Source organism: Cupriavidus respiraculi, assembly GCF_914271545.1.
Lineage (GTDB): Bacteria > Pseudomonadota > Gammaproteobacteria > Burkholderiales > Burkholderiaceae > Cupriavidus > Cupriavidus respiraculi.
Genome location: NZ_CAJZAH010000001.1, coordinates 170660 through 226797 on the forward strand (window position 1 = coordinate 170660; position 56138 = coordinate 226797).

49 protein-coding genes (2 of these 49 running past the window's edge) are annotated in these 56138 nt (G+C 69.2%); 18 read left to right on the plus strand and 31 right to left on the minus strand.

What is annotated here, in order from left to right; genetic code table 11:
* Positions 1–396: the 5' end (the start) of an arylamine N-acetyltransferase family protein gene (locus LDO27_RS00675; protein ID WP_224039029.1), read on the minus strand. 462 nt of this gene lie to the left of the window's left edge; only the first 396 of its 858 coding nucleotides appear in the window; its start codon is at positions 394–396; the stop codon falls past the left edge of the window.
* Positions 397–427: 31 nt separating this feature from the next.
* Positions 428–1174 carry a Crp/Fnr family transcriptional regulator gene (locus LDO27_RS00680; protein ID WP_224039030.1) on the minus strand — a complete coding sequence of 249 codons (747 nt, stop codon included), beginning with the start codon at positions 1172–1174 and terminating at the stop codon, positions 428–430.
* 160 nt (positions 1175–1334) lie between these two features.
* On the opposite strand from LDO27_RS00680, the gene LDO27_RS00685 reads away from it, so the two are divergent.
* A complete protein-coding gene (locus tag LDO27_RS00685; RefSeq protein WP_224039031.1) occupies positions 1335–1832 on the plus strand; it encodes an Mpo1 family 2-hydroxy fatty acid dioxygenase in 498 nt (165 codons plus the stop codon).
* A gap of 28 nt (positions 1833–1860) precedes the next feature.
* On the opposite strand, the gene LDO27_RS00690 is transcribed toward LDO27_RS00685, so the two are convergent.
* A complete protein-coding gene (locus LDO27_RS00690) occupies positions 1861–2757 on the minus strand; it encodes a LysR substrate-binding domain-containing protein (protein WP_224039032.1) in 897 nt (298 codons plus the stop codon).
* 110 nt (positions 2758–2867) lie between these two features.
* Between LDO27_RS00690 and LDO27_RS00695 the strand changes: the two genes are divergently transcribed.
* On the plus strand, positions 2868–3887 hold the full coding sequence (locus tag LDO27_RS00695; RefSeq protein ID WP_224039033.1) for a DUF1338 domain-containing protein: 1020 nt from the start codon (positions 2868–2870) through the stop codon (positions 3885–3887).
* A gap of 82 nt (positions 3888–3969) precedes the next feature.
* Here the strand turns inward: LDO27_RS00695 and LDO27_RS00700 are convergent, their stop codons facing one another.
* A complete protein-coding gene (locus LDO27_RS00700) occupies positions 3970–5571 on the minus strand; it encodes an alpha/beta hydrolase (protein ID WP_224039034.1) in 1602 nt (533 codons plus the stop codon).
* Between the two features lie 281 nt (positions 5572–5852).
* Here LDO27_RS00700 and LDO27_RS00705 point away from each other — a divergent pair, with 281 nt between their 5' ends.
* On the plus strand, positions 5853–6329 hold the full coding sequence (locus LDO27_RS00705; protein WP_222206226.1) for an HU family DNA-binding protein: 477 nt from the start codon (positions 5853–5855) through the stop codon (positions 6327–6329).
* 68 nt (positions 6330–6397) lie between these two features.
* Here LDO27_RS00705 and LDO27_RS00710 read toward each other — a convergent pair whose 3' ends face one another.
* Positions 6398–7219, minus strand: coding sequence for an SDR family NAD(P)-dependent oxidoreductase (locus LDO27_RS00710; RefSeq protein ID WP_222205339.1), 822 nt, complete (start codon positions 7217–7219; stop codon positions 6398–6400).
* A 306-nt stretch (positions 7220–7525) separates the two neighbouring features.
* On the opposite strand from LDO27_RS00710, the gene garD reads away from it, so the two are divergent.
* The gene (gene garD / locus LDO27_RS00715; protein WP_224039036.1) at positions 7526–9109 is read left to right on the plus strand and encodes a galactarate dehydratase; all 1584 of its coding nucleotides are present in this window, start codon (positions 7526–7528) and stop codon (positions 9107–9109) included.
* Positions 9110–9133: 24 nt separating this feature from the next.
* On the opposite strand, the gene LDO27_RS00720 is transcribed toward garD, so the two are convergent.
* The 6 genes from LDO27_RS00720 to LDO27_RS00745 all read right to left on the minus strand — a co-directional run bounded on the left by LDO27_RS00720 (position 9134) and on the right by LDO27_RS00745 (position 15740).
* Positions 9134–9892, minus strand: coding sequence for a GntR family transcriptional regulator (locus tag LDO27_RS00720; protein ID WP_224039037.1), 759 nt, complete (start codon positions 9890–9892; stop codon positions 9134–9136).
* Between the two features lie 109 nt (positions 9893–10001).
* The gene (locus LDO27_RS00725) at positions 10002–10823 is read right to left on the minus strand and encodes an ABC transporter ATP-binding protein (RefSeq protein ID WP_224039038.1); all 822 of its coding nucleotides are present in this window, start codon (positions 10821–10823) and stop codon (positions 10002–10004) included.
* A complete protein-coding gene (locus LDO27_RS00730) occupies positions 10820–11662 on the minus strand; it encodes an ABC transporter permease (RefSeq protein ID WP_222205351.1) in 843 nt (280 codons plus the stop codon). Before LDO27_RS00730 ends, LDO27_RS00725 begins: the two co-directional genes overlap by 4 nt.
* Positions 11663–11678: 16 nt before the next feature.
* Entirely contained in the window at positions 11679–12716 is a 1038-nt protein-coding gene (locus LDO27_RS00735; RefSeq protein ID WP_222205354.1) for an ABC transporter substrate-binding protein, read from the minus strand.
* Positions 12717–12781: 65 nt separating this feature from the next.
* Positions 12782–14521: an allophanate hydrolase gene (atzF, locus tag LDO27_RS00740; RefSeq protein WP_224039039.1), complete on the minus strand. Its 1740-nt coding sequence runs from the start codon at positions 14519–14521 to the stop codon at positions 12782–12784.
* A 238-nt stretch (positions 14522–14759) separates the two neighbouring features.
* Positions 14760–15740, minus strand: coding sequence for a Bug family tripartite tricarboxylate transporter substrate binding protein (locus tag LDO27_RS00745; RefSeq protein WP_224039040.1), 981 nt, complete (start codon positions 15738–15740; stop codon positions 14760–14762).
* A 455-nt stretch (positions 15741–16195) separates the two neighbouring features.
* On the opposite strand from LDO27_RS00745, the gene LDO27_RS00750 reads away from it, so the two are divergent.
* Both LDO27_RS00750 and LDO27_RS00755 read left to right on the plus strand, forming a co-directional pair.
* The gene (locus LDO27_RS00750) at positions 16196–17800 is read left to right on the plus strand and encodes a catalase (protein ID WP_224039041.1); all 1605 of its coding nucleotides are present in this window, start codon (positions 16196–16198) and stop codon (positions 17798–17800) included.
* Entirely contained in the window at positions 17801–18343 is a 543-nt protein-coding gene (locus LDO27_RS00755; RefSeq protein WP_224039042.1) for an ankyrin repeat domain-containing protein, read from the plus strand.
* A 137-nt stretch (positions 18344–18480) separates the two neighbouring features.
* Here the strand turns inward: LDO27_RS00755 and LDO27_RS00760 are convergent, their stop codons facing one another.
* The 6 genes from LDO27_RS00760 to LDO27_RS00785 all read right to left on the minus strand — a co-directional run bounded on the left by LDO27_RS00760 (position 18481) and on the right by LDO27_RS00785 (position 24537).
* Entirely contained in the window at positions 18481–19398 is a 918-nt protein-coding gene (locus LDO27_RS00760; protein ID WP_224039043.1) for a LysR family transcriptional regulator, read from the minus strand.
* Between the two features lie 172 nt (positions 19399–19570).
* Complete coding sequence (locus LDO27_RS00765) at positions 19571–19813, minus strand: hypothetical protein (RefSeq protein WP_224039045.1); 243 nt, start codon at positions 19811–19813, stop codon at positions 19571–19573.
* A 218-nt stretch (positions 19814–20031) separates the two neighbouring features.
* Positions 20032–22323 (minus strand): xanthine dehydrogenase family protein molybdopterin-binding subunit, encoded by a 2292-nt coding sequence (locus tag LDO27_RS00770; protein WP_224039047.1) that lies wholly within the window; start codon positions 22321–22323, stop codon positions 20032–20034.
* A 21-nt stretch (positions 22324–22344) separates the two neighbouring features.
* Positions 22345–23370 (minus strand): FAD binding domain-containing protein, encoded by a 1026-nt coding sequence (locus tag LDO27_RS00775; protein WP_224039048.1) that lies wholly within the window; start codon positions 23368–23370, stop codon positions 22345–22347.
* 4 nt (positions 23371–23374) lie between these two features.
* A complete protein-coding gene (locus tag LDO27_RS00780; protein ID WP_224039050.1) occupies positions 23375–24016 on the minus strand; it encodes a (2Fe-2S)-binding protein in 642 nt (213 codons plus the stop codon).
* Entirely contained in the window at positions 24013–24537 is a 525-nt protein-coding gene (locus LDO27_RS00785; RefSeq protein WP_224039052.1) for a DoxX family protein, read from the minus strand. The genes LDO27_RS00780 and LDO27_RS00785 overlap by 4 nt, the downstream gene beginning before the upstream one ends.
* Before the next feature lie 311 nt (positions 24538–24848).
* Here LDO27_RS00785 and LDO27_RS00790 point away from each other — a divergent pair, with 311 nt between their 5' ends.
* From LDO27_RS00790 to LDO27_RS00800, 3 genes are all read left to right on the plus strand, one after another.
* A complete protein-coding gene (locus LDO27_RS00790; protein ID WP_222205378.1) occupies positions 24849–25532 on the plus strand; it encodes a heavy metal response regulator transcription factor in 684 nt (227 codons plus the stop codon).
* The gene (locus LDO27_RS00795; protein ID WP_224039054.1) at positions 25529–26956 is read left to right on the plus strand and encodes a heavy metal sensor histidine kinase; all 1428 of its coding nucleotides are present in this window, start codon (positions 25529–25531) and stop codon (positions 26954–26956) included. Before LDO27_RS00790 ends, LDO27_RS00795 begins: the two co-directional genes overlap by 4 nt.
* 82 nt (positions 26957–27038) lie before the next feature.
* Positions 27039–28298: an alpha/beta hydrolase gene (locus LDO27_RS00800; RefSeq protein WP_224039055.1), complete on the plus strand. Its 1260-nt coding sequence runs from the start codon at positions 27039–27041 to the stop codon at positions 28296–28298.
* A gap of 26 nt (positions 28299–28324) precedes the next feature.
* Here LDO27_RS00800 and LDO27_RS00805 read toward each other — a convergent pair whose 3' ends face one another.
* The 8 genes from LDO27_RS00805 to LDO27_RS00840 all read right to left on the minus strand — a co-directional run bounded on the left by LDO27_RS00805 (position 28325) and on the right by LDO27_RS00840 (position 36135).
* A complete protein-coding gene (locus tag LDO27_RS00805; protein WP_224039057.1) occupies positions 28325–29695 on the minus strand; it encodes a 3-deoxy-D-arabino-heptulosonate 7-phosphate synthase in 1371 nt (456 codons plus the stop codon).
* A 22-nt stretch (positions 29696–29717) separates the two neighbouring features.
* The gene (locus LDO27_RS00810) at positions 29718–30266 is read right to left on the minus strand and encodes a carboxymuconolactone decarboxylase family protein (RefSeq protein WP_224039059.1); all 549 of its coding nucleotides are present in this window, start codon (positions 30264–30266) and stop codon (positions 29718–29720) included.
* Between the two features lie 112 nt (positions 30267–30378).
* Positions 30379–31326, minus strand: coding sequence for a LysR family transcriptional regulator (locus LDO27_RS00815; protein WP_222205387.1), 948 nt, complete (start codon positions 31324–31326; stop codon positions 30379–30381).
* A 4-nt stretch (positions 31327–31330) separates the two neighbouring features.
* Entirely contained in the window at positions 31331–32275 is a 945-nt protein-coding gene (locus LDO27_RS00820) for a 2-hydroxy-3-oxopropionate reductase (RefSeq protein WP_253074066.1), read from the minus strand.
* An 84-nt stretch (positions 32276–32359) separates the two neighbouring features.
* A complete protein-coding gene (gene garL / locus LDO27_RS00825; protein ID WP_224039063.1) occupies positions 32360–33232 on the minus strand; it encodes a 2-dehydro-3-deoxyglucarate aldolase in 873 nt (290 codons plus the stop codon).
* Positions 33233–33278: 46 nt separating this feature from the next.
* Positions 33279–33650 carry a 5-carboxymethyl-2-hydroxymuconate Delta-isomerase gene (locus LDO27_RS00830; RefSeq protein ID WP_222205396.1) on the minus strand — a complete coding sequence of 124 codons (372 nt, stop codon included), beginning with the start codon at positions 33648–33650 and terminating at the stop codon, positions 33279–33281.
* A gap of 45 nt (positions 33651–33695) precedes the next feature.
* Complete coding sequence (locus LDO27_RS00835) at positions 33696–34796, minus strand: malate/lactate/ureidoglycolate dehydrogenase (RefSeq protein ID WP_224039064.1); 1101 nt, start codon at positions 34794–34796, stop codon at positions 33696–33698.
* Between the two features lie 298 nt (positions 34797–35094).
* Positions 35095–36135, minus strand: coding sequence for a Bug family tripartite tricarboxylate transporter substrate binding protein (locus tag LDO27_RS00840; protein ID WP_222205401.1), 1041 nt, complete (start codon positions 36133–36135; stop codon positions 35095–35097).
* Positions 36136–36408: 273 nt separating this feature from the next.
* On the opposite strand from LDO27_RS00840, the gene LDO27_RS00845 reads away from it, so the two are divergent.
* Positions 36409–38091 (plus strand): thiamine pyrophosphate-binding protein, encoded by a 1683-nt coding sequence (locus LDO27_RS00845; protein ID WP_224039065.1) that lies wholly within the window; start codon positions 36409–36411, stop codon positions 38089–38091.
* Between the two features lie 34 nt (positions 38092–38125).
* Here the strand turns inward: LDO27_RS00845 and LDO27_RS00850 are convergent, their stop codons facing one another.
* The 4 genes from LDO27_RS00850 to LDO27_RS00865 all read right to left on the minus strand — a co-directional run bounded on the left by LDO27_RS00850 (position 38126) and on the right by LDO27_RS00865 (position 44861).
* Complete coding sequence (locus LDO27_RS00850) at positions 38126–40594, minus strand: hypothetical protein (protein ID WP_224039066.1); 2469 nt, start codon at positions 40592–40594, stop codon at positions 38126–38128.
* Positions 40595–40721: 127 nt separating this feature from the next.
* Entirely contained in the window at positions 40722–41549 is an 828-nt protein-coding gene (locus LDO27_RS00855; RefSeq protein ID WP_224039067.1) for an IclR family transcriptional regulator, read from the minus strand.
* A 14-nt stretch (positions 41550–41563) separates the two neighbouring features.
* On the minus strand, positions 41564–43123 hold the full coding sequence (locus LDO27_RS00860) for a class I adenylate-forming enzyme family protein (protein WP_224039068.1): 1560 nt from the start codon (positions 43121–43123) through the stop codon (positions 41564–41566).
* A gap of 133 nt (positions 43124–43256) precedes the next feature.
* On the minus strand, positions 43257–44861 hold the full coding sequence (locus tag LDO27_RS00865) for a methyl-accepting chemotaxis protein (protein ID WP_224039069.1): 1605 nt from the start codon (positions 44859–44861) through the stop codon (positions 43257–43259).
* Between the two features lie 234 nt (positions 44862–45095).
* Between LDO27_RS00865 and LDO27_RS00870 the strand changes: the two genes are divergently transcribed.
* Positions 45096–46952 carry an EAL domain-containing protein gene (locus LDO27_RS00870; protein WP_224039070.1) on the plus strand — a complete coding sequence of 619 codons (1857 nt, stop codon included), beginning with the start codon at positions 45096–45098 and terminating at the stop codon, positions 46950–46952.
* Positions 46953–47237: 285 nt separating this feature from the next.
* On the opposite strand, the gene LDO27_RS00875 is transcribed toward LDO27_RS00870, so the two are convergent.
* Entirely contained in the window at positions 47238–48266 is a 1029-nt protein-coding gene (locus LDO27_RS00875; RefSeq protein WP_224039071.1) for an aldo/keto reductase, read from the minus strand.
* Positions 48267–48492: 226 nt separating this feature from the next.
* On the opposite strand from LDO27_RS00875, the gene cls reads away from it, so the two are divergent.
* The 4 genes from cls to LDO27_RS00895 all read left to right on the plus strand — a co-directional run bounded on the left by cls (position 48493) and on the right by LDO27_RS00895 (position 51742).
* Entirely contained in the window at positions 48493–49929 is a 1437-nt protein-coding gene (cls, locus tag LDO27_RS00880) for a cardiolipin synthase (protein ID WP_222205424.1), read from the plus strand.
* Between the two features lie 217 nt (positions 49930–50146).
* The gene (ribA, locus tag LDO27_RS00885) at positions 50147–50743 is read left to right on the plus strand and encodes a GTP cyclohydrolase II (protein ID WP_222205426.1); all 597 of its coding nucleotides are present in this window, start codon (positions 50147–50149) and stop codon (positions 50741–50743) included.
* A gap of 217 nt (positions 50744–50960) precedes the next feature.
* A complete protein-coding gene (locus LDO27_RS00890; RefSeq protein WP_222205429.1) occupies positions 50961–51416 on the plus strand; it encodes a PA2169 family four-helix-bundle protein in 456 nt (151 codons plus the stop codon).
* A 140-nt stretch (positions 51417–51556) separates the two neighbouring features.
* On the plus strand, positions 51557–51742 hold the full coding sequence (locus LDO27_RS00895) for a hypothetical protein (RefSeq protein ID WP_222205432.1): 186 nt from the start codon (positions 51557–51559) through the stop codon (positions 51740–51742).
* Positions 51743–51777: 35 nt separating this feature from the next.
* Here the strand turns inward: LDO27_RS00895 and LDO27_RS00900 are convergent, their stop codons facing one another.
* Positions 51778–52197, minus strand: coding sequence for a hypothetical protein (locus LDO27_RS00900; RefSeq protein ID WP_222205435.1), 420 nt, complete (start codon positions 52195–52197; stop codon positions 51778–51780).
* A gap of 499 nt (positions 52198–52696) precedes the next feature.
* Here LDO27_RS00900 and LDO27_RS00905 point away from each other — a divergent pair, with 499 nt between their 5' ends.
* The 3 genes in view from LDO27_RS00905 to LDO27_RS00915 are tightly spaced (each overlapping or abutting the next) and all read left to right on the plus strand, a layout consistent with a single transcriptional unit that may run on beyond the window.
* The gene (locus tag LDO27_RS00905; RefSeq protein ID WP_224039072.1) at positions 52697–55501 is read left to right on the plus strand and encodes a monovalent cation/H+ antiporter subunit A; all 2805 of its coding nucleotides are present in this window, start codon (positions 52697–52699) and stop codon (positions 55499–55501) included.
* Positions 55501–55899, plus strand: a complete 399-nt coding sequence (locus LDO27_RS00910) for a Na+/H+ antiporter subunit C (protein WP_224039073.1) — start codon at positions 55501–55503, stop codon at positions 55897–55899. The genes LDO27_RS00905 and LDO27_RS00910 overlap by 1 nt, the downstream gene beginning before the upstream one ends.
* On the plus strand, positions 55896–56138 hold the 5' portion of the coding sequence (locus LDO27_RS00915; RefSeq protein WP_224039075.1) for a monovalent cation/H+ antiporter subunit D. Its footprint extends 1323 nt past the window's final position; 243 of the gene's 1566 nt are visible here — the first part of the coding sequence; the start codon lies at positions 55896–55898; the stop codon falls past the right edge of the window. The genes LDO27_RS00910 and LDO27_RS00915 overlap by 4 nt, the downstream gene beginning before the upstream one ends.

Sequence of the window (56138 nt, forward strand, 5' to 3'; positions counted from 1 at the left end):
GCCGCCGAAGCCGGCGTCGGCCAGATAGCCGCGGTGCTCGACGTCGACGCGCAGCAGCATGTGCGACTGGGGCGTCGGTACCCCCTCGGAAATATTCCAGCGCACCCGCGCGGCCAGCGGCGTGACCTTGAAGCCGAGCGTTTCCAGCGCGGCGGCGAACAGCGTGTTGAGTTCGAAGCAGTAGCCGCCGCGCCGGCGGGTCACCAGCTTGTCGAAGACTGCATCGAGCTCGATGTCGATCGTCCGGTGCAGCAGTACGTCCACGTTCTCGAACGGGATGTGCGAGAGCTGGGCGCCCAGGATGGCATTGAGCGCGGCAAGCGTCGGCGCGGCGGGGCGGCTTGCGCCGATGCGCGCCAGATAGGCGTTGAGTTGATCGTCGTCCAGGGAGGGCATGGTGTCGGGTCGGATGGATTCGGGCACGTCGTCAGGACAGCTGTTCCAGCGCGGCAAGGTCGAGCAGTTCGATATCGGCATAGCGCAGCCGCAGCAGTCCGCGCGATTCCAGCTCGCGCAGCGCGTGATTGACCGTCTGGCGCGACAGCCCCAGCATCTGGCCGAGCTGCTCCTGCGGGATATGCACCGAGCGCGGCCGCGCCGTGGCCGGGGTCGGGCCCGGGGCGCACGGCTGGTCGCCGTACGCGCGGGCGATGGCGGCCAGCCGGCGCGCGGTGCGGGCCACCGGCGACAGCAGCTGCGCTTCCTCGACATAGCGGAACGCCTCGCGCGTCTTGCCGGCCAGCAGCTTGCCGAATTCGCGCCACCATGCGGGATGGCTGGCGAGCATCGCCTCGAGGCGGTCGCGCGGAATATGCAGCACCGAGCCGCGCGTGGCCGCGTGCGCATCGTGGGTCCGCGCGAGGCCATCGAACAGGCAGATCTCGCCGAACCATGCGCCGGGCTCCAGCAGCCCCAGCAGCGCCGCCTTGCCGTCGACGCCGTGGGCATGGATCAGGACCGCGCCGCTCGCGACGCAATACAGGCCATCGAAGGGATCGCCGCGCGCGAACAGCGCTTCGCCGGCTTCGAGCTTGCGCAGCGCCGCATGGGTCAGCAGCGCATCGCGCATGGCCGAGGGCAGCTCGCGGAACCATGCGCCGGCGCGGATCGACTCCAGCCACGGCGTGGCCTGCGTGGCCGGCAGGGAAGGGGAGGGACGAGGCAGGGGTGGCATGCCGGCAGCTCGGGGCGCGACGTGCATGGCGGTCTCCGGGTTGGGCGCGTAGGCGCTCTTCTGGCGCCGCGCTGGACTGTCAAAAAGCAGACAGACCGCGGCGGGTGCGCTCATTACTATAGTGCCGTCGGCACAGCGGCGTGCCGGTGAAGGAGACCCCGTGAAAACCCTGATCGAACATCTGGCGAACTACGCCGCCTATCATCGCGACCCGCGCAATGTCGCCACGCACTTTATCGGGATTCCGATGATCGTGCTAGCGGTGACGGCCTTGCTCGGCCGGCCCGCCATGCCGCTGGGCGACGGCAGCGCCTACCTGACGCCCGCCATGGTGGTCTACGCGCTGTCCTGCCTGTTCTACCTGCGCCTGTCGCTGGGCTTTGGCGTGGCCATGACGGCGATCCTCGGGGTGTTCCTCTACGCCGGCGCGTGGATCGCCGCGATGCCCACGGGCCAGTGGCTTGGGGTGGGCATCGGACTGTTCGTGCTCGGCTGGGTCATCCAGTTCGTCGGCCACTACTACGAAGGCCGCAAGCCCGCCTTCGTCGACGACCTGGTGGGCCTGCTGATCGGTCCGCTGTTCCTGGTGGCCGAGACAGCGTTCGCGCTCGGGTTGGCGCGCCAGACCCGCGAGGAGATGATCGCGCACGCGCATTGAGCCGCAAGGCAAGCGCCCGCTGGCGTTCTCACCCGGCGGCGCTGGCGCGCAGCCAGTCGCGCAGCTGCAGCACCTTGTCGCCCGGCTCCAGGCCGCGGCGATGGACGAAGTAGTAGGCCTTGCGGTTGTCCGGGGCAACCGCGGGCATGCGCACCGGCACCACGAGCCGGCCGTGCTCGAGCTCCGCGGCGATCAGGATGCGGGGTATCAGGGCCACGCCGAGTCCGGCCGCCGCGGCCTGCGCCAGCATGGTGTAGAGGTCGTAGCGCGGGCCGCGCAGCGTGGGCGGCGCAACGCCGGCCGCCGTGAACCAGTCGCTCCACGCCCGCAGGCGCGTGGTCAGATGCAGCAGCGGCAATTCGCCTAATTGTTCCAGATCGAGCCGCTTGCGGCGGCCCAGCAGGGCCGGACTGCACACCGGCACCGACGGACCCTCCTGCAGGATGGGCTCACCCTCGGTGCCCGGCCATATCCCCTCGCCGTAGTAGATGGCCGCGTCGAAGGCCGTTTCCGCCAGCTCGAACGGCTCCGTGCGCGACGAGAGGTTCAGCGTCAGGTCGGGCAGGGCGCGCGCCATGTCCGGCAGGCGCGGCACCAGCCAGTGGCTGGCGAAGGTCGGTCCGATCGCCAGTTCGATGGAGCGGCCCAGCGGGCGCTGCGCCATCACGTCCAGCGTGACCTGCTCGATCTGCTCCAGACGCTGGCGCACCTCGTCGGCATAGATGCCGCCCGCCGGCGTGAGCGCGATGCGCTTGCGGATGCGGTGGAACAGCGCGATGCCGAGCCTGGCTTCGAGGCCGGCGATCTGCCGGCAGACCGCGCTCTCGGTCACCGCGAGTTCGTCGGCTGCGCGGGTAAAGCTGCCGAGGCGCGCCGCGGCCTCGAACATCTGGAGAGCCGTCAGGCTGGGTATGCCCTTGCGCATAGTGCGATTTTGGAAGGAACGTCCTGCGAAGTTATCAATTGTACGGAGGGCCCGGGAGCCGGACAATGCCTTCCTTCGCGTCACGCGCGCGCATACGTTCCCCCAAAACCATGACCCAATCCAATCTGCAGCGCATTCTCGAAGCCGCTTGCGGCGCCGAACAGGCCGCCGAGTTGATGCAATTGATGAATGTTTCGCCGGCCCTGCTGAACGCGGACGCCCAGAACGCGACGCGCGCCGAGGTGGCCCAGGCGCTGAACATGGTGCTGTTCGCCGGCATCCTGGAGCGGGTGCCCACCGGCATGGCCTATACCCGCGACGTGATCGAGGCGGGCGGCAAGGTGGTGTTCGACCACGGCGCCCTGCGTTCGGTGAAGTGGCCCAGCGGCGCGCTGCCCGCCGGCGAGATCGCCTTCACGCGCATTCTCGGTCCGCTGGGCTACCGCCTGAATGGCGAATACCCGCTGGACCGCATTGGCATGACCGGCCGCTCGTACGCGCACGCCGACCTGCCCGACGATATCGCCCAGTACTTCCTCAGCGAGCTGCATCCCGAGCGCTTCAGCCCGGCGTTCCAGCAGGCGGTGACCCGCGTGCTGTCCTCGTCGGTGGATCCGCTGGGCCCCGACGCTGTCGCCATGCTCGCCGTCCTGGAGCGCGACGGGGCGCTGCCGCTGGCGGACGCCATCCGCCTCGTGCCGCAACTGGCCGCCTGCTTCGCACGCCACCACGCCGCGCCGTCGGAGGCCGACTACGAACTGCTGCTGGCCGAGTCGGCGGAAATGGCGTGGATCGCCACCGAGGGCAACGCCTTCAACCATGCCACCGACCGCGTCGCGGACGTCAACGCGGTGGCCGAGGCGCAGCGCCGCCTTGGCCGGCCGATCAAGGACACCGTCGAAGTGTCCCGTTCGGGCCGCGTGTTGCAGACCGCCTTCAAGGCGGATCCGGTCGAGCGCGAGTTCGTCGGCGAGAACGGCATCATGGTCAAGCGCACGGTGCCGGGGTCGTTCTATGAGTTCATCACGCGCGACTTCGTCCCGCCCGCCAACGGCGCGCCGGCGCGGCTCGATCTGTCGTTCGACGCGGGCAATGCGCAGGGGATTTTCAAGATGACGGCGGCTTGTTGAGCGCGTTTGCGGGGTGAGGGTGACCGCCGGCTCCCCGCGACGGTTTTCGATTCCCCCGCCATTGACGCCGAAAGCTTAGCCCCTAAGGCGTCGGCACCTCCTCATACCCCTCCTCATCTTCCCCGAACCCCACGGGCAACCGCGGCTCCGGCGTGCGCGAGCGCAGCGCGTTGGCCGTGGCCCGCTCGCGCGCCGCGTCGGGAAGCGGCACGGCGCCAGCCGCCCCCGGCCCCATGCCTTCCTCGATGCGGGCCAGCATATAGGGATAGAACGGATTCGATGAAATCCGGAACAGCGCGTCCAGATTGACGATCAGCGCACCGCGCTCGCCCCGCGCACTGAGCGCGCCCAGCGTCAGGCCGTACTCCCGGGCGGCGTCGGCGGCCGGGCGCATGCCGTACAGCGGGTCGTCCAGCGGGAAGGGCAGGGCCACATGCGACAGCGAGAAGACCTCCGGGGGATAGGGAATGTCGAGCGTGCGCGCGCGCGCCGACTCCTGCCCGGGCTCGATGACCCTCTCTACCGTGCCGCCCGCGCCATCCGCGGTGCTCGCGATCACCGTCAGGCGATACAGCTCGGGCAGCGGCGGCATCATGCGTTCCAGCGCCCGCGCGGAGCGGGTGTTGAGCAGGGCGCCGACCTTGAGGTCGCGGTTCACGTCGAACAGCACCAGTTCGCTGCCGTTCGCTGGCAGATAGGCGTACAGGGCGGTGAGCACGGCGGGGGTGCTGACGGTGAAGTCCATCACCGACTGAAAGGTCAGCACCGGCGGCAGCTTTGCCATCGCCGGCGTGGCGGCCATCCGCACGATCTGCTCCTGCAGCGCGGCGGTGAGCCGGTAGGACTGGCGCGCGCCGTTGACGGGGAACGAGTTGTACTTGAAGGGATTGAACTCCGGCATGACGTCCAGCCACGCGGCCTTGGCGAATGCGGGCAGCACGGCCGGCAGCCCGGCCAGTCCTGCCATGCGGGCAAAGCGCGTGATGCCGATCATCGGGGACAGCAGTACCAGCCGTTCGGGGCGCGCCAGTCCGGTCTGCTCCAGCGAGTCCAGCGCGTACTTCATCGCCAGCGCGCCCCCGTTGGAAAACCCCACCAGATGCAGCGGCGCATCGTCGCCCGCCTGCCGGCGCGCCTCGCGCACGGCAAGCCGCGTGGCGGCCATCCAGCTCTCCCATTCGATATCGCTCAGTCCGGCCGGCACCGTGCCGTGTCCCGGCATGCGGATGCCGATGGCGACGAAGCCGCGCTCCTGATAGCGGCGCGCGATATGCCGCAGGCTGTACGGCGAGTCGGTCAGGCCGTGCAGCAGCACCACCGCGCCCACCGGCTTGCCCGCCGGCGCCAGCGTGTAGGAGCGGTTCCAGTCCTGACGGAAGCCGGCCGGGTCGATCACGCTGCCGCGATAGTAGCGGTTGATCGGAACCGAGCCGGCGGCGTTCCCCGTGTCCTGCACGACCTCGCGGCGTACCTGCGCGAACAGCGCGTCCTCGTGCCGCAGGTACGTCTGCCAGTCCGCGCCCTCGATCTCGCTCGCGGAGAGCTCCTGCGGCACGACCTTGTGCCAGGGCGACAGCGGTGCTCCGCGCCACGCGCCCCAGGCCCGCAGGCCGAGGCCGATGATCAGCAGGGCGACCACCAGCCCCACGACCCACAGCAACACCCTGGCGATTCGTCTTCTCATGGCGAACGGCGCTCCGGCAGCGGCAATGCCGCACTATCGCGCCGGTGCTGCGCACGCGCAAGCCCCGCTTTGCCGGCGGTTTGCGCGCCGCGCGAGTCCGTCGACCGCAAAAAGCGCGGCAAAACCCGGGGTTTTTACGAGGTCAGCCTATGCCAATGCACGAAAACCCCTTGAAATCCGCTACTTTCCGCTATGATTCAGTGGCCGCCGCGCCCACGTTCGACAGCACGAGCCCATCGGACGAAGCGCGGTGTTCATCTGTCCAACTCATCCTGAACAACATGGCGACCAAAGCGAAACCGTCCGCGAAGACTGAAACCAAGCCCGCCGGCAAGAAGGCCGCGGCAACCAAGGCGCCCGCGAAGAAGGCGGCTCCCGTGAAGGCCGCTGCGAAGCAGGCCGCGCCGGCGAAGAAGGCGGCCACGGCCGCGGCCGTGACGCCCCGTCCGTTGAAGGACACCTTCAACAAGTCGAGCCTGGTCGCTCATCTGGTCGCCCAGACTCAAGTCGATGCCAAGGCCGTGAAGACGGTGCTCGCGCATCTCGAAAACACCATCGTCAGCGCGCTGAACAAGAAGGGCGCCGGCGAATTCACGCTGCCCGGCCTGATGAAGATCACGGCCCAGCAGGTGCCGGCGAAGAAGAAGCGCTTCGGCAAGGACCCGTTCTCCGGCGAGGAGCGCTGGTTCCCGGCCAAGCCGGCGAGCGTCAAGGTCAAGGTCCGCCCGCTGAAGAAGCTGAAGGACGCCGCGGCGTAAACGGCGCCTGCGGAAACGAAGAGGGAGTCGCTACGCGACTCCCTTTTTCGTTGCGACGCGGGCAGCGGTCAACGCGCCGTGCCGGGCTGGGCCATCTGCCGGTGGCGCTCGGCCACCAGGTCGGCCGGCGAGACGCTCGCGATGGCCGCCTGCAATTTGTTCTGCCAACCGACGATGACGTTGCTGTCGCCGCGCATCATCGCCTCGAAGCCGCTCCGGGCCACGTCGGCCGGATCGGACTTCTTGTCCGTGGCGATCTTGGTGTCGAGCATGTCCGCGCGCTCGAAGAACTCCGTCTCGGTAGCGCCCGGCATCAGGCAGGTCACCGACACGCCGGTTTCCAGCAGTTCATGGCGCAGCGCGAAGGAGAAGGAATCGAGGAAGGCCTTGCTGGCGTTGTAGACGGCCTGATAGGTCCCCGGCATGAAGCCGGCGATCGAGCCGGTGATCAGGATGCGGCCCTGCCGGCGCGCCAGCATGTCCTTGCCCACGCGGTGGACCAGGTCGATCGTGCCGGTGACGTTGGTCTCGATCACGCGCTGGATGTCCTTGAAGTCCTGCTCCAGAAATCCCCGGCCCAGTCCGCGCCCGGCGTTGGCCAGCAGCGCATCGATGGGCCGGCCTTGCGCGGCCTGATACAGCGTGTCGACGCCGCGCGGCGTGGCGAGATCCACCTGGATCGGCGTGACCATCGCCCCGGTGGCCTGCAGCGTGCGGGCCGCGTTCTCGATCTCCGGTTCGTCGGCGGCGATCAGCAGATCGAAGCCGCCTTCGGCGCAGCATCGCGCCAGATGAAAGCCGATGCCGGTCGACGCACCGGTGACGACGGCAAAGGGACGGGCGGCGCTGCCTGCGCCGGCGGTGCTGTCTGTGGATGCTGTGGTTTCCATGGATTCCTCCGTTAGCGGCGGGTGCGAAGGGGCTGGCCGCAAAATCCATACCGCGCAGTAAGCGGCACCCCCGGCCATCCAGACGCGGGAATGCCCTGTCCCGGCTGTAATTCCGGCTGCGTGGCTTGCAATCGGCGGGGCGAGGATGGTCCTCGGCAATTCGGCGCTTCGGGGGTAAACCCGGGCCCCGCGGCTTCATGATAGCGCTATCATCGAGGCTGTTCCGGCCGCCATGGCGCCGGGACACTTCGATGCCGCACCGTCGCCTCGCGCCCCGCGCGCGGCCCTTTCGCAGGAACGCTGTCCATGTCAGAACAAGATCCCCAGGCCGCCCGGCCGGCCATGTCGCCCCTCTATATCCGCATGCACGAGCATGACAACGTCGCCATCGTGGCCAACGATGGGGGCTTAGCCGAAGGGGCGGTGTTCCCGTGCGGGCTGACGCTGCGCGAGCGCGTGCCCCAGGGCCACAAGGTGGCCCTGGTCGACCTGAAGCAGGGCGATGCCGTGCTGCGCTACAACGTGGTGATCGGCTACGCGTCGCGGGACCTGCCGCGCGGCAGCTGGGTCAACGAGCGCGTCATCGAGATGCCGCCCGCGCCCGGCCTGGACGATCTGCCGATCGGCACCCGCGTGCCCGCGCCGCTGCCGCCGCTGGAAGGCTATACCTTCGAGGGCTATCGCAATGCCGACGGCTCGGTGGGCACGCGCAACATCCTGGCGATCACCACCACCGTGCAGTGCGTCTCCGGCGTGGTCGAGCACGCCGTGCGCCGCATCAAGGCCGAGCTGCTGCCGCGCTACCCCAACGTCGATGACGTGGTCGGGCTGGAGCACACCTACGGCTGCGGCGTCGCCATCGACGCGCCCGATGCGGTGGTGCCGATCCGCACGCTGCGCAATATCGCGCTCAACCCCAACTTCGGCGGCACCGCGATGATGGTGAGCCTGGGCTGCGAGAAGCTGCAGCCGGACCGCCTGCTGCCGGCCGGCACCATTCCCATCCAGACCGGGGCGGGAGAGGTGCAGGTGGGCGTGGTGTGCCTGCAGGACGACGAGCATGTCGGCTTCGAAAGCATGATCGACTCGATCATGGCGATGGCCGAGAAGAATCTGGCGGTGCTGAACGCCCGCCGCCGCGAGACCTGCCCGGCCTCGGACCTGGTGGTCGGCGTGCAATGCGGCGGCAGCGATGCGTTCTCCGGCGTGACCGCCAACCCCGCGGTCGGCTATGCGACCGACCTGCTGGTGCGCGCCGGCGGCACGGTGATGTTCTCGGAGGTCACGGAGGTGCGCGACGGCATCGACCAGCTCACTTCCCGCGCCGCGACCCCCGAGGTGGCGCAGGCCATGATCCGCGAGATGGACTGGTACGACCGCTACCTCCAGCGCGGACGGGCCGACCGCAGCGCCAACACCTCCCCGGGCAACAAGAAGGGCGGGCTGTCCAATATCGTCGAGAAGGCGATGGGCTCGATCGTCAAGTCCGGCTCCTCGGCCATCAGCGGCGTGCTGTCGCCGGGCGAGAAGCTGCGCCAGAAGGGGCTGATCTACGCGGCGACGCCCGCCAGCGACTTCATCTGCGGCACGCTGCAACTGGCGGCCGGCATGAACCTGCACGTGTTCACCACGGGCCGCGGTACGCCGTACGGGCTGGCCGAGGTGCCGGTGATCAAGGTCGCCACCCGCAACGACCTGGCGCGGCGCTGGCACGACCTGATGGACGTCAACGCCGGCCGCATCGCCACCGGCGAGGCCAGCATCGAGGAGGTGGGCTGGGAGCTGTTCCGGCTGATGCTCGACGTGGCCAGCGGCCGCAAGAAGACCTGGGCCGAGCACCACAAGCTGTATAACGCGCTGGCGCTGTTCAATCCGGCGCCGGTGACCTGAGAGTGCGGGGCGCCGCCGCCGCTGTCAGCCCGCCCCGCCGCCCCCCGCATGCCGCGCCATGAACACCTGGTGCAGCGTGATCTTGCGCACCTCTGCCTGGCTTGCCTCGATATGCGCGCGCAGCAGCCGCGTGGCCGGGTCGGCGCGGCCGGCCAGGATGGCGCGCAGGATGTCGGCGTGCTCGTCGTAGGTGGCCTCGATGCGGGGCGTCTTGGTGAAGTCCAGCCGCCGGATGATGCGGATGCGGTCGGTGATGTCGCGATGCACGCGTGCCATCTCCGCATTGCCAGCGGCCTCCACCAGCCCGCAATGGAAGGCCTCGTCCCAGGCGCTGACCTGGGCGCCATCGGTGCTGCGCTGCGCGGGGTCGACGAGCCAGATGGCGGCCAGCCGTGCGAGGCCGTCTTCCCCCATGCGCTTGCCGTCGCCAGCGGCCTGCGCGCATAGCCGCTGCGCGGCGGTGGTCTCCAGCACCATGCGCAGGTCGTACAGCTGCTCGAACTTGTCGAAGTCGAACGGCAGCACGCGCCAGCCGCTGCGGAACATCACCTCCACGTAGCCTTCCTGCTGCAGCCGCACCAGCGCCTGCCGGATGGGCGTGCGCGACACGCCGAGCCGGGCGCACAGCTCGTGCTCGGTGAAGCGGTCGCCCGGCACCAGCAGGAACTCGCCGATATCGCGCTTGAGTCCCTCGTAGACCTGGTCCGCCACCGATCGCCGCGGCCATGGCCCGGCGGTGGGCTGGCCCGGAGCGTCGGCGGGAGCTGGCGATCTTGTGGTCATGGTTTGCATCGGCAATGGGTCGCGGTAGCGCTACTGTAGTCGAGCCGGAACGGCGACGGGCTGGCGGCGGCCGCCGGGGCGCGCTGCCGCCGTGCACCGGCGCCGCATGTCAGCGGCGGACTTCGCGCTGGAAGATTTCCATGCTCTGGCGCTTCATCTCGACGAAGCTAGGCCGCGACAGCGTCTCGACCGTGCGGGGGCGCGCATCCTCGTAGTGCAGGATCTGCGCCACGCGGGTCGGCCGCTTGGTCAGCAGCAGCACTTCGTCGGCGAGGTACACCGCTTCCTCCAGGTCGTGCGATACCAGCATCATCGTGGTGCCGGTCTGCATGAACACTTCCTGCAGCTTCTCGCGGATGAACAGCGTCATCTCGAAGTCCAGCGCGGAGAAGGGCTCGTCGAGGAACAGGACCTCGGGCTTGGGCGCCAGCGCGCGCATGATCGACGCGGTCTGCTGCTGGCCGCCCGAGAGCTCGTACGGGTACCGGTTCAGGTCGAACTTGACGTCGAACGAGGCCACCAGCTCGGCCATCCGGCGGTCCACCTCGGCCTTGGACTGGCCCGCCAGCTTCAGCGGGTAGGCGATATTGTCGATGGTGCGCATCCACGGAAACATCGCCTCGCGATAGTTCTGGAACACGTAGCCGATCTTGGTGTCCTTCAGCGACTTGCCGTCGAACAGGATCTCGCCCGCGTCGATCGGCACCAGTCCCGCGATCATGTTGATCAGCGTGGACTTGCCGCAGCCGTTGGGCCCGAAGATCGAGACGATCTTGCCCTTGGGGATGTCGAGGTCGAAGTTCTCGTACAGCGGCCAGCCTGCGAAGTACTTCGTCAGCCCGCGGATGGTGATGTGGGTGCCGGCGGGGCCGGGACGGAAGGCCGGTCGCGGCGCATCCGCGAAGACGGGGCCATTGATCACTTCGCTCATCTGCCGCTCCAATGCACGATCCGGCGTTCGATCACCAGAAACAGGATGTTCAACACATAGCCGAGCGCGCCGGCGGCGAGGATGGCCGCGTACATGCTCTTGACGTTCAGCACCTGCTGGGCGTCGATGATGCGGTGGCCCAGGCCATTCTCGGAGCCGATGAACATCTCGGCCACGATCACGATCACCAGCGCCATCGACACCGCCGAGCGCAGTCCGACGAACGACGGTTGCAGGCTCTCCCACACCAGTACGTCCTTGAAGATCTGCCAACGCGAGGCGCCCATGACTTTGGCGGCCGCCACGCGCTGCTTGCGCGCGTTGATCACGCCATAGGCGCTGTTGAAGACCACGATCAGGAAGGCGCCGAACGCTGCGATGGCAACCTTGTTGATGTCCGACACGCCGAAGATCAGCAGGAACAGCGGGATCAGCGCGGACGACGGCGTGGAGCGGAAGAAGTCGATCAGGAACTCCACGCTGCGGTACGCCTTCTCGTTGCTGCCCAGCAGCACGCCCACGGGCATGCCGACCACCGCCGCGATCACGAACGCCTGCAGCGTGCGGGCCACCGTCACGAGGAAGTCGGTGAGCAGCGGGCCGCCCAGCAGGCCCGACACGAGCGTGGCAATGGTGTCGGCCGGGGAGGGCAGCAGGATGGCCTTGATAAAGCCGCCGCGGACCGCGAGGTCCCAGATCACGAACAGCACCAGCGGGCCCACGAAGGGCAGCAGCCTGCTGCCCAGCGATGCCCGTGGCGGCTGCGTGGCGGCCGGCGCGGCGGCCGCCGCCGCCCAGGGCGGCGGTGCGGCGGAAGTGGTGGCAGGGGTGTCTTGCATGGCCGTCATTCCTCGCTCATCCCTTGTACAGCATGGTGTCGACGACCACCCGGCGGCTGAACACGCCCTTGTCCGAGAACAGGTCGAAGTACTTCTGGAAGTGCGCCACGTCGCTGGGCTTGAAGTCGGTGGAGAACAGGTAGTCGGACATCGGCACTTCCGCGGTCAGGGCCCCTTCGATGGCGGTGTAGCCCTTGAGCGAGGCGCGGGCTTCGGTCGGGTTCTGCTTGACCAGGTCGACGGCGCGCCGGTAGGCGGCGATGTACTTCTTCGCCGCGTCCGGATACTTGGCGATGAATTCGCTGGACAGGCTCGCAGAGCCGCCATGCCACGGCGCCATCGGGTCGCCCAGCACGTATTTCGCGATCACGCCGACTTCCAGCGTGCGGGTGGTGCCGTTCAGGCGGCCGACCGTGCCGGTTGGCTCCAACGTGTAGCAGGCCTCGATCTGCCCCGCCGCGATCGACGCCACGTGCTGGCCGATGGGCAGCTCCACCACGGTGGCGCCCGTCGCGCCCGCGCGTTCGAGCACGGCCTTGGCCAGCACCACGTTCTGCAGGCCGGGGCCGCAGCCGATCTTCTTGCCCTTCAGTTCGGCGATGCTCTTGTAGGGGCTGTCCTTGGCGACGATGAACTCGTCCAGTACGTACTTCGCGTTGGTGGGATTGGTGCAGAAGATCTTGACCAGTCCCGGTTGCGCGATCTCGCCGATGGCCAGCGCGGCCGACGCCGTGCCGTTGGCGCTGCCTTCGGCGCGGCCGGCGAGGATGGCTTCGGTGACCTGCTGCGGGCTGGCGAACTTCAGCGGCTGCACGTTCAGGCCCGCTTCCTTGAAATAGCCCTTGTCCAGCGCGACGAAGAAGGGCAGGCCGGAGGCGACGGGCCAGAAGCCGATGCGGATGGCCGGGGTCGATTGCGCCCGCACGACGGCGGGGGCGCCCAGCGTACCCAGCGCGGTGGCCGCGGCGGCGGCCTTCAGCAGGCGCCGCCGGCGGGGCAGATGGTCGGCGGTATCGAGGGTGAGGTCGGGCAAACCAGCGGCATTGCGAGACATGAGATCGCTCCTTGAGATCGAGATCGGATTCGTTGTTGGTGGAAAGGAGTGCGGGGCTGCCGCGGTCAGCTGGCGCCGCGGGTTTCGAGATAGGCGCGCCAGCCGCCATGGCGGCTGATGTCCTCCGCATGGCCCAGTGCCTGGGCCTCGCACAGGAAGCCCTGCACCTCGGTACGGTCGTCCAGCCGGATGCGGCCGATCGCCAGCGGCGACGGGATCAGCGCGACGAAGGAGCCGTATGCCTCGATGGGCATCTCCCAGACCTCGACCGCGATGCGATGCCCGGCGCCGGCCTCCACGCGCAGCAGCCCGGGTTTGGGCGGCGTGCTGTCGGGCAGCGCGTACAGCCGGTACTCGGGCGCGGTCACGGTCTGCCGCAGGCGCCGGGCGCCGCGCTCGGTCAGCTGGCCGTTCAGCGGCATGCCGCTCAGATGCGCCCCGACCACCGCGACCTGCACGAACACCTGCGCGGCGGGCGCGAGGCCCGCGATGGGCTGGGGCGCGGGCAGCGGCACGCCGGTCGCGCCCTGCGGCAAACCGGTGGCGTGGTGATAGCGCTGGCCGAGATCGGCCAGTTGCAGATCGCTGCCGCACGGGCCGATCAGCGTGATGCCGAACGGCAGCCCGTCCTCGCGCAGGCTGCTCGGCACGGACAGCGCCGCATAGTCCAGCAGGTTGACGAAGTTGGTATAGGCGCCGAGGTTGCGGTTCCGGGCGACGGGATCGTCGCGCATCTGCGCGATGGTGTAGTGCGTCGGCGCGGTGGGGACCAGCAGCGTATCGATGCGCTCCCACATCGCGTCCGCCTGCTGTCCCAGCGCGCGCAGGCGCGTCTGCGCCGCGAATACGTCGGCGGCGCCGTACTGGCGGCCCGACGCGATGATGCCGCGCACGGGCTCCACCACCTCGGCCTCGCTGGCGTCGAAGAACGGCCGGATGGCGGCATAGCGCTCTGCCACCAGCGCGCTCTCATACAGCAGCGCGGCGGCCTCGGCCAGCGGGCGGTAGTCGATGGCCACCGGTTCGCCGCCCATCTCCCGCAGCCGCTGCACGGCCGCGGCGAACGCCTGTTCCGCCTGGGCATCGCCGAAGAACTCCAGCCGGTCGGGCACGCCAAAACGGAAGGCCGTCGGAAACGGCCGGTCGATCAACGGCAGCGCGCGGGAGTAGGGGTCGAGGCGATCGTAGCCGCGCGCGGCTTGCAGCACGCGGCAGGCCATCGCCACGGTGGGCGCGAAGATCGACACGCAATCGACGCTCTGCGCGGCGGGCAGCACGCCGCGCGCGCTGATCAGGCCCTTGCTGGGCTTGAGGCCCACGATGTTGTTGAGCCCGGCAGGCACGCGGCCGGAGCCCGCGGTATCGGTACCGAGCGAGAAGTCGACCTGGCCGCTGGCCACCACGTAGGCGGAGCCGGAACTGGAGCCGCCGGACACGTAGCGTGCGTCGAACGCGTTCGGCACGGCGCCGTGCGGCGAGCGGGTGCCATTGAGCCCGCAGGCGAACTGGTCCAGGTTGGTCTTGCCCCACAGCGATGCACCGGCCTCGATCAGGCGCTGCACCACGACGGCGCTCTGGTCCGGCACGAACGCGAAAGCGGGGCAGGCCGCGGTGGTCGGCACGCCGGCCACGTCGATGTTGTCCTTGACGGCGAACGACAACCCCGCGAGGTCGCCGTCCTGGCGGGCTGCCGGGGCGGGAGCGAGGCGGTGCAGCCATGCGGCGGCGCCGGAATGAGGTTCACCCGCGGAGGGACCGGTTGCAGCGTAGGTGGTGGTGTCTGGCGTCGTGGTCGTCTGTGGCATTTTGGTGCATCCAATCTTGTATCCAAGACTGAACGCAAGCGCTGTGCCAGGCGGAGGACCGCGAGGAAGGGCGGTGCGGGACGGAGAGCGCGAGGAAGGGCGGTGCGGGAAGGAGAGCGCGAGGAAGGGCGGTGCGGGAAAGAGAGCGCGAGATCGGCGCTCCGGGAAGGCGTCACGCGAAGGATCGCTTGGAAACGCCGGCAGGCGGCCGGCGCTCCTCGGCATCCTCGCCCCGGACTCAGTTCACGGTGATCTTCCGTTCCTTGACGATGGCGCCCCACTTCGCGCTTTCCTTCTTCATGAAGGCAAGCAGCTCCGGCCGCGTGGTGGGCTGCGGCGTCAGGCCGTGCTTGTTCAGCGCATCCTTGACGCCCGGGTCATTGAGCACCTTGACGATCTCCACGTTCCAGCGGTCCAGCACCGCCGTCGGCGTCTTGCCCGGCGCGACGAAGGCATACCAGTTCAGCGCCTCGAAGCCGGGGAAGCCGGATTCCGCCACGGTGGGAATGTTGGGCAGATAGTCGGGCCGCGCGGTGCCCGTGGTGGCCAGCGGCACCAGCTTGCCCGTTTCGACATGGGGCATCGCCGTGGGGGGCGCGGCGAAGTACGAGGTCACGCGTTCTCCCAGCAGGTCCTGCAGTGCCGGGGCGCCGCCCTTGTACGGGATATGGACCATCTCGACGCCGGCGCGCTGGTTGAACAGTTCCCCGGCCAGATGGGACGCGGAGCCCGCGCCGGTGGAGGCATAGTCGACCGCGCCGGGCTTCTTCTTCGCCAGCGCCACGAACTCTGCCAGGTTCTTTACGCCGGTGCCCTTGTGCACCACCAGCACGTTGGGGAAGTTCACGCCGCCGGACACCGGCGCCAGGTCCTTGAACGGGTCGTAGGGCAGCTTCATCAGGTGCGGCGCGATGGTCAGCGGTCCGATCGAGCCGAACAGCAGCATGCTGCCGTCCGTGGGGCCGTTGGCCACGTGCTGGTGGGCGATATTGCCGCCGGCGCCGCCACGGTTGTCGACGACCACCGGCTGGCCCAGGTTGTCGGCCAGCTTCTTGGCGATCAGGCGCGCCGCGGCATCGGCGGCGCCGCCGGCCGCGAAGCCGACCACCAGCGTGACCGATTTGCCGCCGGCGATCGGCTCGGCGTGGGCGATGCCGCTGGTCAGCGAGAAACACAATGCCGCCACCGAGGTGGCGCGCAGGATCTGTCGGCGGTTCATTGAAGCAGTCTCCTCGTTATCGTTTTGCAAGAGCGTGGGGTCGTTAAGGGCGGGCGGCGCATCCGGCCGTACCGTGGTCGATCCGTCGGGCCGCGTCTACACCGCGGAGATGGCGGCGGGGCCGTATGCGGCAACTTCCAGTGGGGGCGAACTGTATGCAAAAGGGCAGCAGGGCGGAAGGACGCCGCGATGAAGGCCCGTTCAGCGTTCATGAAGGGGGAAAGCGGCCGCTCGGCGCGGCGGGGCTCCAGGCTGCGTTGCGGCCGGTTCGCCATCGGCCGCGGCTGGCCGTCCTTGACACCCCGGGGATATCGCCTTGAATGGAAAGACTTTCCTGGCCAGGGCCGGACGCGAGTCGTTTGCCTGGCGCCTCCATGCCGTCATGCATTCGTGCGGCATCCGCTCTTCGCGCCGCACTGCGGCGGTCCTCCTCCCCCAATCGAAAAGGTTCTGTCATGAACGAGAAAAAGCCCATCCTCACGACCCGGCAGGGGCATCCGGTCAGCGACAATCAGGCGCTGCGCTCCGTCGGGGAGCGCGGGCCGGCCACGCTGGAGAACTACCAGTTCATCGAGAAGATCACGCATTTCGATCGCGAGCGCATTCCCGAGCGCGTGGTCCATGCACGCGGCACCGGGGCGCATGGCTGGTTCGAAGCCTACGGCCGCATCGGCAACGAACCGGCCGCGAAATACACGCGCGCCAAGGTGCTGAACCAGACGGGCGTGCGCACCCCGGTCTTCGTGCGTTTCTCCACCGTGATCGGCGGCCGCGAGTCGCCGGAAACCGCGCGCGATCCGCGCGGCTTCGCGATCAAGTTCAAGACCGTGGACGGCAACTGGGATCTGGTGGGCAACAACCTCAAGGTGTTCTTTATCCGCGACGCCATCAAGTTTCCGGACATGATCCACGCCTTCAAGCCCGATCCGGTGACCAACCGCCAGGAGCCCTGGCGCTTCTATGACTTCGTATCGCAGTCGCCGGAAGCCTTGCACATGGTGACCTGGGTCAAGAGCCCGTGGGGCATTCCGGCCAGCTATCGCGAGATGGAAGGCTCCGGCGTGAACACGTACAAGCTGGTCAACGACCAGGGCGTGGCCCATCTGGTGAAATTCCACTTCCAGCCCAGGCAGGGCGTGCGCAATCTCACCGCGGCCCAGGCGGCCGAGATCCAGGCGCAGGACGTGGGCCATGCCACGCGCGACCTGTACGAGGCCATCGAGCGCGGCGACTATCCGGAATGGGAGTTCTGCGTGCAGATCATGAGCGACGACGCGCATCCCGAACTGGACTTCGATCCGCTGGACGACACCAAGCGCTGGCCCGAGGACAAGTTCCCCCTGCTGCCGGTGGGCCGCCTGGTGCTGGACCGCAATCCGGACAATGTGTTCGCCGAGACCGAGCAGTCCGCGTTCGGCACCGGGGTGCTGGTCGATGGCGTGGATTTCTCCGACGACAAGATGCTGCAGGGCCGGACGCTGTCCTATTCCGACACGCAGCGCTACCGCGTCGGTCCCAACTATCTGCAACTGCCGATCAACGCGCCGCAGGAACAGGCGCGCGCCCACACCAATCAGCGCGACGGGCAGATGGCGTACTACGTCGATGCATCCGGCGCCAACAAGCACATCAACTACGAGCCGAGCGGCCTTGGTGGAATGCAGGAGGCGCCGAAGCCGGCGAAGGAATATCACCAGTGGGTGGAGGGCCATCTCGGCCGCTACCAGACCTCGCGCACGGCGGACGACTACCGGCAGGCCGGCGAGCGCTACCGTACCTTCGAGGACTGGGAGCGCGACGAGCTGGTCAACAACATCGGCGGCGACCTGAAGCAATGTCCAGAGCCCGTACAACTGCGCATGGTCTGGCACCTGTGGCACTGCGACGAGGACTATGGCCGCCGGGTGGCGCAGATTGCCGGCATCGATCTGGACAAGGCCAGGGCGCTGCCGCCGCTGCCCGGCAAGCCGGCCCCCCACCAGCGGCCCGCCCAGCCGACCTATACCAGCGGCAAGACGGAAGCGCCCGTGCGCGTCGACGAAGCCGCGGGAGCGAAGTAGATGGCGCAGGACGCCGACAAGCCGGACCGGCCCGTGCTGGACGAGGAGACGCTGGCGTATGTCCAGCAGGTCTTCGATCTGGTGCGGTCGGGCGATGCGCAGCGCCTGCGGCCGTTGCTCGAGCACGGTCTGCCGCCGAACCTGCTGAACCAGAACGGCGACAGCCTGTTGATGCTGGCCTGCTATCACGGCCATGCGGATACCGCGGCGGTGCTGCTCGCCCATGGCGCCGATACGGCGCTGCGCAGCGACCGCGGACAGACCCCGCTGGCCGGCGCGGCCTTCAAGGGATACGGCGGGATCGTGCGGCTGCTGCTCGACCATGGGGCAGCCGTGGACGACGCCGGCCCCGACGGCCGCACCGCGCTGATGGTGGCCGCGATGTTCAACCGCATCGAGACGATGGACATGCTGCTGGCCGCCGGCGCGGACCCGCAGGCGCGGGATGCGCGCGGCATGTCCGTGCTGGAGGTGGCCGCCGGCATGGGCGCGGAGGACGCCGTGAGGCGGCTTGCGGAATTGGTGCCGAAGCCGGTGCAGTAGGCCTTGGGTGTGGGACGACGGTCCGTGCTCGGGCCGTCTTTTTCGAGGCAATGACGCAATTAACGGCCTGGCTTCGCAACCCGACTCAAATCGGCGGCGACAGGAGCGGGGTCGTCCGCGCAGGCCTTTTTGGCGCGCTACAGGGCCGCAGGCTGCGCGGGTCGCGCGGCACGGTCCCGCACGAAGTCGATGAAGGCGCGCAGCGGCGGGGGCACGTTGCGCCGGCTCGAGAAGTAGAGAAACGGCGCGGGCATCGGCGCGCTCCAGTCGTCCAGCACGCTGACGAGCCGGCCCGCCTCGATATGCGGCCGCACGTAGTCGTCGAACATCCACGCGAAACCCACGCCGCTGACCGCGGCGCGCACGCCGAGGATGGGATCGTTGACCGTGAGGCTGCCCCGGGGCAGCACGGTAAACGCCTCGCCATCGCGGGCGAACTCCCAGTGGTGGATCGTGCCGCGCGGAAAGCGATACGCGATCAGATTGTGCGAGGGCAGCGCCTGCGGATGGTCGGGCCGGCCCACGCGCGCCAGATGCGCCGGGGATGCCACCACCGTGCGCCGGCTGGGCCGGTGCAGCGGGACGGCCACCATGTCCTGCGCCAGATCCTCGCCGTAGCGCACGCCCGCATCGAAACCCTGGCCCAGCACATCGACCAGCGCGTTGTCGCTGGAGATCTCCAGTTCGATGTCGGGATACGCGGCGAGGAAATCCGCGACCATAGGCGCGAGCAGCAGATGGACCACCGGCAACGGCGCATTGATTCGCAGCCGCCCCGCGGGCCGGGCGCGCAGGCCGCGCACTTCGTCGATCGCCTGCGTGATGCCGGCAAAGGCGGGCTCGAGTCCGGACAGCAGCATTTCGCCGGCTTGCGTCGCGGTCACGCTGCGCGTGGTCCGGTGCAGCAGCTGCACGCCGAGCTGGTCCTCCAGGCGCCTGACCACCTGGCTCAGCAGGGACGGGGACACGCCGCGCTCGAGCGCGGCCTGGCGGAAACTGCGGTGCCTTGCCACGGCGGCAAATGCTTCCAGATCGCTCAGCGCGATGGGGGGCATGGAATGGCCTCGCTAATCGGTAAAAGGGTAGAGGGGAAAGGGAAAGGTAACGGCCGGAGAAAGCGTGAATGTTAGCAAGGCCGCCCGGCTTGCCTTCCGCCAAGGCGAGGCGCGGAAAAAGAAAAAGGGCGGCATGCCTGCCGCCCTGGCCTTGGACGTCGCTGCGCCGTCATCAACCGCCGTGGGTGTAGGGGTCGCGCTTGTCGGTGCCCCGCGCGCCGTCGGTGAACGCGTCGCGCTTGTCGATGCCGCGCGCGCCGTCGGTGAATACGTCGTGCCCGCCCTTGGACGTTCGCGCGGTCCCGTTCCACGTGTCGGCCTGCAAGGTCGCCGCGCTGGCCGCGGTGGAAGCAAGGCCGCCAAGGGCGAGGGTGGTGGCTAGCACGGCGGCAAGCCAGTCTTTTGGTGATGTCATCGGTGACTCCTTCCGGACTTACGAGGATGGGATGCGTCGGATCGGTGCCGTGGCCTGGCACGATGCGAGTCTAGGGGCCGGCGCGGGCATGAGCCTGACGTCAGGATGACAATGCGGTCAGGCAGCGCTCGCTTGCCGCCGGGCAATGCCGGTGCGCGGCACTCGCGGCACTGATGGCGCTGATGGCATTGATGGCGTTCATGGCGTTCATGGGGCGTTCATGGCGCCACGACATCGTCCGGCCGGATCGGCAGGCGGGTGAAGCGCTGACCGGTCGCGTGGAACACCGCATTGGCGATCGCCGCCGCCGCACCGACCGAGGCGACCTCGCCCAGGCCCTTGACGCCGGCCGCGTTCAGGCGGAAATCCGGCTTGTCGATGAAGTCGACCTCCAGCGCTCCGACGTCGGCGTTGACCGGCACCATGTATTCGGCGATGTCCGCGTTCAGGAAGCCGCCCACCGCCGGGTCCACCTCGCTTGCCTCGGACAGTGCCGCGCCGATGCCCCATATCATCCCGCCGTACGCCTGGCTGCGCGCCGTGCGCGGACTGGCCACTCTGCCGCAGTCGAAGACGCCCACGGCACGTACGACGCGGACCTTGCCGGTGCGCGGGTTCACATGCACCTCGGCGAAATGCGCGGCATAGGACATGGCGACGAAGTCGGGGTATTCTGGCCCCGCCGCCGCGGGCAGGCCCCGCATTGCGCGCTCCATCGCCTGGTCAACCTGGCCGGGCGCGAGCCGGCGTACCTCGCTGTCGACATGGGTGCGATGCGCGTCGCGCAGGACGGCCTCGATGGGCACGGACGGGCCGCCGGCCACGCCCAGCGCGCCGTCCGCCAGCACGATGCGCTCCACGGCGACGCCGTGCAGCGCCGCGCGGGGCGTGCCAGTGGCGAGGGCGATCAGTTGGGTGCGCACTTCGGCGGCCGCCTGCTGCACGGCGGGCACGACCGTGGCGGTGCCCCACGAGCCGGCTGTCAGGTGCTGCGGCGGCGCGGTGGTGTCGCCAAGCGCGACCTGCACGCGCGCGGGCGCCACGCCCAGTACGCTGGAGACGGTCAGCGCAATGGCCGTGCGGATGCCCTGGCCCATTTCATGGCCGCCGACCGACACCGCGACGGAGCCGTCCGGTTCCAGGCGCAGCCGCGCCAGCGCCGGCGCGGTCGCGGCCTTGTAGGCCCCGGCGGCCACGCCGAGTCCGAGCAGGCTGCCATCGGCGGCGCGCATGGAACGCGGCACCGGAGAACGGCGTGCCCAGTCGAACCGCGCGGCGCCGCGGCGCAGGCATTCGACCAGATGCCGCGACGAGAACGGCTTGCCCGATACCGGATCGCGCTGCGTGTCGTTGAGCACGCGCAGGGCAACGGGGTCCATCGCCAGCCGATAGGCCAGCTCGTCGACGGCCGATTCGAAGGCGAACGATGCCGCCATTTCGTAGGGCGCCCGCATGAAGCCGGGCGTCTGCGTATCGAGCCGCACCAGCGCCTCGTGCCCGCGGAAATTCGGGATGCCGTACATGCGGGCGGTGATCTCGGTGCCAAGCGCCGGCATCAGGTCGAAGCGCGAGGTCTGGCTCTCTGTCTCGTGCACCGCGGCCACCATGCGCCCATCGCGCGCCGCGCCGATGCGCACTCTGTGCACGGACGCCGGCCGGAAGCTCGCGGCGTGAAAGGCCTGCGCGCGCGGCACCACCAGCTTGACCGGACGACCGAGCCGCCGCGCCGCGGCGGCCACCACCGCGGTATGCGGGAGCAGCGCGTTCTTCTGGCCGAAGCCGCCGCCGATGGACGGGGATACCACGCGCACGGCGGCGGCATCGATGCCGAATTGCGCCGCCAATCCCTGGCGCACCGCCTCGGCCGCCTGCGTGGGCTCGTGCACGGTGAGCCGGCCGTCCTCCCACTGCGCGACCGTGCCGATCAGTTCGATGGGATTCTGGTGCTGCGGCGGTGTGCCGTAGCGCCGGTCCACCATCACCAGCCCGGCCGCGCGCAGCGCGGCGTCGGCATCGCCGACCACCTTGTCGGCCATCGCCGGCAGCCCGAACGCGCGGGCCTGTCCCACGCGTTCGGCGCCTGCGTCGTCCATGCGCACGGTGAAGGGTGCCTTGTCATAGCGCACGACGACGCGCGCCGCGGCTTCCGTCGCGGCCTCCAGCGTTTCCGCCACCACCAGGGCCACCATCTGGCCGCGATAGGCGACCGCGTTCGATTGCAGCACCGCATGGCTTTGCGACGCGTGGCCGCCGGCGAACAGGAAGCGGGGCGGGGCGAGCCTGTCCATCGTCTCGTGGGTCAGGATCAGCAGAACGCCCCTGACGCGGCTTGCCGCGGCGACATCGATCGACAGGATGGTGCCCTTGCCGATGGTGGCCGTGACCGGCATCGCGTGGGCGAGGCGGGGCGGCAACCGGTCCGCCGCATAGGCGGTGCGGCCCATGACCTTGTCGATGGCGTCGATACGCGCGTCGTTGCCGGCAGTGGTGGGCGCCGTGGTGGTTTGCATCGTAGGTGCCATCGTCATTCGTCAGTCCGTTGCGCGTTGGACACGTTGCGCGCCTTGGGCGCGATCCCTGGCGGTCATCAGCGCTTCGACCACGGTATCGATGCCCAGCCGCACCTTGTAGGCGTTGTGCTCGCGCGGCGTGGCGGCCTCGAAGATCGTCGCCGCGGCCTCGCGCGCCGTGGTCGGGTTCAATGCGCGTCCCTGCAGCCAGCGCTCGGCCGCGTGGGCCCGCCATGGGCGGGTGGCCACGCCGCCGACGGCGATGCGGGCGGTGCGCACGCGGTCGCCATCCAGGCTCAGCCCGACGGCCGCCGAGGCCAGCGCGAAGGCGTAGGACTCGCGGTCGCGCACCTTGACGTAGGTCGAGGCGCGCGCGGCCGCGCTGGCCGGCACGCGGATGCCGACGATCAGTTCCGTCGGCCGCAGCGTGGTCTCCAGGTGCGGCGTCGCGCCCGGCAGGCGGTGCAGGTCCAGCAGCGCGATGGTGCGCCGGCCCTGCGGCCCGATCACCTGTACCTCGGCATCGAAGGCGGCGAGCGCCACGCCGAAGTCGCCGGGATAGACGGCGATGCAGGCATCGCTGGTGCCGAGCACGGCATGGCCGCGATGGAGCCCGTCCAGCGCGGCGCAGCCGCTGCCGGGGCTGCGCTTGTTGCAGGAATATTCGGTGCCGCGAAAGTATGCGCACCGCGTGCGCTGCATCAGGTTGCCGCCCAGCGTCGCCATATTGCGCAACTGGGCCGAGGCCGCCTTCCACAGCGATTCGGACAGTGCGGGAAAGCGCTCGCGCAGCGCGGCATGATCGGCGGCCGTGCTCATGCGGCACAGCGCGCCGAGATGCAGGTCGCCGGCCGGCGATAGGGTAATCGCGTCGAGCCCGGCAATGCCGGACACGTCGATCAGGCGGCGCGGCGCGGCGACGCCGAGGCGCATCAAGTCAACCAGCGTCGTGCCGCCGGCCAGGTAGTGCGCGTGGCCCGCATCCGCTCCCATGTCCCGCACGGCCTCTTCGGCGGAGCCGGCCCTGTTGTAGACGAAGCCCTGCATGGCGCTATGCCTCCCGCCCCGCCACGTCGCGGATCGCCGCAACGATGCCCTGATAGGCCCCGCAGCGGCACAGATTGCCGCTCATGTATTCGCGCACCTCGTCATCGGAGCCGGCGTGGCCCTCGCGGATGCACGCAATGCCCGAGAGAATCTGTCCCGGCGTGCAATACCCGCATTGCAGCGCGTCGCGCTCGATGAATGCGCGCTGCAGCGGATGCAGGCGTTCGGGATCCGAGGCAATGCCCTCGATGGTGGTGATCTCCTTGCCCTGTGCCTGCACCGCCAGCGACAGGCACGAGACCACCCGCTGCCCGTCGATCAGCACGGTGCATGCGCCGCACTGGCCGTGGTTGCAGCCCTTCTTGGCGCCGGTCAGGCCCAGGTGTTCCCGCAGCGCATCCAGCACCGTGGTGCGTGTGTCGAGGGTCAGCGTGCAGGGTTGTCCGTTGACCCGAAGCGCCACGGGCACGTCGACGGCCGTGGCGGCTGTAGCGGCGGGCTCGGCGCGCGATGCCGCCGAGCGTGCGTCCTGCGCCCCGGCCTCGCTCAGCGTGGTCGCGGCGGTCACGGCGATGCCGGATTTGAGGAAGGCGCGGCGGGAAAGGGCGGGCATCGCGTACTCCTGCTTGTCGGATGGGCTGGTCATGGCGCGGTCTGTTCCGCAGTCGGGATGCTGGCGCGCGAGCGGGGACGCAGCAGGCGATCCAGGGAAAGCTGGTCGCCCCCGCGCACCGCGATCAAGGTGGCGACGAACAGCAGCACCAGCGGGTATTCCATGCCGCGGTCGATCCACGCGAAGTGCGCGCGATGGATGTAGCAGATCACCAGCATCTGCACGGCCATCAGCGCCGCCAGCGGACGCGTGAGCAGGCCGGCCGCGAGCAGCAGGCCGCCGAGCGTCTCGAACAGGCCGACCGCATAAGCCACCTGCGGCGCGAACGGCAGATGCAGGACCTCGGCGATCAGCCGGGTCGCGCCGCGAAGTGGATCGGCCATGGAACCGTGGCCGATGCCCAGGACCTTGGGCAGGCCGTGCGTCATCATCACGAGGCCGAATGCCGCCCGCAGCATCGCGTATGCCATGGGTTCGAGGCGCCGGAGCGCGCGCGCCGGCTGCGCGGAGGCGGACGCCTTGGCGGCGCGATCGCGGGGAAGCGTGGTGTTCATCGCTATGTCCGTGGAAGGGATGCATGGATCGGTACGGGCGCGGCAAGGGGCTGTGGCCGCATGCCTTGCCGCTGCCCGGATGCTATGCAGCCGCCGGCCCTGGAACAATGGCGGAGCGGCTTAACAGGCTGTGCATCGTGGCTAATCAATCCGCGGCTCCTTCGGTGGCATGCTCGCGTCATGCGCGCGCCGCGCCAGCATAGCGAGCGGGCAAGGTCACATGGCTGTCGCGAGACTGACAAGGCTGTCAGGTAAGCGCTGGACGTTTGGCCTATATTCCGAAAACGGCAAACTGGGGACCTTGCGCAGCCATGAAGCTCTTGCTGATCGAAGACGAGATCAAGACCGTCGACTACCTGAAACGGGGCCTGTCCGAGAACGGCTACGTGGTGGACGCCGCCACCAACGGCCTCGACGGCCTGCACCTGGCCAGCACGGAGCCCTACGACGCCATCGTGCTGGACGTCATGCTGCCGGACCTGGATGGCGTGTCGATGCTCAAGTCGCTGCGGCGCGAGCACCAGACGCCGGTCATCATGCTGACGGCGCGCGACGACCTGGACGACCGTCTCAACGCTTTCGACGCCGGCGCCGACGACTACCTTGCCAAGCCGTTCTCCTTTCTCGAACTGCTCGCGCGCCTGAACGTGCTGACCCGCCGCGGCCGCCAGAGCGAGCCGTCGCAGCTGTCGGTGGGCGATCTGCGCATCGACCTGCTGTCGCGCAGGGCCACGCGCGGAGCGCGCCGGCTCGATCTGAGCGCCCGCGAATTCACGCTGCTGCATGTGCTGGCGCGGCGCCAGTCCCAGATCGTGTCCAAGACGGCGATTACCGAGCTGGTGTGGGACATCTGCTTCGACTGCAATACCAACGTGGTCGAGGTCGCCATCAAGCGCCTGCGCGCCAAGCTGGACTGGCCCGGCGAACCGAAGCTGCTGCACACGATCCGCGGCATGGGGTATGTGCTGGAGTGCCGCGACGGAGACCGGCCTTGACCGCGCGCCTGCCCGGGCATGCCATCGCCACGCGCCTGGCCGTGATGTTCGGCCTGGCGGCGGCGCTGGTGTTCGCGGTGACGGGGTCGGTGCTGTACTGGGTGCAGTGCGTCGAGCTGGAAAAGCGCCAGCTCGAGGAGATCCGCGCGCGCTTCGAACTGGTGGGCCCCAAGGTGGCCAAGCTCGGCACGCCGGAGCAATGGGACCGCTTCGCCGGCGTGCTCAACAGCCTCACGCCGGCCGACGACAGCCTGCGTTATCTGGTGGAGGGTCCGGATAGGCGCTTTCGCTACGGCAAGCCGTTTCCTGCGGGTGCGGATGCAGCGCAGCGCGGGGCCGATGTATGGGCCGTGGAGTTCGACGAGCGCCGTTTCCTGATGCTCAGGCGCAAGCTTCCCGCCTATGAGGAGCGGCCGGCGGTGACGATGGCCGTGGCGGTCGACCAGGCACCGTTCTACGAGACCGCGCGCGCGCTCGGCGTCGCGCTGGTCGGTTCGTCGCTGCTTGGCGTGGCGGCGGTGGCGGCGTTGGGCTGGCGCATCGCCAAGGCGGGCCTGGCGCCCATCGAACGCCTGTCCCGGCATGCCGGCGAGCTCGATCCCCGGCATCTGGAACGCTTGCCGGATGCGGACCTGCCGGCCGAGCTCTCCGGCATGGTGATCGCCTTCAATGGCGCGCTGGACAAGCTCGAACGCGCCTACGTGCAGCTTTCCTCGTTCAACGCCGATGTCGCGCACGAACTGCGCACGCCGCTGAGCAACGTGATCGGCCAGACCCAGGTGGCCCTGTCGCGCCGGCGCAGCGCGCCAGAGCTGGAGGACATCCTGCAATCCAACCTCGAAGACCTCGAACGGCTCAGCCGCATCGTGGTCGACATGCTGTTCCTCGCGCAGTCGGACCGCGGTGTGCTGGCGCGCGATCTGGCGACCGTCTCGATCGCCGCCGAGGTGCGGCGCAGCGCCGATTTCCTCGACATGCTGTTCGAGGATGCCGGCGCGGCGCTGCAGATCCGCGGCGACGCGAGCGCGCGCGTCAACAGCTCGCTGTTCCAGCGCGCGGTGTGCAACCTGCTGAGCAATGCCTTGCAGCACGGGCGGCGGGGCCGGCCGGTATCGGTCGCCATCGAGGCGGACGGCAAGACCGTCACCGTGGCGGTGCGCAACGAAGCCGAGCCATTGTCCGCGGAGCAGATGCGACGCCTGTTCGACCGCTTCTACCGCGTCGACGGCGCGCGTACCGACAGCCGGCAGAACCACGGCCTGGGGCTGGCGATCGTCAAGGCAATCGCCGTCATGCATGGGGGCGGGGTCTTTGCGCGCTTCGAGCAGGGAACCATTGCCGTGGGCATGACGCTGCCGGTGGCGCCCGCGGCCGAGCCGGAGACCCATGAGCGGCCCTTGGCGGGACACGCGGCTCCCGCCTGATCCGGCACAATTGCTCGACCCCACAAGGCGGCGCCGACTCGGATCAGCGACCCGACCGGGGCAGCCGCACCCATTTGCTTCGATGAAGACTTCGATACGTACAGTCAGTATTGCGGGGCTGGCACTGAGCGTGCTGTTGCCCTGGATCGGCGCCTGCACCAGCACGCCGGCAGACCCTTCCGCGACATCGGCGCCGCCCAGCTTCGCCAGGCACCAGGCCGAGGCGCGCGACGCGCTGGAGCGCCGGCGCACTCCTGTCGGGCCGGACCGCCGCGCGGAGACGGAATGGAATCTACCGCGCGAGTGGCGCCCTGCGGGCACACCCCGCAAGGGCATGCTGCTGGTGCACGGCCTGGGCGATTCGCCGTGGTCCTTCGTCGACGTGGCGCCGCGCCTTGCCGAGCGCGGCTATCTGGTGCGCACCGTGCTGCTGCCCGGGCACGGGACCACGCCGTCGGATCTGCTCGAGGTCAGCCTGGAGGACTGGCAGCGCGTGGTGCGCGAACAGGTCGCGGCGCTGCGCGGGGAGGTGCCGCAGGTCTACCTCGGGGGCTTTTCCACCGGAGCCAACCTCGTGACGGCCTATGCGCAGGGGGACGATGCGGTGGCCGGTCTGCTGCTGTATTCGCCAGCGTTCCGTTCGGGCAATCGCTACGAATGGCTGGCTCCGTGGCTCAGCCTGGTCAAACCGTGGCTGCTGCCGACGGGATCGGAGCGTCCGCAGCAGACGCCGGTGCGCTATCTGAACACGCCCACCAACGGCTTTGCCCAGTACTACCGCAGCAATGTCGCGGCACGGGAAGCCCTGGCGCAAAAGCCTTTCGACAAGCCCGCGCTGGTGGTGATGGCTGAGCATGATTCCGTGGTGGACGCCGCTTTCGTGCTCGATACGTTCGGCGCGCGCTTCACGCACCCCGCGAGCCGCATGATCTGGTACGGTGCCACCCCCGCGTTCCCGCAGGGCCGACGCGACGCCCGCGTGCTGTCGCGCCCGGACTTCCTGCCCGACGAGCGCATCAGCCAGTTTTCGCACATGAGCGTGCTGTTTTCCCCAGGCAATGCGCTGTACGGGCGCGATGGCACACTCCGGCTATGCCATAACGGGCAAGAGCCGGCCGCCCATCAGCGCTGCGAGGCGGGCGAGCCGGTGTGGTACTCCGATTGGGGATACCGCGAGGCGGGCAAGGTGCATGCGCGGCTGACGTTCAATCCCTATTACGAGTGGCAGACCGGCGTGATGCTGGGTGTGCTCGATGGCGGTGATGGCGGTGGTGGCGGTGGTGGCGATGCGGACTGCGCCGGCAACGCGGTCGGGGCCGGATGCGCCTCCGCCAAGCGGTAGCGAGTAGCGGTGGCCGCGCGGCGCCTTCAGCCGGCGCGGGCCATCGCGGCGAGCAGGTCGTCGGGATGCACCATCAGCTCCCGCACCTGCCGCAGCATCGGGTATTGGTTCAGCACGGCGGCCCAGCGCGGCGATTGCAATAGCTGCTGCCACACGGGTTCGAAGCTGGCGGGCTGTGCCGGCTGTCCGTCCGCCAGGGCGCTGGCGAAAGCCAGGCTTTCGGGCGCGGACAGCAGCTGCATCCGGCTGGCCGCGCCGAGCAGGCGCGGCGCCGCTTCGGCCTCCGCCTCGCAGCAATAGAGCACCGTGTCCGCGAGGTTCGCGTCTTCCGTCGTCAGCGCGCGCAGCGACGCACCGCGCAGGCGCACCGTTCCCTGCGCGGTGTCGAACGGATAGTCGGAATCGGCCTCGGCATGCCCCAGCAGGTGCAGGCCGCGCAGCAGGCGCGGCAGGTCGCTGGTGGCCGCGTCCACCGAGGCCTTGACCTCCACCAGCAGGCAGGCGTCCCACAGGGGCGTTCCCTCGGTCATCCCGGCCTGCCGCAACAGCACCACATCCCATTCCGTCTTGGCGCGGTCGTGGCTGGCCGGCAGCGATGCGGGCACGCGCATCGAGGTCACGACGCGGTAGGACGCCGCCGTGCCTTCCACTTCGTTCAGACGCCGCGCCAGCACGCGGACCGCCTCGGCCGCCGACGCTTCCGCGGCTGCGCCGCGCCGCTGCGAGGCGACACCCTTCGCGGTGGCCGTGGCGCTTCCCGGGCGCGGGCCGTGCCGATCCCACAACGCCTGGTATTGGCGCACGAGCGGGTCCGATGCCAGCGCATCGAGGCGCCGCAGATCCGCCAGTGCGTCGCTGTCCAGCAGGCGCGCGAGACCGTGCCGCGCCGCCATGTCCGCCGCCATGTCGGGCATGGCGAGCAGACGCCGCGCGGTATCGTGCAGCGTGTCCCACGACAGGGACGTGGCGGCGGCGTGCAGCCGCGCCATGTCTTCGCTTGGCGGGCCCGGCTCGCTGCGCTGCCGTCTGTTCGGATGCGCCATGGCATTGACCGCGGCCAGCACCTGGCGCCGGTCCTGCGCGGCATGCGCGGACAGCGACGCGTATTCGCGGACGTGGGAGGTCCGGTGCCGCAGCACCATGGCCCGGAAGGCCGGGTCTCCCGACTCCGCGCGCATGGCGTCGCCGATCATGCGGGCGAGGGCTTCCAGGAAGAGGTCCTTCAGTGCGGCCGGCGGCGACCCGCCCTGCGCCATCGTCATGCGTGCCTGCTCGATGACGACCGCGATCGCGGTGGCCGGATTCGCCTGCGGCAACCCCAGCGAGGCGTCGACGATGGCCGGCACGCGATAGCGGCGGGCGGCGAGACGCAGCGTGCGGGCGAGCAGGGCGGGCATGGGCAGCGGGGAGATGGGAGGCTCAGCGGGGGGCGGCCGGCGCGGCGCGCTGGCCGGTGCCTTCCAGCACCTCGCGCACCGCGTTGGCCGCGTCGATCGCGCGGGGAAAGCCGGCGGTGACGGTGGTCAGGTAGACGATCTCCTTCAGCTCGTCCGGCGTCACGCCTAGGCGCAGCGCATAGCCGGCATGGATCTTCAGCACGCCGAGATTGCCCTGCGCCGCGAAGGCGGCGACGGCGGCAAGCTGGCGGGTGCGGTCGTCCAGTCCGGGCCGGGCCCAGATATCGCCCAACGAATAGTCGACGATGGCGTCCGCCAGCGGCGGGAAGTCCTTGCGCAGGGCGTTGAGCACCGGTTGTCCGGCACCGCCGGAGAGCTTGTCCATGGTCGCGTTGCCGCGATCGCGCGGCGTGCCAGGCATGCTGGCGGTGCTGGCCGAGCCCTGCGCATGCGCGGCGCCGAGGGTCACCGCCACGTAGACGGCGGCGAGCACGAGGGCCGGGTCGGCGGGACGCAGGCGGGCAAGGTGGGCGAGGGGGGCGGGAAGGGTGAAGCGGCGGCGGTTCGGCATGGCGGTGTCCTCGACAAGGTGGTGTCCGGTGAGGGCATTGTCGAGGCCGGCGCCCCGGCGGTGAATACCCATTCGTCTGCGAGGCTTGCCCGATCCTCTCGCGGCGCGCGCGTCAGATCAGCCGGGCACCGGGCCAGGCCCCGGACATGACGATGTTGCGCACCGACTGCCGCACGGTCTGCATGATGTCCCACAACTCCGGCACGGGGGTGCGGTTGCGCGCGGTGGCCAGCGCCACCTGCCGCGTGACCACCGGTTCGACCAGCCGCGCGCAATGCAGCCGGCCCTGCGCCACGCGATCCGCGACAGCGGCGAACGGCAGCAGCGTGGCGCCGCAGCCGTCCTCGACGAGCCGCATCGATACCGTGTTGGAGGCATCGCACTCGAGCGCCATCTGCAGCGAGGTGCCCGCCCGGGTGGCGAGGCCCTCCGCCAGCACGCGCAGCCCATGCCCGGTGCTGGGGAGAATCAGCGGCACTTCCCCCAGGCGCCGCGCCGGAAACGTCGGGCCGAGATGGCTCCACGACGCCGGCGCCACCAGCGTGAGGTCTTCCTCCAGCAGTACGTCCACCTTCAGCGCGCCATGCTGCTCCGGCAGGTACAGCAGCGCGACGTCGATCTCGCCGGCCGCGAGCCACGCCAGCAGGGGGCTCGCCAGGCCTTCCACGAAGCGCACGCGCGTCGCGGGGAAGCGTTGCTTGAGCGCCGTGCCGATGCCGGCGAACGCGGTATTGGCGATGGTGGGCTGGGCGGCGATGACGAGCTGGGCCGGACCCTGCGCCGTCGAGGCACGGATGGCCTCGCGGGCCTCCGCCAGCGTGGCGGCCACCTGGCGCGCATAGCCGACCAGCGTGGCGCCGGCCTCGGTCAGCACCACGCCGCGCCCGCTGCGATGGAACAGCCGCGTATCGAGCGCGGCCTCGAGCCGCGCGATCTGGCGGCTGACCGTGGATTGGTCCGCGCCCAGTTCGAGCGCGGCACGGGAGATGCTGCCGGTGTTCGCCACGCAGACGAAGCAGGCGAGGTCTTCGGAGCTCAGCGGGTGACTGCCCTGCGTCATGCGACTATGCTTTTCCCGCTGCGGCCGGCGCGGCGGATGCCGGGGACGTGGCCGGCTGCGCGGGCGTATCGCCGATGGCGAACGACGACATATGCTCCAGCGCGCGTACCAGGCCGGAATGGTCCCAGCGCGCGCCGCCGAGCGCGCCGCACGCATTGAACAGCTGCTGGCAGGACGCCGTGTTGGGCAGGCTCACGCCCAGCTGGCGCGCCGTGCTCAGCGCGAGGTTCAGGTCCTTCTGATGCAGTTCGATCCGGAAGCCCGGGTCGAACGTGCGCTTGATCATCCGTTCGCCATGGACTTCCAGGATACGCGAGCCCGCGAAGCCGCCCATCAGCGCCTGCCGCACGCGAGCCGGGTCGGCGCCCGCCTTGGCCGCAAGCACCAGGGCCTCGCCCACCGCCTCGATGGTCAGCGCCACGATGACCTGGTTGGCCACCTTGGCGACCTGGCCGTCGCCGACGTTGCCTACCAGCGTGATGTTCTTGCCCATCAGCTGGAACAGCGGCAACACGCGGTCGAACGCCTGTTGCGTGCCGCCGGCCATGATCGACAGCGTGGCGGCCTTGGCGCCGACCTCGCCGCCCGACACGGGGGCATCGACATAGTCGCAGCCGAGCGCGGCGATGCGTTCGGCGAAGGCGCGCGTCTCGATCGGCGAGATCGAGCTCATGTCGACGACGGTCTTGCCGGCGGACAGGCCCGCGGCCACGCCGTTGTCGCCGAACAGCACGCGCTCCACGTCCGGCGTGTCCGGCAGCATCAGGAACACGACGTCGGCCTGCCGCGCCACCTCGGTGCCGTTGGCGCACGCGGTGGCGCCGGCGTCCAGTACCTCCCGCGGCGGGCCGCTGCGCGAATGGACGAAGAGGGTATGGCCGCCCTTGGCCAGATGCAGGGCCATCGGCGTGCCCATCACGCCCAGTCCGATAAAGCCGATCTTGCTCATGGTCTGTTCTCCATGCGCGCGCCGCCGGGGCGCGCGCCGATGCATGCGGTGGTGGTAAGGCGATGCGGGGCCGCCATGGCCGGCCTACGCGGCGAAGCGCTCGCGCAGCGCCTGGCTTGCGCCGCGCAGCAGGTTGTGGTCGAGCCCCACGGCGACGAAGGTGGCGCCCATGTCGAGGTATCGGCGCGCGTCCGCCTCGACCGGCGTCAGCGTGCCCACCGCCTTGCCGGCCTTGCGGGCCGCCTCGAAGATGCGCTGGATCTGCGCCTGCACATCGGGGTGGTTGGGGTTGCCCAGGTGGCCGTAGGCGGCGGCGAGGTCGGACGGGCCGATGAAGACGCCGTCCACGCCATCGACCGCGCAGATGGCCTCGGCGGCGTCCACGCCCGGACGGCTTTCGATCTGCACCAGCACGCAGATGTTGTCGTTGATCTGCCTGAAGTAGTCCGGCACCGTGCCATAGCGGTTGCTGCGCTGTGCCATCGACACCCCGCGCGTTCCCTGGGGCGGGTAGCGGGTGGACAGCACCGCCTGGTGCGCCTGTTCGGCCGATTCGACGTACGGAATCAGGAAGTTGTAGAAGCCGATATCGAGCAGGCGCTTCATCAATACCGGATCGTTCCACGGCGGCCGCACCACCGGTGCGCTGGCGCTGTCCTTGAGCGCCATCAACTGCGGCACGAAGCTGAGCACGTCGTTCGGCGCATGCTCGCCGTCGAGCAGCAGCCAGTCGAAGCCGGCCATGCCGACGATCTCGGTGGTGATGGGACTGCCCAGCGAGCACCAGCAGCCGATCACGCGCTTGTGGGCAAGCACATCGGCGCGGAAGCGGTTCGGCAGCGGCGACGGGAAGGCCGGGGTGGCCGCGACCGGCGCGATCGTCGAGGCGGCCGCGGCCCCCGGGGCGGAGGCGCTGGAAGGGCTCGAGGGGGTGGGGGGAGTGGAAGCAGTCGTCATGATCTTCGTTCCTTTCGCGCCGCGACGCGGGTGATGGGCCGTGTCCCTACCGGGCGGCCACGACTTTCTTGGCAAAGCTGGCGCGCTCCATCTCCACCACGTCGACCGTGACATCGACCGTGCCGCCGTCGGCGCCGGGCCGCACGGCTTCCGCGATGACCTCGCACACCGCATCGCCCAGTGCCTTGCGCACGGCCAGGTCGCGTCCGTCGAGAATGGACAGCGTGGCATGCACGAAGGCGCGCTCGCCGGGCTCCACGCCCACGCGATACGCATTCAGCGTGACGCAGCGCGACTTGATGGCGGGCTCCTGGAACTGGCCGGACGCCAGCAACGCGGCATTCGCCTCATCCAGCAATTCGTCGTGCGAGCGGGTCAGGCGAACGTTTTCGGTGATTTCGATGACTAGATGGGGCATGGGCGCAAGCTCTGGCAGGGCAATGGGTGAGGGCGCGGTGCGCTTTCAGGAGGGTTCGGCCAGCCGCGACAGCGGGCCCGGCGAGGTGCCGCGGCGTGCCTGCACGCGTTGGGCGGCATCGTCGAGCTGGGCCAGCGTGCCGCTGTCGACCGGAATCCATTCGGCGCGCCTGCGCCGCGATTCGCGCTCGGGGTCGCCGGGCACGCGGATGCCGTCGCAGCCCGGCTGCAGCTGCGACGAACGGATCCAGTCGACGAAGGCCTCGACCTCATGGCCGAACGACGTGCTCGCTCCCAGACGGGCGGGGTCGAAGACGATGGCCAGCATATTGTTCCAGACCGCGTGCTGATGGGTCAGCGTCTCGGGCCGGATGGTATGGCCGCCCGTCACGGCGGCGCCCAGCAGTTCGCACATCACGGCCAGCACATAGCCCTTGTGCTCGCCGAAGTTGCGCAGCGCGCCGACCGGCGCGCCACCGCCCGGCGGAAACATCACGGCGGGGTCCTGCGTCGGCAATCCGGCCTCGTCGAGCAGGCAGCCCGGCGGCGTCGGCACGCCCTTGTTGTGGGCCACGCGCACCTTGCCCATCGCGATCGCGCTCGTGGCGAAGTCCAGCACGATCGGCGGCGCGTCGGGCACCGGCAGGCCGATGGTGAACGGGTTGGTGCCGTAGCGGGCCTGATAGCCGCCGTGCGGAGCCACGATGGGCTTGGACAGTACGTTGACGAAGTGGATGGAGATCATGCCGGCGGCGCAGGCCTGTTCGGCCCAATGCCCGACCCGGCCGAGATGGTGGGCGGTGCGCAGGCCCATCACGCAGACGCCGTGCTCGCGCGCGCGTTCGATGGCCATGGCCATCGCTTCTTCGGTCACGGCCTGGCCCATGCCGCGATTGCCCTCCAGGCTCAGCAGGCTGCCGGATTCCTGCGCCACGCTGACATGGCGGTTCAGCTGCAGCTCGTCGGCCAGCCAAGACAGCACGTACTTCGGGATCATGCCCACGCCATGGGAATCGTGGCCGGTCAGGTTGGCGCCCACCAGATGCTCGGCGGTCAGCCGGGCCTCGCGCTCGTCGGAGCCTGCGGCCAGCCAGAGGTCCTGCACCCAGCGATGCAGGGCGGCGGTGGGAATGCGGTGTTCGCTCATCGGTATCTTGTCTTGTCCCGCGGGCGCGGCCGGCGCCGAAAGAGAGCGGCCGGCCGGCGCGCTTGGTCTGGAAATGGAAGCATCGGGTCTGGGAACGTCGGCGTCGCCAACAGCGCCAGGCCCATTGCATCCAGTGGAATCGTCGGAATCGTCGTAATCGTCGGAATCGATGCCATCGATGGCCGGAACCGCCATCATAAGCCTGTGGCGGCACATCGGCGCCAGATTCAGAAGGGACGGCCAGCCGGGGCGAGCCATGCGCCGGGCGCAAGGCCGCCGACAGCGTCGTCCGGGCCGCTTATTCGAGCTTGATGCCCGCCGCCTTCACGAGATTCGCCCACTTCGCCACCTCGGACTTCTGGAACGTGCCCAGTTCCGCCGGACCGGCGCCCGAAGGCTCGACGCCCATGCCGGCAAGGCGGGCCTGCATGTCCGGCTCGCGAATGATCTTGCCGATCTCGTCGGCGAGCCGGTTGACGACGGGCATCGGGGTACCGGCCGGGGCGAAGATGGCCTGCCAGGAGACGATCTCGTAGCCCTTCAGGCCGGCCTCGGACATGGTCGGCACGTCGGGCAGTTCCTTGGCGCGGCGCGGGCCGGTAGTGGCCAGCGCGCGGAACTTGCCGGACTGGATCAGCGGCATGGCGGCCAGGCTGTTCTCGAACACCATGTTGACCTGCTGGCCCAGCAGCGCCTGCACGGCCTGGCTGCTGCCCTTGAACGGCACGTGCAGCAGCTTGAGGTCGGCCATGTTGGCGAACAGCTCGGCGGACAGATGCTGGGAGGTGCCGTTGCCCGAGGAGCCGAAGCTGACGCTGCCGGGCTTGGCCTTGGCCGCCGCGATCACGTCGGCCACGGTCTTCCACGGGCTGTCGCTGTTGACGACCAGTACGTTGGGCAGGGTGCCGATCAGCGCGACCGGCTGGAATTGCTTGACCGGGTCGTACGGCATCTTCGGATACAGGCTCACATTGATCGCATGCGAGCTGATGGTGCCGCCGAGCAGCGTATAGCCGTCGGCGGGCGCCTTGGCGACATAGTCCGAGCCGATATTGCCGCCGGCGCCGGGGCGGTTTTCGATCACCACGGTCTGGCCGATGCGCGGAGACAGCTTCTGACCGATCAGGCGGCCCAGCACGTCCGTGGTGCCGCCCGCGGCGAAGGGAACGACATAGGTGATCGGACGGGACGGCCAGGTGTCCTGCGCGGACGCCGCGGGCACCGCGAGCAACGGCAGGGCCGTGGCGACGGACACCGTGGCAAGCGCGCGGCGCCACGGCGACGTGCGCGGGCGGGAAGATGACGGCAGCGGCGGCGTAGGCCGCGAGGTATTCGGCATGGTGACTGTCTCCTGTCTTTATTGTCGTCAGGCCGCCGGTCTTGCGCCGCGATGCGGCGGTGCGGCGGCCTTGCAGCAATCTACACGCCCGCAGGCGCGCGAGGTTTGCGCAGAACGCATAGCAGAAATGCGCGGCCCGCCCGGCGCGCACTCCCAGCCGCCGCAACAATCTGGGTCGTGCCCCGCGGCCCATGCCGCGGCCGTCGGACGCGACCGGCGCCCGGCCATGCCCGCTGGTCGCTCCGAACCGCCTTCTTTCAGAGAGTGTTTGCCATGACGCAGCCGTCCACCGCCACCCAATCCTCCCCGCCGTCGCGCTCCGGCGGCCGCATCCTCGTCGATGCCCTGCGCGTGCACGGCGCGGATCGCGTGTATTGCGTGCCGGGAGAGAGCTTCCTGGACGTCCTCGACGCGCTGCACGATCAGCCCGCCGTGGACCTGGTGGTGTGCAAGCACGAGGGCGCCGCGGCCAATATGGCGGAAGCCGACGGCAAGCTGACCGGCCGTCCCGGCATCTGCTTCGTCACGCGCGGGCCGGGCGCCACGCACGCCAGCATCGGCGTGCATATCGCCGCGCAGGACTCCACGCCGATGATCCTGTTCATCGGGCAGATCGCACGCGGACACAAGGGCCGCGAGGCGTTCCAGGAGGTGGACTACGTGGCGATGTTCGGCTCGATGGCCAAGTGGGTGGCGGAGATCGACGACCCCGCCCGGATTCCGGAGTTCGTGGCCCGTGCCTATCAGGTGGCCACCTCCGGCCGTCCGGGCCCGGTCGTGCTGTCGCTACCGGAGGATGTGCTGGACAACGAGGCCATCTGCGCGGATACGGCGGCGTATCGCCCGGTTGCCGCGGCGCCACAGGCGGCCGATGCCCGCACGCTGGCGGACATGCTGGCCAGGGCCGAGCGTCCGCTGGTGATCGCCGGCGGCGCGAACTGGACGCAGGCCGATGCCGGCAATTTCGCCAGCTTCGTGCGGGCCTGGGACCTGCCGGTGGCCTGCGCCTTCCGCCGTCAGGATGTGCTCGACAACCGCGACCCCCACTATATCGGCCACCTGAGCCTGGGCGTCAGTCCCAGGCTGGCGGAACGGGTGCGCGGCGCGGACCTGATCGTCGCGGTCGGCACCCGGCTCGGCGATATCGCCACGGATGGCTACACCCTGCTGGAGGCGCCGCGCCCCCGGCAGCGGCTGGTGCATGTGCACGCCGATGCCGCGGAACTGGGCCGGGTCTACCAGCCCGACCTCGCCATCCAGGCCGCCACCGCGCCGGCTGCCGCCATGCTGGCGGCACTGCAGGCGCCCGCCGATGTCCCGTGGCGGGCATGGACTCGCGAAGCGCGCGCGGACCACGAAGCGTTCGTGAAGCCGGCCGCGCCGCATGCGGAACTGACGGGCGTCGACATGACCGCAGCCGTCTCGCACCTGAACGCCGTGCTGCCGGACGACGCCATCCTGTCGAACGGCGCCGGCAACTACACCGTGTGGCTGCATCGCTATTACGCCTATCGCCAGCCGCGTACCGAACTGGCGCCCACCTGCGGCGCCATGGGCTACGGCCTGCCCGCGGCAATCGCGGCCAAGCTGCGCCATCCGGAGCGCAACGTGGTCTGCTTCGCGGGCGACGGCTGCTTCCTGATGTATCCGCAGGAACTCGCGACCGCGGCGGCCGTGGGCGCGAACATCATCGTCGTGCTGGTCAACAACGGCATGTACGGCACGATCCGGATGCACCAGGAGAAGCGCTATCCCGGCCGGATCAGCGGCACGGACATCCGCAATCCGGACTTCGTCGCCCTGGCGCAGTCGTGCGGCGCGTGGGCCGAGCGGGTGACCGACGCGGAAGCGTTCCCGGCTGCCTTCGCCCGCGCTCAGGCGGCGGGCCGGCCCGCGGTGCTGGAGCTGTGTACCGATCCCAAGCAGATCACGCCGGCGATGCGGGTTGCCGGGTGAGCTTGCCATCGCGGCGGCGAGCGGGGGGCCGCTATCAGACGCTGGCGTGGCGCGGATCATAGGTGCGCCGCGGCACGAGGTGGACGAGGCGGCTGAACTTGTCGTGCTTCGGCGACGCGCCGCCGTAGCCGTCGATGGACAAGGAGCGCCGATACAGCGTCTGGACGTAGGCGTCCTGTTCCTCCTGTGTCAACGGTCCCGACTCGCGCCGGATGTCGCCGCCTTGCGGCAGGTTCTGCCGGATTGCCCTGGTAAACGCCGACCGCACCGACGTCGCGCGCTGCCGCTTCGTCTCGAGCTCGGCCGAGACGTCGGTGGACCATTTGTCCAGCGAGGGGCCTTCGGCAGCGCAACCGTACCATCCCAGCAAGCGCTCGATCATCGTCGCCTGGAGCGCCGTGCCCCATCGATCGAAATCCATCCTGGGCGCCTTGCCCGCCCCGCCATGCTCGTTCCAGAAGCCGGCCAGCGCCTGGGCGCGTTGTCGCGGTGGCGTGTTCTCCCGCAGCGCGCGGATCAGTTCTTGCGTGGCTGGCTGGGCGCGCAGTTCCGCCAGCCGTCTTGCGACAAATGGCGCCAGCACGTCGATCACATGACCGGACGTTTCGGCATCGACCGCGGCGAGGGCTTCGTTCAGGGCAGGCAGGTAGTCGCGCACCCCGGTCAGGAAATGTTTGCGCGTATCCGTCAGCGGAGCGAAGCGCGCCAGGGTCCGCTCGAGCTGCTCCGTTCGCCGGATCACGCCGGTCACGCGCCTGGCCGCATCCTCGCAATGGCCGTGAACGGCGTATCTCGTGCGGGGGTCGGGCAGGCTGAGACCGGCGTTCGACGGGTGCTGGGGCGTGTCGCCATACGATTCCAGGTCCATGCCGATATTCCAGGCGATTGCGCGCAGCGGTGACACGGGAGCCGGTTGGCCCGGCCATTGCCCGGTGTGGTACACGCGGCTGAACGTATGCCAGGTGAATAGCGCGGAGCTGAGAAACCACGCGTTCAGTTCGCGGACCTGCTCCGTGTAGAAACGATTGCGGCTGACTCCCGCCTGCGTGAACAGGCCCGATAGCAGCGATCCGTTGGCGACTCCGTGCGAGTACAAGATCTCGCCGTCACGGCTGAACGAGACCACCTTCAGGTGTTTGAGGAAACCTCGCTCGATCATGTCCTGGAAGGTCTTGCAGTCTTGCGGGGACTTGGCGAGCAACGCGTTGAGCCGGTACAGGCTGGCAGCCTGCAGTTCGTCCATGCCGATATCCATGCCGGCCATGGGATGGGCGGTCACGGGAGGCGACAGTTCCCATTGGTTTCGCTTGGCCTGGAAATAGCTGAGAAACTCGCACTCATGGTTTCCGAGGATGCATTCGTAATCCATGCCCCATGCGTCCATGCTCGCGAGGATGGTGGCCATGAACATGTCGTTGCCGCAACGGTCGGCGAGGATATCGCCGATCAGCGTGAGCCGTCTTTCCCTGGCGTTGTCCGCGGGTTCGATGGCCTTGGCCAGATTGACCGCGAACCGCTTCCAGTCGTTGTCCGGCGCATCGGTATCCAGGCTCGCCAGCTGCGCGCACACGGCATTCCAGGCGTCGGCATCGTTGACGGTGGCAAAGCCCAGCGATACCAGGGAATGGAGCAGGAGCCGGCCGTTGCCGTGCAGGTCGCCGAGCACGGCGTCGGCGGTCATATCAATATGCCGCTGCAGTGTGGGCATCTCGCCGAGGCAATAGTCCACCTGCGCCAGCGACATCGCGTTCGTGCGCGTGGCGGGGTGGGCGTGTTCCGTCGACACGCGCGTCCAGCGGTCGATGCACTGCTCCATGCCCAGCTCCCGCACGATGGCATTGCACTCGCCGGGCCCCATGCCTGCGCGTTGGCAAGCCTGCAGCCGCACCCGCAGCAAGTCCCTGATCGGCCGCAGCGTCTTGCGCGCGGCTTCCTGCGCCACGGCGCTCGGCTGGTGGATGAACTGCTCGCGCAGCGCGGGCAGGATGCCGCGCAGGCGGTGCGAGAACTCCTCGACGATCTTGTCATGCAGCTTCGCGATCTGGCGCGGGCAAGGGACCGCTTTGCCCGCGCCGTCGGCCACTGGCTGTAAGGGCCCAGCCGATCCATCGATGGGAGCGGCCTGCAACCGGGCGAGCGCCCGCTCTTGCCCGGTGATGTACATGAGGGAATGCTGCTGCAGGCGGTTGAGCGCGAACCGGTATGCCTGCCTGTCGGCCGCGGACAGGGTGGTTCGCTTGCGCATGCTCAGGCCGATCAGGCTCAGCAGGATGGCGCGAAAGCGCTGGCCGATGCCGAGTGTTTTCCAGTCCAACCGTTTCAGATAGATCTTCTCGTCGTCCTTTCCCAACCGCTTGACGACGAAGGCGACAGGGCAATCGTTCACGACATAGGCGGCCTCGGGGCTTGCATGCTTGCCGGCAGGCCCACCGGCGCTGTCGAGCTCGTGAGAGCCGATCGACTTCATCAGCGTTTTGACATCGGCATACACGTGCCTGGGCATGGTCGGACTCCGTGGTTGTTGAAGGAGTCGCGAGTCTGGAGCGGGGGTAGTGCGGTCGCTTGCAGATATGGAACCGATGTTCCGATTTGAAACGTGGGCGCGTGCAACCGTGCGCCGTGGCGGCGCGTCAGCGTCCGCGCGATGCGCCCAGCGCCTTGCCGATGCGTTCCACCGCGGCGATCATCCGCGGCCGCACCGTGTCGAGCAGATGCTGCGGCGGCACGACCGCGTTGGGGCCGCTGCAGCTCAATGTCATGGGAGGCAGCGTGGGTCCGGGAAAGAACGCGGCGGCGATCGAGTTGATATGCGGCAGCCATTCGCCGAAGGACGTGGTGCAGCCCAGCGTGGCCAGCTCTTCGCCGCTCTTGCGCAGGATCGCGTCGGCGCTGTCGGCCGATACCCCTTCATGCGTGCGGAATGCCATCAGCGCCTGCGCGCGGTCGTCGCCGCCCAGCGCATGCAGATAGGCGCGGCCCGCCGCGGTGGTCAGCCCGGAGATGCGGGTGCCCACGCTGACGCGCAGCGTGAGATACGACTCGGACTGGCAATTCTCGAAGATCAGCATCTGCCCGCGATCGCGCACGATCAGCGAGGCAACGCCTTGAGACAGGTCCGCCAGTTCCCGCATGTGCGGGCGCGCGACTTCCAGCACGTCGGCGCCCGGCTGGGCCACCGGCGCCAGCGCGAATGCCGAACTGCCGAGCCGGTACTTGCCCGCGAGCGGATCGAGGCGCAGGTAGCCCAGTTCGGTCAGCGTATGCGTGAGCCGCGAGACCGTGGACTTCGGCAGCCCGCAGCGCTGCGCCAGTTCGGCGTTGCCGATCAGCGCCTCGAACGAGCGGAAGCAGGCGAGCACGTCGAGGCCGCGCGCCAGCGCGGTCACGAAGTGGCGGTCTTCCTTGTGGCGCGGCGCGTCGTCGTCGGCGTTCGCGGGGGCCTTGCTGAGGGCGTCCATCGGTCGGCCTGGCCTCAGACCGTGCCGGCGGCCAGCATCTCGCGCAGCTTCGCCTTGAGGATCTTGCCCGACGGCGCCGCGGGCAGGTGCTGCACGACCCGGATCTCGGCAGGAATCTTGTACGGCGACAGCTTGTCGCGCAGGAAGCTCTTGAGTTCGGCCGGATCGAAAGCCATGCCCTCGCGCGTCTCGACGAAGGCGATCACTTCCTCGTTGCCCTCGACCGCGCGGCCGACGACGGCGGACTGCAGCACCGCGGGATACGCGTTGATCGATTGCTCGACTTCCTCGGGATACACGTTGAACCCCGAATGGATGATGATTTCCTTGGAGCGCCCGACGATGGAGATGGCGCCGTCCGGATCGATCTTCGCCAGGTCGCCGGTGTGCAGCCAGCCGTCGGCGTCGATGGCCTGCGCGGTCAGGTCCGGGCGCTTGTAGTAGCCCTTCATCACGTTGGGCCCGCGCACCAGCAACTCGCCGCTGCCGTCCGGCAGCGGACTGCCAAGGCGCACTTCCACGCCGGGCACGGCCGGCCCGACCGAGCAGTCGCTGCGGGGCGACTCGACGCGCGTCTGCGAGACGGTCGGCGAGGTCTCGGTCATGCCATAGCCGTTGTGCAGCGTAACGCCGAAGGTCTGCTCGAAGGCGGCCTTGAGCGAAGCGGTCAGCGGCGCGCCGCCCGACTGCGCCATCCGCAGCGCCGGCGCCCGCAGCGGCGTGGCCTGGGCGCGGCCCCATTCGATCAGCTTGGTGTACATGGCCGGCACGCCGTGCAGCACGGTGAGCTGTTCCTCGACCAGCGCCCGCGCCAGCCGCTCGGGCCGGAAGCGCGGTTCGTAGTAGACGGTGGCGCCGTTCGACAGCGGTCCCACCAGCAGCACCGACAGGCCGTACACATGGGAGATCGGCAGCACGCCATAGACGCGGTCGCCGGGCTGGACCCGCGCCTGCATCCGGTTCGACTGGCCGATGAACATGAGGTTGCCGTGCGTCAGCATCACGCCCTTGGACGCGCCCGTGGTGCCGGTGGTGTAGATCACGGCGGCGACCTGGTCGCGCGCGGCCGGCTCGACCGGCTCGGCGGCGGCCGATGCATTCAGCGCGCCGATCAGCAGGCGGCCCACATGCGGCCACTCGGCCCATTGCGCGCCGCGCGCGAGGCCATGCTCGCGGGCCTCCGGATAGGCGTTGTCCAGGTACAGGGTCACGCGGGCGCCCGCGTGTTCGACGATGTTGTCGATCTCGCGCGCGGAAAGCCGCGCGTTGACCGGCACGGCCCAGGCGTCCAGCGAACTGAGTGCGAGGATCAGGATGGCGCAGCCCACGCTGTTCTCGGTGACCAGCACCACGCGGTCGCCGCCGCGCACGCCGAGCCGGGTCAGCGCCGCGGCCGCCTGCGCGATGGCGCCGTCGAGTTCGCCGTAGCGGATGGCGCGGTCGGCGTCCATCAGGGCCACGACTTCCGGCTTGCTTTGCACCCAGGGCGCGATGGTCTGGTGCAGGCGCTGGAAGGGGTGGGCGGCGGAGGAAGTGGGAAGGGGGGTGCCGGTTGCGGCCGAGGTGCTGCTCATCGCGGTCTCCAGATGCGTCGTCCGGCGTCGACGCCGGTATATGGGCGCGAATGTTTGCACCGATCGGCGCGGGCGTCAACCGCTATGCGGAATCATAGTTCCACTATGCAGAACTGCGCGCAACCGCTGGCGCTCAGTACCGGAAGCGAGCGACGTCGGCGGCCAAGCCGGCCGCCTGCTCATCGAGCCGGTGCGACTGGCCGGTCAGCGCGAGCACCAGCGCCTCGTTCTCCTGGCTGGTCGCCCCGAGCCGCGTGACCGACTCGCTGACCTCGCGCACGCCCCGGGCCTGATCGTCGGCCAGCGCGGACAGCTGCTCGGCCAGCGTGTGGCTGCTGGCGACGGCTTGCTCGATGCCGGCCATCGCCGCGCTTACCTGGCTGCTCAGCGTCACGCCGAGCTGGATTTCCTTGTTCGCGTCGCCGAGCAGCGCGCCGATTTCCCGCGCCGAGTTGGCGGTGCGGGTGGCCAGCGCCCGCACTTCCTGCGCCACCACGGCGAAGCCGCGTCCCGCCTCGCCGGCACGGGCCGCCTCGACCGCCGCGTTCAGCGCGAGGATATTGGTCTGGAAGGCGATGCCCTGGATGACGTCGACGATCTCCGAGATATCGCGCGAGCGGCCGTGCACGGTGTCCATCACGCGGCTCATCTCGCCGACCACGGCCATCCCCTGGCCACTGGCGTCGTGCGCCCGGCGCGCCATGGCGCTGGACTCGCCCGCCTGGGCGTGGACCTGCTCGACCAGCGCGGCCAGCCGTGCGATGCTGCCCGCCGCTTCCGCCACGGCCTCGCGCTGCTCGGCCGTACGGGCGGACAGGTCGCCGTTGCCGGTGGCAATGCCGTCGGACGCGGCGGCGATCTCCTGGGCCGACGCGTGGATGCGGGCCAGGACCCCGGCCAGTTCCTGCCGCATGCCGGCCAGGAAGTACATCAGGCTGCCCGCATCGCGCGGGCGCAGCGCAATCGTCGCGGTCAGGTCGCCGCTGGCGATGCGGTTGGCCGCGAGCGCCGCCGCGCGGGGCTCGCCGCCGAGCTCGCCCAGCAGGCTGCGCGCCGCCCACCAGGCCAGCGCGCCGGCCGCGACGAGACTGGCCAGCAGCATCGCCACCATCACGGCGCGCGCGCGGGACTGGCTGGCGTTGACTTCGTCCACCGTCGTGGCGGCCTGCTGCTCCAGCTGGGTGCGCGCCTGCTCGATCAGCGCGCCGAGCTTGCCCAGTTGCTCCGCGACGAAGTGGGCCTCGACCGAGACCGCGCTGTCGAACTGCAGGGCGTCCAGCGGCTGCTTGCGCAACAGACCCACGTAGCCATCCACCAATTGCGCGGTGGCGGTGTGCTCCTTGGCGAGCGCGGGAGCCTGGGCGGGACTGGCGGCCTGCACGGCGGCCAGCGACGTGTCCAGGTCCTTCATCGCCCGGGCGATCGCCGCCGAGGCGGTATCGCGCTCGGCGCCGCTGGTCGCCATCGTCAGCGCCAGTTGCCCGCGTCCGAGCTGTGCCAGGGCGGCATGGGCGCGCTCGGCGGCCACCGCGCCACGCATATGGCGCTCGTACAGCGTATCGGTCAGTTCACGCAGCGAACCGAGATGGACCAGACCCGTCACGGCCACGGCGGCGCCCAGCACGTAGACCAGTACCAGGGCAGCGCCGAGCCGGACCAGCAGCGGCAGATTGGCGAACGACGCGGGCGCCGCCGGGGCAAGGCGGCGCGAGAGAACGGTCCTGAGGGAAAGCAACATCGATGACTCCTAGGGATACGGCGCGCCGGGCGCGGGCAGGAACGCAGCCGCGGGCGGCGCGGTTGCCCGGATGTTGTCCACTCTGTGTGACGGTAGCGTTTCATCCCACTGACGTGGGGTGTCACGCTGCTGTCATGTCATTGACATGCAATACGGACAATCCCTTGCGTGCCGGCGTGCCCGTTTGCATGCCGGCTCTACCCTTTCTCATCGGGCTTGCACCCGTCTCCCCTGATGTACCTACCTGTCTCCACCGCCGCCCGCGCGGATTCGTCCAGGGCCTGGCATGGCCTGCGCACGGTGTTTCAGCCCATCGTGCAGTTCGCCACCGGCGAGCTGCTCGGCTACGAGGCGCTGGTGCGCGGCCCCGAAGGGTCCGACCACGCCAGTCCGGAGGCGCTGTTCCGCCTCGCCCAGAGCGAGGCCGACACGCTGGCGCTGGAAGTCGAGGCGGCGGGCATCGCCATTGCCTCGTTCGCGGCCCAGGGCCTGCCTGGCACGCTGTTCGTCAACTTCAGTCCCCGCTCGCTGCTGCAACTGCTGGCTGGCAAGGGCGAGGCCCTGGCCGTGGTACTGGGCGACGCCATGCCCCCGGGACGCGTAGTCATCGAGCTGACCGAGCAGACGCCGATCGGGGACGCCGCCGTGTTCGCCGCCGCCATGGCCGTGCTGAGAGAGCTGGGGCTGCGCTATGCGCTGGACGACTTCGGCACGGGGCATGCCAACCTGGACCTGCTGGTCCAGCTGACGCCGCATTTCATCAAGCTGGACAAGTCGCTGGTGCGCGGCGTGGCCGGATGTTCGCGCCGGCTCGAGGTCATGCGCACGCTGGTGACGCTGGCCGGCACGCTGGGCGCGCGCGTGATCGCCGAAGGCATCGAGGACGCGGAGGAGCTCGCCGTGCTCCGCGACCTCGGCGTGCCGTTCGGCCAGGGCTACTATCTCGGCCGCCCGCTGCCCCGCCCGGCCGAGGTGGCGCCCGAGCCGGCGCGGCGGGCGCTGGCATCGAGCCAGATCGCGGTGTTTCCCCATACCGTGCGCTCGGGCTGGTCCGCCACCAACGCGGGCAAGCTGCTGAGGCCGGCGCCGACGGTCGCGCCCGGCGACATCAACAACGCGGTGCTGGCGCTGTTCCACGCGCACGCCGACCTGCATGCCGTGGCGGTCGTCGACGCCGAGCGCCGGCCCGTGGGCATCATCAACCGGCAGAACTTCATCGACCGCTATGCCGCGCCTTTCCATCGCGAGCTGTACGGCAGGAAGCCGTGCATCCTGATGGCCAATCCCGAGCCGGTGTGCTTCGACAAGAGCGCAAGTCTCGAATCGATGGCGAAGATCCTCGCCAGCGAAAACCAGCGCTACCTGGCGGACGGCTTCGTCATCACGGAGGGCGGCTGCTATCTCGGGCTGGGCACCGGCGCCGACCTGATCCGCGCCGTGACGGAGATCCGCATGGAGGCGGCGCGCTACGCGAATCCGCTGACGTTCCTGCCGGGCAATATCCCGCTGAACCAGCATATCGACCGCCTGATCGAGGCAGGCGTGGCCTTTCACGCCTGCTATGTCGACCTGAACCATTTCAAGCCCTACAACGACCAGTACGGCTACTGGAAGGGCGACGAGATGCTCAAGGGAGCGGCGGCCATTCTCGCCGACGCGTGCGATCCGGCGCGCGACTTCCTCGGCCATGTGGGCGGCGACGACTTCCTGGTGCTGTACCAGAGCGAGGACTGGATGCGCAGGGCGAGGGCGGCGATCGCCCGCTTCCGGCTGGCCGCGCGCGAGCTCTATACCAGCGCGGACCGCGAGGCCGGCGGCATCTACGGCGAGGACCGCCGCGGGCACGTGGCCTTCTTCCCGACGGTGACCATGGCGATCGGCGCGGTGCGCGTCCCGCCCGAGTGGCCGGGCGGGCTCGGCGGCATCCGCCGCTTGGGCAGCAGCCACATCGGTGCGGCCGCGGCGGCGGCCAAGCGCGAGGCGAAGAAGGATGCCGGGGGCTTCGTGCTGGTGGACCTGCGCGAACTGGCGGGCAGCGGCAGGTTGCTGGCCGAGACCGGCGTGCCAGGGGCAGGGCCGGAGCCGGAATAGCCAGGAGACTTTCCCGGGCCGATGAGGAGACGACTGCCGCGCGGCAGTTAGCGCAAGATACCCGGCTGCTTGCCGCACGTTGCCCGCCGATCCGTGTCCGGAGCCGGCCTGTCCCCAGGTTATTCACACCATGGCCGCTTATCCACAGTTCGTGTGGATAACCCCGGGCAAGGTCCGGCAGGGCCAAGGCCGACGCGTCATCCCATCGGCGTGCCTAAAAAAATTGCAGACATTTCGCACGACAATGTTCTGTGCGAAAGGCCGCATTCCGGGGCCTGCGTTTGCTCAGTCCGCCACCTTGACAGGGCGGCCGGCGAACGGGTACTGCGGGTCGGTGTAGCCGTGCGTCGACGCATGGCCGGGCGGCACGAGCCCGTCCACCATCGCTTCCTCGTCGGGAGACAGCGCAATGTTGATCGCGCCGAAATAATCCTCGAACTGGGCCAGCGTCCGCGGCCCGGCGATCACCGAACTGACGATGGGATTGGCCAGCACCCACGCGGTGGCGAACTGCCCGAGCTTCAGGCCGCGTCCCTCGGCATGCTGCTGCAGCTGCTGGGCGATGACCAGCGATTCCTCGCGGAACTCGGTCTCCATGATGCGGCGATCGGCACGGCCCGCGCGCGAGTCTTCGGGGGGACGCTGGCCGGGCAGGTACTTGCCGGTCAGCACGCCGCGCGCGATCGGGCTGTAGGGCACCACGCCGAGACCATAGTGCTGGCATGCGGGCAGGATCTCCACCTCGGGCATGCGATTGAGCAGGTTGTAATAGGGCTGGCACAGCGCCGGGCGTGGTACGCCGAGCTGGTCGCACAGCCGCGACACTTCGGCGATGCGCCAGCCCCGGAAATTGGACAGGCCGAAGTAGCGGACCTTGCCGGCACGGATGAGATCCCCCATCGCCCGCACCGGCTCCTCGAGGTTGGCGTCGAGGAAATCGCGATGGAGATAGAGCACGTCCACGAAGTCGGTGCCGAGCCGGCGCAGGTTGTCCTCCACGGCCCGCATGATCCAGGTGCGCGAATAGTGCGAGCGGTTGGGGCCGTCGCCCATCTTGTTGCCGAGCTTGGTGGCCAGGATCCAGTCGTGCCGGTTCGCCCCGATGATCTTGCCGACCATCTGTTCGGAGCCGCCCTTGGTGTAGACGTCCGCCGTGTCGATGAAATTGACGCCGCGGTCGCGCGCGCAGCCCACGATGCGCCGGGCCTCGGCTTCGTCGGTCTGGTCCGCGAACATCATGGTGCCCAGGCACAGCGCGGACACCTTCAGGTTGCTGGCGCCGAGGCGGCGATAGGGCATGGAAAAGTCTGGCATGGCGAAACGGCTCCTGATTCGGGAAAGCCGCGCCGGCGGCGCGACGGAGGAAGAGAAACGGCGGGAGACAGCGACAGGCAGCGACAGACTGCGACAGCCGCAAAGCTTATCGCACAACGCGCAGCTTCGTCCGGCGGCGCGGCCATGCGCCTGTCCACCCCGCCGGGCTGTATGCCAGAATGCCGAAACCTCCGACCCCCCAGGTACATGACGACCCCGGCCGCCGATGTTCCATGACCCCAGCTTAGTCGCGACGATCGTCCTGTGTTTCCATGCGATCGGCATCCTGGCCGCGATGCACGCGGTGATGACGGTGCGCACGGCCCCCGGCGCCATCGCATGGGCCGGCTCGCTGGTCATGATGCCGTACCTCGCGCTGGTGCCGTACATGGTCTTCGGCAGCAGCAATCTCGCCGGCTACGTGAATGCGCGCCGCTTCAACCAGGACCGCATGCGCGAGGTGCGCCTGGGCATGGATCCGCAGGAGCGCGACGCGCGGGACGCCAACGTCGTCGCCGCGCCCTGCCAGCCCAGCCTGCGGGCGCTGCCCCGGCTCACCGGGCTGGACTGCCTTGCCAACAATCACGTGAGGCTGCTGCTGAACGGCACCGGCACGTTCGAGGCGATCTTCGCCGCCATCGCCGCGGCGCGGCGCGTGGTGCTGGTGCAGTTCTTCATCGTCCACGACGACGAACTGGGCCGGCGCCTGCAGAGCCTGCTGCGCGAGCGCGCCACGGCCGGGGTGCAGGTCTACTTCCTCTACGACAGCATCGGCTGCCATGCGCTGCCGGGCCACTACGTGCGGCATCTGGCGAAGGCCGGGGTGCAGGTCAGCGCGTTCGCGCCGCACCGCGGCCTGGTCAACCGCTTCCAGCTCAATTTCCGCAACCACCGCAAGCTGGTCGTGGTGGACGGCGAGCGCGCCTTCGTCGGCGGCCACAACGTCGGCAACGAATATCTCGGCGAGCGGCCGCCGCTGGCGCCATGGCGCGACACCCATATCGAGGTGCGCGGACCGGCGGTGCTGGACCTGCAGATGACCTTCGCCGAGGACTGGTACTGGGCCGCGCGCGAGGTGCCGCTGCTGCTGCCGCCGCCGGCGCAGCCGGCCGGCGCGATGACCTGCCAGGTGGTGCCGACCGGCCCGGCCGACGCGCAGGAAACCTGCTCGCTGTTCTTCGTCGAGGCCATCCAGTCGGCGCGCGAGAGGCTGTGGATCACGTCTCCCTATTTCGTGCCCGACGAAGCCGTGTTCGCGGTATTGCGGCTGGCGGTGCTGCGGGGCGTGGACGTGCGCATCCTTATTCCGGCCCGGGCGGACCACCGGGTCGTGTACGCCGCCTCGACGCTGTACGCCTACCAGGCCGTGTGCGCCGGTATCAGGATCTATCGGTACCAGCCGGGCTTCCTGCACCAGAAGGTCATCCTGATCGACGATGAGGTGGCGGGGGTAGGCACCGCCAACCTGGACAACCGCTCTTTCCGGCTCAATTTCGAACTGATCGTGATGACCGCCGACAAGGGCTTCGCCGGCGACGTGGAACGCATGCTGGAGCAGGACTTCGCGCAGGCGCTGCCCATCGACGCGAACGAGTACCTTGGGGCACCGCGCCTGCGCCGGGTCGCCATGCACGTGGCCAAGCTGTTCGCGCCGATCCTCTAGGAGCGCGCCTCCGGGCGGGGCGTCCGGGCCGCCTGCGGGGCATGCCAGCCCTGCATGGCCGGTATGCAGCGAAAGGCCGGCCACCGGGCGAGCGGCCGTTTCGCGGTATCCTTGCCGTCAGGCACGGCCGGCGCAAGGCCGGCTGCCGGGTCGGCGTCCCTCGCGTTCCTCCGTGGCGCGGCACCGATACCCCGCGCCATTGCATTCGTATAAAGACATGAACGACACAGAAATCAAGCTGATCGGCTCGGCACGCCTGCCGACCCGGTTCGGCGAATTTACCGCCCACGCCTTCAAGGGCGCCACCAGCGGTATCGAGCATCTTGCGCTCAGCGTGGGCGAGGTCGCCGGAGAGGCGGTCCTGACCCGGCTCCATTCGGAGTGCCTCACCGGCGACGTCTTCGGCTCCTGCCGCTGCGACTGCGGCGAACAGCTCGACCTGGCCCTGCGCAAGATCGCCGAGGAAGGCCGCGGCATCCTGCTGTACCTGCGCGGCCACGAAGGCCGCGGCATCGGCCTCGGCCACAAGATCCGCGCCTATGGCCTGCAGGATGGCGGTCTCGACACCGTGGACGCGAACCTCGCGCTGGGCCAGGCCATCGACTCGCGCACCTACGAATTCGCTGCCGACCTGCTGCGCCAGTGGGGCGTCAAGTCGATCCGTCTGATGAGCAACAATCCGCGCAAGAAGCTTGCGCTGGAAGCGGCCGGCATCGTGGTCGTGGAGCAGTTGCGCCACGTCGTTCCCTCCAATGCCGAGAACGAAAAATACCTTGCCACCAAGCGCACGCGCATGGGGCACCTGCTCGACTGAGCGCGCGCCGGCGCCCTCCGCGGGCATGTAGGTATCGACCGACAACTGCTTGGGTACGTGCCTTACAGCCCCGGAATGGCCCTTGCCTTATCGTGAATGTGTGGCCTCGCCGCAATGATTCGGGCGGTATCGCCGGTACGCCGGCCCCCGGATGATCGCGGCAGGTCCTTTTCGAACACGTGCCGCCCCGAGCGGCACCACGACGCAAGGAGCTGCCATGGCTGACAAGAACGTTTCCGTACTGAACGACCTGATCGAAGTCTCGCGCGATGGCGAGGAAGGCTTCCGGAAGGCGGCCGAGGACGCGAAGAACCCCGAACTGAAGGAGTTGTTCGCCAGCCGCTCCGCCGAGGTAGGGGCGGCGGTGCGCGAACTGCAGGCCCAGGTGGTGGCGCTTGGCGGGCGGCCGGAAGAAAGCGGCAGCGTGGCCGGTGCGCTGCACCGCGGATGGGTCAGCCTGCGTAGCGCGGTGGCGGACCGCGACGATCTCGCCATTCTGGAAGAGACCGAGCGCGGCGAGGACGTGGCGAAGAAGAAATACGCCGACGCGCTGCAGGAAGACGACCTGAGCTTCGAGATCCGCGCGCTCATCGAGCGCCAGTACCAGGGTGTGCTGCGCAACCACGATCTGATCCGCGACCTGCGCAACCGCTACCGCGCCAGCTCGACCTGAGCGGGTTGACCGCAGGCACGCGGCCAGCACCCGGGCCAACGCCGCATTGATGCCTCGCAGTTGGGGGCGTACGATGTGGCGTTGGCCCATTTTCGTTGCGCCGCCCGGAGCACCGCCGGGCTCCCGTCAAAGGATCCGTGATGAGCAAGCCCGCCGCCTCGCAGACGCCCCGGCAATCGCGCCGGCCTTCGGACAGCGCTGCGCCGCCAGAGCGCGACGCGCTCGAGGATGAACTGGACGAAGCGCTGAAGGATACGTTTCCGGCCAGCGACCCGATCGCCGTCGATCCGGACGTGCCGGACCGGGGGCGGGGCGGTGGGGGCTGACAGGGGTGTCGGCGGGCCGGGCGCCGCGCCTGCCGCTACGACAGCTTGCGTAGCTGCACGATGACCGACATCAGCTGGCCGTGGGCCACCGTGACCGCCGGCTCGTCCTGCAGCGCCTCGTGGTAGCGCTGGCGGAAGGCCGGGTCCCCGGAGGGTCCGAACAGCTTCTCCGCGGCGCCGGCCACGGCGCGGCAGGTGTCGTCGTGGTGCTCCCCGCCGTCGAGTTCTTCATCGATCTCCACGATCAGCCGGGATAGCGGATCGAGCCAGCGGAAGTGATCGTCCTCGGTCACGATCTGCACGAACTGCCCGGCCGGGATCGGCCCGCGCAGGCGCTCGTACTGTCCGCGATCGTATTGAATGACTTCCTTGTGGGACTGCAGCAGCGCCGCGCGCAATGCGCGCAGGCCGGCGCGCCGGGTTTCCTGCGTGGCCTGATACTGTTCGGTCTGCATCCCGGTTCTCCGCTCGTCTTCGTGCAAGCCGTCGGCCGGCGCGTGTTGGTTGTCGCTACCCATGCTGGCTTGGGTGCGGCCCGTATCCGGGGTGGTCGCGCGATATTGATTCATGGTATTGATCCACTGTGCTCGTCTTATTTGCCGCGCTCGTCAGCGAGGGCTCCGCGGCCGGCATGGTAGCCAGTATACGTAGGGCGCGCGGGCCCATCCAGCGTTGGCATCTAGCGAATTACCCGAGCCAGTGTGCAATTTGCGCTGCGATTTTCAGTTTTTGTTTCCGTCAGGACGGGCGGGTTACGCGGGACATACGCAAAAGGGGGACACCGCGAAGCGCGCATTACCCCATTCATTTTTTTCAGACCTGATCTGAATTATTTGGTGTGCACGCCATCTGAGAAACGGGGCGATTTCATCGCCGCGCAGGAAATGGGCAAGCACACGCCCCGGATGAATGGCTGCCTGCCATTGCACGGGCAAATCGGATAGGAGGAGACAGATGGTGATGGCGTGGCTGATCGCGCTGCCGTTTCTTGCCGCCGTGTCGATCGCACCGACACGGCGTTACGCCTCGTGGCTCACCGCGCCGCTCGTGCTCGGCGCCCCGCTGGGCGGACTGGCGCTGCTCGCCACGGCGTGGGAGCGCGTCAAGGACGGCGGTGTCATCGTGCTGCGCCAGCAATGGTTGCCGGAGTTGGGCCTGAACCTGACGCTGCGGCTGGACGGACTGGCGTTTGCGTTTGCGGTGCTGGTGCTGGGCATCGGCCTGCTGGTCATCGTCTACGCCCACTACTACCTGTCGAGCAGCGAGTCCAACTCGCGCTTCTTCGCCTTGCTGCTGCTGTTCATGAGCGCCATGCTCGGCGTGGTGCTGTCCGGCAACCTGCTGTTGCTGGTCGTGTTCTGGGAACTGACCAGCATCTTTTCCTTCCTGCTGATCGGCTTCTGGTCCTATCGCTCCGATGCCCGCAAGGGCGCGCGCATGGCGCTGACCGTCACCGGCGGGGGCGGCTTCGCGCTGCTGGCTGCCGTGCTGCTGCTGGGACATATCTGCGGCAGCCTCGAGATCGGCGATGTGCTCGCTCAGGCCGGCCTCGTGCAACGCCATCCGCTCTATCCGGTAATGCTGGTACTGGTGTTGCTGGCCGTCTTCACCAAGTCCGCCCAGTTTCCCTTCCATTTCTGGTTGCCTCATGCGATGGCCGCGCCCACGCCGGTATCGGCGTACCTGCATTCGGCCACGATGGTCAAGGCGGGCGTGTTCCTGCTCGCGCGGCTTTACCCGGTGCTCGACGGGACCGACTGGTGGTTCTACCTGGTGGCGATGACGGGCCTGGCCACGCTGCTGATGGGCGCCGCAATGGCGCTGTTGCAGCGCGACCTGAAGGGCCTGCTGGCCTATTCGACCATCAGCCATCTGGGCCTGATCACGCTGCTGTTCGGCCTCGATACGCGCTTCAGCACGGTGGCGGCTCTGTTCCACATCTTCAACCACGCGGTCTTCAAGGCATCCCTGTTCATGGCGGCCGGCATCATCGACCACGAGACCGGCACGCGCGACATGGGCCGCCTGCGCGGCCTGGCGCGCTACATGCCGCATACCGCCTTGCTGGCCATCGTCGCCTCGCTGTCGATGGCCGGCGTGCCGTTGCTCAACGGCTTCCTGAGCAAGGAGATGTTCTTCGGCGAGACGCTGGCGCAGGGGCTGCTGGGTACGTTCAACTGGACCATCCCGGCCGCCGCGACGCTCGCCGGCGCGCTCACCGTGGCGTATTCGCTTCGGTTTATCTATGGCGTGTTCTTCGACGGCAGGCCGGACGGCCTGCCCAAGTATCCGCCGCACGAGCCGCCGCGCTGGATGAAGATTCCGGTCGAGGTGCTGGTGGTCATCTGCCTGGTGGTCGGCATATTCCCGAGCTATACCGTTGCCGGGCTGCTGACCGCGGCCGCCATTGCCACCATGGGGCCGCCCTTGCCCTCGTACCACCTCAGTCCGTGGCACGGGTTCAACACGCCGCTGGTCATGAGCCTGATCTCGATGGCGGCGGGCACGACGCTGTTCGCACTGCGTCGGGACTCGTGGCGGCATTACCAGGCCCGCACGCAGCTCAGCGCGCGCGACCGCTTCGAATCCGCGGTGGAATGGTTCGAGCGGCTCGCCGCCCGGCTGCTGCGCCTGTTCGAGGACGGCTCGCTGCAGAACTACCTTGCGTGGCTGATCGGCATCGCGGTGCTGGTGCCGGCGCTGTATCTGCTGGACCTGGGCTCGGTGGCGGGACCGATGCCGCTCGCTCCCATCGACGTGCCCACGGCGGTGGGACTGGCCGTGCTCGCGCTATCCGCCTGCTGCGTGGTGGTGGCGTACCGGAACCGGATGGCTGCGCTGATCCTGCTGAGCCTGTGCGGACTGATGGTGTCGCTCGCGTTCACGCGGTTCTCCGCGCCGGACCTGGCGCTGACCCAGATATCGGTCGAGGTGGTGACCATCATCCTGCTGGTGCTGGCGCTGTATTTCCTGCCGGTGGAGCGGCCTGCGCGCCCGTCGCTGCTCAAGGGCGGCCGCGATATCGCCATCGCCGTGCTAGGGGGGTTGACCGTCGGCGGTGCCGCGTTCGCGGTCATGACGCGGCCGTACGACACCATCGCCAGCTTTTTCCTGACCAACAGCGTGGAGGGCGGCGGAGGCCATAACGTGGTCAACGTGATCCTGGTCGACTTCCGCGGCTTCGATACGTTGGGCGAGATCTGCGTGCTGCTGCTGGCCGGCCTCGGCGTGCAGGCGATGCTCAAGGGGCTGCGCCTGCCGGTGCCGGCGGTCGGCCCGCAGGGCCTGCCGTGGTCGAGCCAGAGCCATCCCTTGCTGCTCGCCATCCTGGCCCGGCTGATGCTGCCGCTGACCGCGATGGTGGCGATCTTCGTCCTGCTGCGCGGGCACAACCTGCCGGGCGGGGGCTTCATCGCCGCGCTGATCACCTCGGTTGCGCTGCTGCTGCAATACGTCGCGAGCGGCGTGCTGTGGACCGAGGAGCGGATCACGTTGCACTACCGCGGCCTCGCCGGCGCGGGCATCCTGATCGCGGGCTTCGTCGGGTTGGGGAGCTGGGCCTTCGGCGCGCCGTTCCTGACCAGCGCCTTCGGCCACTTCGAACTCCCGCTGGCAGGGGAGATCGAACTGGCGACAGCCATGGCGTTCGACCTGGGCGTCTATCTCACGGTGGTCGGCACCACGCTGCTGATCGTGTCCCATCTCGGCGTGCGCGACAAGCGTAGCGAGCACCGCGCCGCCAACCAGGAGTCGGTCTGATGGAACTGCTGTTTGCCTGCGCCATTGGCGTGCTGTTCGCCTGCGGCATCTTCCTGCTGCTGCGCGCGCGCACCTTTCCCGTGGTCATGGGCCTGACCCTGATGACCTATGCCGTGACGCTGTTCCTGCTCGGCATGGGACGGCTCTCGACCGGCAAGCCGCCGATCATCGGCGATGGCCGCGAGTATGCCGATCCGCTGCCACAGGCGCTGGTGCTGACCGCCATCGTGATCGGCTTTGCGATGACGGCCTTTGCGATGGTGCTGTCGCTGCGGTCCTTCGCGCTCGATGGCAGCGATCATGTGGATGGCGCGCAGGGCGACTCCGGCAGCGCCCCCGCCGGCGCCGCGGCGATGGTGTCGCCGGACGCGCAGCAAGCCGGGGGCGCCAAGGCATGAATCACGGCCTGCTTCTTCCCATCCTGTTGCCCATGTTTGCCGGCGGTGTCCTGGCGATCATGCCTGCACGCCGTCCCTTGCGGCGGCGGGCGCTGAGCGTGGCGGCCGCCATCGCGCTGGTGCCGCTGGCCGCGTGGCTGCTGGGCGAAGCCCGCAGCGGCGCGATACAGGTCTATGCCATCGGCAACTGGGCCGCGCCGTTCGGCATCGTCCTGCAGCTGGACCGGCTCAGCGCGCTG

Excerpts from the sequence above, each read along its gene's own strand:
- LDO27_RS00735 (WP_222205354.1), bottom strand. The coding sequence starts at position 12,716 with ATGTCTCGCAATGCCGCTGGTTTGCCCGACCTCACCCTCGATACCGCC.
- LDO27_RS00770 (WP_224039047.1), bottom strand. The coding sequence starts at position 22,323 with ATGCAAACCACCACGGCGCCCACCACTGCCGGCAACGACGCGCGTATC.
- LDO27_RS00750 (WP_224039041.1), top strand. The coding sequence starts at position 16,196 with ATGAACGAGAAAAAGCCCATCCTCACGACCCGGCAGGGGCATCCGGTC.
- LDO27_RS00700 (WP_224039034.1), bottom strand. The coding sequence starts at position 5,571 with ATGAGAAGACGAATCGCCAGGGTGTTGCTGTGGGTCGTGGGGCTGGTG.
- LDO27_RS00870 (WP_224039070.1), top strand. The coding sequence starts at position 45,096 with ATGTACCTACCTGTCTCCACCGCCGCCCGCGCGGATTCGTCCAGGGCC.
- LDO27_RS00895 (WP_222205432.1), top strand. The coding sequence starts at position 51,557 with ATGAGCAAGCCCGCCGCCTCGCAGACGCCCCGGCAATCGCGCCGGCCT.
- LDO27_RS00680 (WP_224039030.1), bottom strand. The coding sequence starts at position 1,174 with ATGCCACCCCTGCCTCGTCCCTCCCCTTCCCTGCCGGCCACGCAGGCC.
- LDO27_RS00830 (WP_222205396.1), bottom strand. The coding sequence starts at position 33,650 with ATGCCCCATCTAGTCATCGAAATCACCGAAAACGTTCGCCTGACCCGC.
- LDO27_RS00850 (WP_224039066.1), bottom strand. The coding sequence starts at position 40,594 with ATGCCCAGGCACGTGTATGCCGATGTCAAAACGCTGATGAAGTCGATC.
- LDO27_RS00890 (WP_222205429.1), top strand. The coding sequence starts at position 50,961 with ATGGCTGACAAGAACGTTTCCGTACTGAACGACCTGATCGAAGTCTCG.
- LDO27_RS00690 (WP_224039032.1), bottom strand. The coding sequence starts at position 2,757 with ATGCGCAAGGGCATACCCAGCCTGACGGCTCTCCAGATGTTCGAGGCC.
- LDO27_RS00705 (WP_222206226.1), top strand. The coding sequence starts at position 5,853 with ATGGCGACCAAAGCGAAACCGTCCGCGAAGACTGAAACCAAGCCCGCC.
- garD (WP_224039036.1), top strand. The coding sequence starts at position 7,526 with ATGTCAGAACAAGATCCCCAGGCCGCCCGGCCGGCCATGTCGCCCCTC.
- LDO27_RS00810 (WP_224039059.1), bottom strand. The coding sequence starts at position 30,266 with ATGCCGAACCGCCGCCGCTTCACCCTTCCCGCCCCCCTCGCCCACCTT.
- LDO27_RS00910 (WP_224039073.1), top strand. The coding sequence starts at position 55,501 with ATGGAACTGCTGTTTGCCTGCGCCATTGGCGTGCTGTTCGCCTGCGGC.
- LDO27_RS00730 (WP_222205351.1), bottom strand. The coding sequence starts at position 11,662 with ATGCAAGACACCCCTGCCACCACTTCCGCCGCACCGCCGCCCTGGGCG.
- LDO27_RS00775 (WP_224039048.1), bottom strand. The coding sequence starts at position 23,370 with ATGCAGGGCTTCGTCTACAACAGGGCCGGCTCCGCCGAAGAGGCCGTG.
- LDO27_RS00790 (WP_222205378.1), top strand. The coding sequence starts at position 24,849 with ATGAAGCTCTTGCTGATCGAAGACGAGATCAAGACCGTCGACTACCTG.
- cls (WP_222205424.1), top strand. The coding sequence starts at position 48,493 with ATGTTCCATGACCCCAGCTTAGTCGCGACGATCGTCCTGTGTTTCCAT.
- LDO27_RS00785 (WP_224039052.1), bottom strand. The coding sequence starts at position 24,537 with ATGAACACCACGCTTCCCCGCGATCGCGCCGCCAAGGCGTCCGCCTCC.
- LDO27_RS00800 (WP_224039055.1), top strand. The coding sequence starts at position 27,039 with ATGAAGACTTCGATACGTACAGTCAGTATTGCGGGGCTGGCACTGAGC.
- LDO27_RS00815 (WP_222205387.1), bottom strand. The coding sequence starts at position 31,326 with ATGACGCAGGGCAGTCACCCGCTGAGCTCCGAAGACCTCGCCTGCTTC.
- LDO27_RS00780 (WP_224039050.1), bottom strand. The coding sequence starts at position 24,016 with ATGACCAGCCCATCCGACAAGCAGGAGTACGCGATGCCCGCCCTTTCC.
- LDO27_RS00855 (WP_224039067.1), bottom strand. The coding sequence starts at position 41,549 with ATGGACGCCCTCAGCAAGGCCCCCGCGAACGCCGACGACGACGCGCCG.
- garL (WP_224039063.1), bottom strand. The coding sequence starts at position 33,232 with ATGACGACTGCTTCCACTCCCCCCACCCCCTCGAGCCCTTCCAGCGCC.
- LDO27_RS00695 (WP_224039033.1), top strand. The coding sequence starts at position 2,868 with ATGACCCAATCCAATCTGCAGCGCATTCTCGAAGCCGCTTGCGGCGCC.
- LDO27_RS00745 (WP_224039040.1), bottom strand. The coding sequence starts at position 15,740 with ATGAACCGCCGACAGATCCTGCGCGCCACCTCGGTGGCGGCATTGTGT.
- LDO27_RS00720 (WP_224039037.1), bottom strand. The coding sequence starts at position 9,892 with ATGACCACAAGATCGCCAGCTCCCGCCGACGCTCCGGGCCAGCCCACC.
- ribA (WP_222205426.1), top strand. The coding sequence starts at position 50,147 with ATGAACGACACAGAAATCAAGCTGATCGGCTCGGCACGCCTGCCGACC.
- LDO27_RS00725 (WP_224039038.1), bottom strand. The coding sequence starts at position 10,823 with ATGAGCGAAGTGATCAATGGCCCCGTCTTCGCGGATGCGCCGCGACCG.
- atzF (WP_224039039.1), bottom strand. The coding sequence starts at position 14,521 with ATGCCACAGACGACCACGACGCCAGACACCACCACCTACGCTGCAACC.
- LDO27_RS00860 (WP_224039068.1), bottom strand. The coding sequence starts at position 43,123 with ATGAGCAGCACCTCGGCCGCAACCGGCACCCCCCTTCCCACTTCCTCC.
- LDO27_RS00865 (WP_224039069.1), bottom strand. The coding sequence starts at position 44,861 with ATGTTGCTTTCCCTCAGGACCGTTCTCTCGCGCCGCCTTGCCCCGGCG.
- LDO27_RS00905 (WP_224039072.1), top strand. The coding sequence starts at position 52,697 with ATGGTGATGGCGTGGCTGATCGCGCTGCCGTTTCTTGCCGCCGTGTCG.
- LDO27_RS00760 (WP_224039043.1), bottom strand. The coding sequence starts at position 19,398 with ATGCCCCCCATCGCGCTGAGCGATCTGGAAGCATTTGCCGCCGTGGCA.
- LDO27_RS00765 (WP_224039045.1), bottom strand. The coding sequence starts at position 19,813 with ATGACATCACCAAAAGACTGGCTTGCCGCCGTGCTAGCCACCACCCTC.
- LDO27_RS00835 (WP_224039064.1), bottom strand. The coding sequence starts at position 34,796 with ATGAGCGAACACCGCATTCCCACCGCCGCCCTGCATCGCTGGGTGCAG.
- LDO27_RS00755 (WP_224039042.1), top strand. The coding sequence starts at position 17,801 with ATGGCGCAGGACGCCGACAAGCCGGACCGGCCCGTGCTGGACGAGGAG.
- LDO27_RS00820 (WP_253074066.1), bottom strand. The coding sequence starts at position 32,275 with ATGAGCAAGATCGGCTTTATCGGACTGGGCGTGATGGGCACGCCGATG.
- LDO27_RS00840 (WP_222205401.1), bottom strand. The coding sequence starts at position 36,135 with ATGCCGAATACCTCGCGGCCTACGCCGCCGCTGCCGTCATCTTCCCGC.
- LDO27_RS00805 (WP_224039057.1), bottom strand. The coding sequence starts at position 29,695 with ATGCCCGCCCTGCTCGCCCGCACGCTGCGTCTCGCCGCCCGCCGCTAT.
- LDO27_RS00875 (WP_224039071.1), bottom strand. The coding sequence starts at position 48,266 with ATGCCAGACTTTTCCATGCCCTATCGCCGCCTCGGCGCCAGCAACCTG.
- LDO27_RS00710 (WP_222205339.1), bottom strand. The coding sequence starts at position 7,219 with ATGGAAACCACAGCATCCACAGACAGCACCGCCGGCGCAGGCAGCGCC.
- LDO27_RS00900 (WP_222205435.1), bottom strand. The coding sequence starts at position 52,197 with ATGCAGACCGAACAGTATCAGGCCACGCAGGAAACCCGGCGCGCCGGC.
- LDO27_RS00845 (WP_224039065.1), top strand. The coding sequence starts at position 36,409 with ATGACGCAGCCGTCCACCGCCACCCAATCCTCCCCGCCGTCGCGCTCC.